This is a genomic window from Candidatus Thiosymbion oneisti (assembly GCF_004359955.1).
GTDB classification, from domain to species: Bacteria; Pseudomonadota; Gammaproteobacteria; order Chromatiales; family Chromatiaceae; genus Thiosymbion; species Thiosymbion oneisti.
Window position 1 is genome coordinate 1 of record NZ_SMSC01000024.1, and the last position, 57,671, is coordinate 57,671.

Annotated in this window: 45 protein-coding genes, 1 tRNA gene and 1 pseudogene (1 of these 47 running past the window's edge); 19 read left to right on the plus strand and 28 right to left on the minus strand. The window is 57.8% G+C overall.

Features of this window, described 5'->3' with window-relative positions:
- The first annotated feature begins 255 nt into the window (after positions 1 to 255).
- The gene (locus E1958_RS14355; RefSeq protein ID WP_166664663.1) at positions 256 to 3,249 is read left to right on the plus strand and encodes a CHAT domain-containing protein; all 2,994 of its coding nucleotides are present in this window, start codon (positions 256 to 258) and stop codon (positions 3,247 to 3,249) included.
- A gap of 561 nt (positions 3,250 to 3,810) precedes the next feature.
- Here the strand turns inward: E1958_RS14355 and E1958_RS14360 are convergent.
- A complete protein-coding gene (locus tag E1958_RS14360; protein WP_165741933.1) occupies positions 3,811 to 4,425 on the minus strand; it encodes an invasion associated locus B family protein in 615 nt (204 codons plus the stop codon).
- A gap of 375 nt (positions 4,426 to 4,800) precedes the next feature.
- Between E1958_RS14360 and E1958_RS14365 the strand changes: the two genes are divergently transcribed.
- From E1958_RS14365 to E1958_RS14375, 3 genes are all read left to right on the plus strand, one after another.
- Complete coding sequence (locus E1958_RS14365; RefSeq protein WP_243448429.1) at positions 4,801 to 4,956, plus strand: hypothetical protein; 156 nt, start codon at positions 4,801 to 4,803, stop codon at positions 4,954 to 4,956.
- A 138-nt stretch (positions 4,957 to 5,094) separates the two neighbouring features.
- The gene (locus E1958_RS14370; protein WP_207787766.1) at positions 5,095 to 5,481 is read left to right on the plus strand and encodes a type II toxin-antitoxin system TacA family antitoxin; all 387 of its coding nucleotides are present in this window, start codon (positions 5,095 to 5,097) and stop codon (positions 5,479 to 5,481) included.
- Positions 5,432 to 5,962, plus strand: a complete 531-nt coding sequence (locus E1958_RS14375) for a GNAT family N-acetyltransferase (RefSeq protein WP_133512475.1) — start codon at positions 5,432 to 5,434, stop codon at positions 5,960 to 5,962. Before E1958_RS14370 ends, E1958_RS14375 begins: the two co-directional genes overlap by 50 nt.
- 718 nt (positions 5,963 to 6,680) lie before the next feature.
- Here the strand turns inward: E1958_RS14375 and tnpA are convergent.
- Entirely contained in the window at positions 6,681 to 7,073 is a 393-nt protein-coding gene (gene tnpA / locus E1958_RS22085) for an IS200/IS605 family transposase (RefSeq protein WP_207787767.1), read from the minus strand.
- 354 nt (positions 7,074 to 7,427) lie between these two features.
- Here tnpA and E1958_RS14385 point away from each other — a divergent pair, with 354 nt between their 5' ends.
- On the plus strand, positions 7,428 to 7,823 hold the full coding sequence (locus E1958_RS14385; RefSeq protein ID WP_133512477.1) for a trypco2 family protein: 396 nt from the start codon (positions 7,428 to 7,430) through the stop codon (positions 7,821 to 7,823).
- 86 nt (positions 7,824 to 7,909) lie between these two features.
- On the plus strand, positions 7,910 to 10,138 hold the full coding sequence (locus E1958_RS14390) for an SUMF1/EgtB/PvdO family nonheme iron enzyme (RefSeq protein ID WP_133512478.1): 2,229 nt from the start codon (positions 7,910 to 7,912) through the stop codon (positions 10,136 to 10,138).
- Between the two features lie 122 nt (positions 10,139 to 10,260).
- On the opposite strand, the gene E1958_RS14395 is transcribed toward E1958_RS14390, so the two are convergent.
- The 8 genes from E1958_RS14395 to E1958_RS14435 form a co-directional block, all read right to left on the minus strand.
- Entirely contained in the window at positions 10,261 to 12,567 is a 2,307-nt protein-coding gene (locus E1958_RS14395; RefSeq protein ID WP_165741936.1) for a tetratricopeptide repeat protein, read from the minus strand.
- 181 nt (positions 12,568 to 12,748) lie between these two features.
- Positions 12,749 to 13,669: a hypothetical protein gene (locus E1958_RS14400; RefSeq protein WP_133512480.1), complete on the minus strand. Its 921-nt coding sequence runs from the start codon at positions 13,667 to 13,669 to the stop codon at positions 12,749 to 12,751.
- A gap of 166 nt (positions 13,670 to 13,835) precedes the next feature.
- On the minus strand, positions 13,836 to 14,780 hold the full coding sequence (locus E1958_RS14405) for a hypothetical protein (RefSeq protein WP_133512481.1): 945 nt from the start codon (positions 14,778 to 14,780) through the stop codon (positions 13,836 to 13,838).
- Entirely contained in the window at positions 14,777 to 15,550 is a 774-nt protein-coding gene (locus E1958_RS14410; RefSeq protein ID WP_133512482.1) for a hypothetical protein, read from the minus strand. The genes E1958_RS14405 and E1958_RS14410 overlap by 4 nt, the downstream gene beginning before the upstream one ends.
- Before the next feature lie 42 nt (positions 15,551 to 15,592).
- Positions 15,593 to 16,336, minus strand: coding sequence for a MotA/TolQ/ExbB proton channel family protein (locus tag E1958_RS14415; RefSeq protein WP_133512483.1), 744 nt, complete (start codon positions 16,334 to 16,336; stop codon positions 15,593 to 15,595).
- Between the two features lie 440 nt (positions 16,337 to 16,776).
- Complete coding sequence (locus tag E1958_RS14425) at positions 16,777 to 17,256, minus strand: DUF29 domain-containing protein (RefSeq protein WP_133512485.1); 480 nt, start codon at positions 17,254 to 17,256, stop codon at positions 16,777 to 16,779.
- A gap of 16 nt (positions 17,257 to 17,272) precedes the next feature.
- Complete coding sequence (locus E1958_RS14430; RefSeq protein WP_133512486.1) at positions 17,273 to 17,728, minus strand: PIN domain-containing protein; 456 nt, start codon at positions 17,726 to 17,728, stop codon at positions 17,273 to 17,275.
- Positions 17,704 to 17,979, minus strand: a complete 276-nt coding sequence (locus tag E1958_RS14435; RefSeq protein ID WP_133512487.1) for a type II toxin-antitoxin system Phd/YefM family antitoxin — start codon at positions 17,977 to 17,979, stop codon at positions 17,704 to 17,706. The genes E1958_RS14430 and E1958_RS14435 overlap by 25 nt, the downstream gene beginning before the upstream one ends.
- A gap of 186 nt (positions 17,980 to 18,165) precedes the next feature.
- On the opposite strand from E1958_RS14435, the gene E1958_RS20950 reads away from it, so the two are divergent.
- From E1958_RS20950 to E1958_RS14445, 3 genes are all read left to right on the plus strand, one after another.
- Positions 18,166 to 18,417, plus strand: coding sequence for a hypothetical protein (locus tag E1958_RS20950; RefSeq protein ID WP_207787768.1), 252 nt, complete (start codon positions 18,166 to 18,168; stop codon positions 18,415 to 18,417).
- 36 nt (positions 18,418 to 18,453) lie between these two features.
- Entirely contained in the window at positions 18,454 to 18,933 is a 480-nt protein-coding gene (locus E1958_RS20955; RefSeq protein WP_207787769.1) for a Fic family protein, read from the plus strand.
- A gap of 331 nt (positions 18,934 to 19,264) precedes the next feature.
- Positions 19,265 to 19,399: a type II toxin-antitoxin system prevent-host-death family antitoxin gene (locus E1958_RS14445; RefSeq protein WP_133512488.1), complete on the plus strand. Its 135-nt coding sequence runs from the start codon at positions 19,265 to 19,267 to the stop codon at positions 19,397 to 19,399.
- 644 nt (positions 19,400 to 20,043) lie between these two features.
- On the opposite strand, the gene E1958_RS14450 is transcribed toward E1958_RS14445, so the two are convergent.
- Entirely contained in the window at positions 20,044 to 22,986 is a 2,943-nt protein-coding gene (locus E1958_RS14450; RefSeq protein ID WP_166664664.1) for an NACHT N-terminal Helical domain 1-containing protein, read from the minus strand.
- Between the two features lie 562 nt (positions 22,987 to 23,548).
- Between E1958_RS14450 and E1958_RS14455 the strand changes: the two genes are divergently transcribed.
- From E1958_RS14455 to E1958_RS14465, 3 genes and pseudogenes are all read left to right on the plus strand, one after another.
- A complete protein-coding gene (locus tag E1958_RS14455) occupies positions 23,549 to 24,745 on the plus strand; it encodes a DUF362 domain-containing protein (RefSeq protein WP_133512490.1) in 1,197 nt (398 codons plus the stop codon).
- Positions 24,746 to 24,947: 202 nt separating this feature from the next.
- Positions 24,948 to 25,103, plus strand: coding sequence for an addiction module protein (locus tag E1958_RS22090; protein ID WP_424945088.1), 156 nt, complete (start codon positions 24,948 to 24,950; stop codon positions 25,101 to 25,103).
- Positions 25,104 to 25,128: 25 nt separating this feature from the next.
- Positions 25,129 to 26,166, plus strand: a pseudogene (locus E1958_RS14465) (IS481 family transposase).
- Here E1958_RS14465 and E1958_RS14470 read toward each other — a convergent pair.
- The 6 genes from E1958_RS14470 to E1958_RS14495 all read right to left on the minus strand — a co-directional run bounded on the left by E1958_RS14470 (position 26,145) and on the right by E1958_RS14495 (position 34,034).
- On the minus strand, positions 26,145 to 27,266 hold the full coding sequence (locus E1958_RS14470; protein WP_133512492.1) for a glycosyltransferase family 4 protein: 1,122 nt from the start codon (positions 27,264 to 27,266) through the stop codon (positions 26,145 to 26,147). The pseudogene E1958_RS14465 and the gene E1958_RS14470 sit on opposite strands and share 22 nt — an antisense overlap.
- Before the next feature lie 26 nt (positions 27,267 to 27,292).
- Complete coding sequence (locus E1958_RS14475) at positions 27,293 to 28,408, minus strand: EpsG family protein (protein WP_133512493.1); 1,116 nt, start codon at positions 28,406 to 28,408, stop codon at positions 27,293 to 27,295.
- Position 28,409: 1 nt separating this feature from the next.
- The gene (asnB, locus tag E1958_RS14480) at positions 28,410 to 30,431 is read right to left on the minus strand and encodes an asparagine synthase (glutamine-hydrolyzing) (RefSeq protein WP_133512494.1); all 2,022 of its coding nucleotides are present in this window, start codon (positions 30,429 to 30,431) and stop codon (positions 28,410 to 28,412) included.
- A gap of 47 nt (positions 30,432 to 30,478) precedes the next feature.
- Positions 30,479 to 31,627 carry a glycosyltransferase gene (locus E1958_RS14485; RefSeq protein WP_133512495.1) on the minus strand — a complete coding sequence of 383 codons (1,149 nt, stop codon included), beginning with the start codon at positions 31,625 to 31,627 and terminating at the stop codon, positions 30,479 to 30,481.
- 62 nt (positions 31,628 to 31,689) lie between these two features.
- Positions 31,690 to 32,781 (minus strand): glycosyltransferase, encoded by a 1,092-nt coding sequence (locus tag E1958_RS14490; protein WP_133512496.1) that lies wholly within the window; start codon positions 32,779 to 32,781, stop codon positions 31,690 to 31,692.
- A gap of 140 nt (positions 32,782 to 32,921) precedes the next feature.
- On the minus strand, positions 32,922 to 34,034 hold the full coding sequence (locus tag E1958_RS14495) for a glycosyltransferase (protein ID WP_133512497.1): 1,113 nt from the start codon (positions 34,032 to 34,034) through the stop codon (positions 32,922 to 32,924).
- A 58-nt stretch (positions 34,035 to 34,092) separates the two neighbouring features.
- Here E1958_RS14495 and E1958_RS14500 point away from each other — a divergent pair, with 58 nt between their 5' ends.
- Complete coding sequence (locus E1958_RS14500) at positions 34,093 to 35,214, plus strand: GDSL-type esterase/lipase family protein (protein ID WP_165741447.1); 1,122 nt, start codon at positions 34,093 to 34,095, stop codon at positions 35,212 to 35,214.
- 29 nt (positions 35,215 to 35,243) lie between these two features.
- On the opposite strand, the gene E1958_RS14505 is transcribed toward E1958_RS14500, so the two are convergent.
- The 6 genes from E1958_RS14505 to E1958_RS14530 all read right to left on the minus strand — a co-directional run bounded on the left by E1958_RS14505 (position 35,244) and on the right by E1958_RS14530 (position 44,175).
- Complete coding sequence (locus E1958_RS14505) at positions 35,244 to 36,347, minus strand: glycosyltransferase (RefSeq protein ID WP_133512499.1); 1,104 nt, start codon at positions 36,345 to 36,347, stop codon at positions 35,244 to 35,246.
- The gene (locus tag E1958_RS14510) at positions 36,314 to 37,120 is read right to left on the minus strand and encodes a DUF2334 domain-containing protein (protein WP_133512500.1); all 807 of its coding nucleotides are present in this window, start codon (positions 37,118 to 37,120) and stop codon (positions 36,314 to 36,316) included. The genes E1958_RS14505 and E1958_RS14510 overlap by 34 nt, the downstream gene beginning before the upstream one ends.
- A gap of 777 nt (positions 37,121 to 37,897) precedes the next feature.
- Positions 37,898 to 38,926, minus strand: a complete 1,029-nt coding sequence (locus E1958_RS14515; RefSeq protein WP_133512501.1) for a glycosyltransferase family 2 protein — start codon at positions 38,924 to 38,926, stop codon at positions 37,898 to 37,900.
- Positions 38,923 to 40,404, minus strand: coding sequence for a flippase (locus E1958_RS14520; RefSeq protein WP_165741445.1), 1,482 nt, complete (start codon positions 40,402 to 40,404; stop codon positions 38,923 to 38,925). The genes E1958_RS14515 and E1958_RS14520 overlap by 4 nt, the downstream gene beginning before the upstream one ends.
- On the minus strand, positions 40,401 to 42,098 hold the full coding sequence (locus E1958_RS14525; protein ID WP_133512503.1) for an ABC transporter ATP-binding protein: 1,698 nt from the start codon (positions 42,096 to 42,098) through the stop codon (positions 40,401 to 40,403). Before E1958_RS14525 ends, E1958_RS14520 begins: the two co-directional genes overlap by 4 nt.
- Complete coding sequence (locus E1958_RS14530; RefSeq protein WP_133512504.1) at positions 42,064 to 44,175, minus strand: O-antigen ligase family protein; 2,112 nt, start codon at positions 44,173 to 44,175, stop codon at positions 42,064 to 42,066. The genes E1958_RS14525 and E1958_RS14530 overlap by 35 nt, the downstream gene beginning before the upstream one ends.
- A gap of 312 nt (positions 44,176 to 44,487) precedes the next feature.
- Here E1958_RS14530 and E1958_RS14535 point away from each other — a divergent pair, with 312 nt between their 5' ends.
- The 3 genes from E1958_RS14535 to E1958_RS14545 all read left to right on the plus strand — a co-directional run bounded on the left by E1958_RS14535 (position 44,488) and on the right by E1958_RS14545 (position 48,987).
- Positions 44,488 to 45,168 (plus strand): polysaccharide biosynthesis/export family protein, encoded by a 681-nt coding sequence (locus E1958_RS14535; RefSeq protein WP_165741441.1) that lies wholly within the window; start codon positions 44,488 to 44,490, stop codon positions 45,166 to 45,168.
- Between the two features lie 46 nt (positions 45,169 to 45,214).
- Positions 45,215 to 47,611: a GumC family protein gene (locus E1958_RS14540; protein ID WP_133512506.1), complete on the plus strand. Its 2,397-nt coding sequence runs from the start codon at positions 45,215 to 45,217 to the stop codon at positions 47,609 to 47,611.
- Between the two features lie 92 nt (positions 47,612 to 47,703).
- Complete coding sequence (locus E1958_RS14545) at positions 47,704 to 48,987, plus strand: tetratricopeptide repeat protein (RefSeq protein WP_133512507.1); 1,284 nt, start codon at positions 47,704 to 47,706, stop codon at positions 48,985 to 48,987.
- 1 nt (position 48,988) lies between these two features.
- On the opposite strand, the gene E1958_RS14550 is transcribed toward E1958_RS14545, so the two are convergent.
- The 3 genes from E1958_RS14550 to E1958_RS14560 all read right to left on the minus strand — a co-directional run bounded on the left by E1958_RS14550 (position 48,989) and on the right by E1958_RS14560 (position 51,873).
- A tRNA-Gly gene (locus E1958_RS14550) sits at positions 48,989 to 49,064 on the minus strand.
- A gap of 269 nt (positions 49,065 to 49,333) precedes the next feature.
- Entirely contained in the window at positions 49,334 to 50,176 is an 843-nt protein-coding gene (locus tag E1958_RS14555) for a general secretion pathway protein GspB (protein ID WP_133512508.1), read from the minus strand.
- 5 nt (positions 50,177 to 50,181) lie between these two features.
- Positions 50,182 to 51,873 carry an ExeA family protein gene (locus tag E1958_RS14560; protein WP_133512509.1) on the minus strand — a complete coding sequence of 564 codons (1,692 nt, stop codon included), beginning with the start codon at positions 51,871 to 51,873 and terminating at the stop codon, positions 50,182 to 50,184.
- A gap of 297 nt (positions 51,874 to 52,170) precedes the next feature.
- On the opposite strand from E1958_RS14560, the gene E1958_RS14565 reads away from it, so the two are divergent.
- Entirely contained in the window at positions 52,171 to 52,989 is an 819-nt protein-coding gene (locus E1958_RS14565) for a tyrosine-protein phosphatase (protein WP_089729385.1), read from the plus strand.
- 47 nt (positions 52,990 to 53,036) lie between these two features.
- On the opposite strand, the gene E1958_RS14570 is transcribed toward E1958_RS14565, so the two are convergent.
- Complete coding sequence (locus E1958_RS14570; protein ID WP_133512510.1) at positions 53,037 to 55,124, minus strand: ATP-binding protein; 2,088 nt, start codon at positions 55,122 to 55,124, stop codon at positions 53,037 to 53,039.
- Between the two features lie 292 nt (positions 55,125 to 55,416).
- Between E1958_RS14570 and E1958_RS14575 the strand changes: the two genes are divergently transcribed.
- Entirely contained in the window at positions 55,417 to 56,307 is an 891-nt protein-coding gene (locus E1958_RS14575; RefSeq protein WP_133512511.1) for a phosphoribulokinase, read from the plus strand.
- Positions 56,308 to 56,415: 108 nt separating this feature from the next.
- Here the strand turns inward: E1958_RS14575 and E1958_RS14580 are convergent, their stop codons facing one another.
- On the minus strand, positions 56,416 to 56,781 hold the full coding sequence (locus tag E1958_RS14580; RefSeq protein ID WP_133512512.1) for a hypothetical protein: 366 nt from the start codon (positions 56,779 to 56,781) through the stop codon (positions 56,416 to 56,418).
- A 69-nt stretch (positions 56,782 to 56,850) separates the two neighbouring features.
- Here E1958_RS14580 and E1958_RS14585 point away from each other — a divergent pair, with 69 nt between their 5' ends.
- Positions 56,851 to 57,671, plus strand: partial view of a type VI secretion system Vgr family protein gene (locus E1958_RS14585; protein ID WP_133512513.1) — the 5' portion only. It continues 1 nt past the right edge of the window; only the first 821 of its 822 coding nucleotides appear in the window; its start codon is at positions 56,851 to 56,853; the stop codon is cut by the window's right edge — 2 of its three bases fall inside, at positions 57,670 to 57,671.

A 57,671-nucleotide genomic window follows, 5' to 3' on the forward strand; every position in this document is an offset into this window, starting at 1 on the left:
CGACGGAGGAGGGATCTTGACGCTCCAGCGTCATGAACCTTCTCTCGAGCGGAGCGAGGGATCTCGGCCGCTGGAGCGGCCATAACGGCATTCCCACGCTGGAGCATGGGAACGAGCCACAGTACGGCTTGTCATCTCGACCGAAGGGAGAGATCTTCCATACGAAGTCATGGTGTTGGTTGAGCACAAGATTTCTCACTGCGCTCGAAATGACACTAAATGTCAACACCACCTGGCGGCGTGCGAGCGATACCTATGGATTTGGATACACGATTGACCGGGGCCCTGGCGCTCCTGGTAACGGCTTGTCTTGTGCTGGGATGTGCCTCGCCCGTGGACATCCCTGATGCTGCCGGTAGCCAGTTCGAGGTCGGGACCAACCAGGGAAAGGACCCCTGCACCTTGTATGGGCGGTCCGCACCCTCGAAGATCGCGGCGGCCGGTGCCGGCTATTTCAGCCTCCAATGCGGGAGCTGGGATCAGCCGAGCGGTTCGGTGTTCGTCGTCGATGCCGGCTCGAATTCCCCCCGATCCTTGATATCGGAGGGCTGGTGGCGGTTGCGTTTGGATCAGTTTGCCCGGTGCGGCGCGGCGCGTCCCACGTCCATCCTGGATGGGGTCGAGGCACTGGCCCTGGACTGTAGGCTATACTCGGGAAACTGGCCCTATCAGGCGGTGGTGGCCCGGATCGGTGAACGTATCTACCTCGGTGATGGGATTCCCGGGGCATTCCGACCGCTGGAGCAGGGCATCGGCGTGGTCAGCGGTCGCGTTTGGAGTGACGCCGGTCCCAGGGGGTTGTCCGCAGAGATGCGGCGTCTGGAAGGGCTGATCGCGAGCGCCAATTTCGACGTCGGCGATGTGACCCAGTACAAAGGATTGCTGCGCTTGGGCCGGTATTACAATCAACGCGGCCAATATGCACTCGCCGAGCGGCAGTATCGCAAGGCCCTGTTGCAGGCCGAGAAGCGGCGGCCGGAGCTGGTCGCATTCCTGAGCATGCATCTGGCTCTCGAGCTGAGCAATCAGGAGAAGTTCGAGGCCGCCGGTGCCATGTTCGAGCGCGCGGAGGCGACGCTCGTGGACGCCGCTTCCCCGGCCATCGAACGGGCCCGTCTCGATGCCTACCGCTCGATGCATTTGGCCAATCAGCGCCGGAACCGCGAAGCGACCGTGGAGGCGGAACGCGCGAAGGAGCTGTTCCAGCTCCAAGGCTATGTCCCCTCGAGCGTTCGGCACGATCTGGATAGTGGGCGCGAATTCACTGCCGACAGTGGGTTACTCATTGGGACCTTCGGCTTGTCATTGATCCGTGGCGGACCCGCCTCGGCCCGCGGCAACGCGATCAAGCCGGCCTATGTAAAGGGCAAGGCCCTACTGCTGCAAGGGCGACTGGATGCTGCGGAGGCGGCATTCCGGCAAGCACGGGCGCTCTTCGATGCCGATTTCGAGGCACCGCGGGATTGGGTCGTGGAGATCGACGTGCTCGGTGCCCAGATTGCGGAAGCGCGCGGCGATCTGGCCGCCGCTCAGCGCCTGCTCAACTCCGCCGTTGCCTCCGAGCGGGCCCTGATCGGTAGCACCCGCGCCGGGGGGATGGCCTTCTTGGCGCTGGGTCGGGTGCATGCCCGGCGGGGCCATGAGCGTCGGGCATTGAGCGCGTTTCGGGAAGGCTTCGAGATTATCGGCGAACAAGGCGGCAATGTAGACCTGGACGATGTGCTCCCATACTTCCAAATCGGCATAAGGCACCTTGGAGGACTCGGCGGTGGACGGCTCGCCGACGAATTGTTCGAAGCGGCTCAATTGGTGACGAGCCCTTTGGTGACCCAGCAGATCGCTCAGGTCTACGCCCGGCTCGAGTCCGGGAGCACCAAGGTCAGTACTCTGCTCAGACAGATGCAGGATGCCCAGGCGCGACGCGAGCGGATTCGCCAGGATCTGGACGCCAGCTCAGGCGCAGCTCGCGAGCGGCTCAAGCGTCGCTGGGATGAGATCAGCGCTCGGATCGGGGCGCTCGAGCTTGAGGTTCAAACGGCCTCTCCCGGCTACAATCAGTTGGTCCTGTTCAAGCCCATTCCCGCCTCGGAGGTACGGCAACGGCTCCGCGCAGACGAGGCCTTGGCACATATTCTCATCGGTGCCGACGGTGGGGTCGGATTTCTGGTCGATCGGGACGGCATCCAGGTCTACGACATCGGGCTGTCGCGCGCCGCGGTCCGGCGCTTCGTGCGCGCGCTGAGACGGCCGGTGGAAGCCGACGAAATACCGGCCTATCCGATCGACCGGGCCTATGCCCTGTATCGGCATTTGTTCGGACCGGTCGAGCGCGCAGTCCGCACCAAGCACCACCTCATCACCATTCCAACGGGAGCTCTGCTCAGCTTGCCTTTCGCCATGCTGGTGACGGACGTGCCGCCGGTGGTGGAGGGCTTGGACTACTCTGCGGTCCCATGGATGGTCGCACGCCATGCCTTGACCGTGTCTCCGGCCGTGCAATCTTTCGTGAGCCTGCGCGACACGCCCCCGTCCAAGGCACCCAAACCCTTTGTGGGCTTCGGTGATCCGGTGCCCGGAGGCAGGACAGCGACCTTGATGTCGGCAGTGGATATGCCGCGGACATCGACCTGTCGCAGGCAGGCGTCCTTGATCGCGGATTTTGCGCGCTTACCTGGTACTGCGGTCGAATTGAAGGAGAGCGCCGGCGCCCTGGGTGCAGGCCCCCGGGACGTCGTTCTACAAGGTGCCTTTACGGTGCCTGAGGTACGCCGGCGCGATCTGACCGATTATCGCTATATCTCCTTTGCCACTCACGGGTTGCTGCCGAGTAAGCTGGAATGTCTGCCCGATGCCGCTTTGCTCACGACCCCGAGTGCGGGCTCGGGATCTTCCGCCGCCGGTCTGCTGCTGGCAAGTGAAGTGGCAGCGGAGCTCGAGATGGATGCGGATCTGGTCGTGCTGTCCGCCTGTGATACCGGTGGTGGCGGCAAAGAAAGCAGCGGTGAGGCACTTTCCGGCCTGGCGCGCAACTTCTTTTTCGCGGGGGCCAGAAACCTACTCGTCAGCCACTGGGAGGTCCCCTCACTAACCACGCTCGAGCTCTTGGTGCGTACCTTCGAGAGGCTCTCCCGCGGTGGGCAGGACATCGCAAACGCATTGCGCGAAAGCCAGCTCGGTATCATTAAAACCGGTAGCTTTTCCCACCCCAAGGCGTGGGCGGGTTTTACCCTGGTCGGTCACGGTGGCTGATGTGGAGTGCTTGGTGCTTATGTCCCTCGCCGTACCCCAATATCATCAAGTTAAGCCTCAAAGCCCCTCTCCCGGCGGGAGCGGGGCGAAGCTCGTAGGTTGGGCAAAGCCGGCAGGATGTGGTGAGCGCCTGCCTACCGCCTCAGGAATGTCTGCCTGTGCCCGGCCTATCTACCACCTCAGGGATGGCTAGGCACAACAGACAAGGGGCAGGCCGCGAACCGCATCTTTGGACGGCGGCGTGCCCAACAAATCATTTAAATATTAACCACCACCAGAACACGAGATTTGGTTTGTTCGCATTCAGGGGATTTTGATCCGCAAATGAATGCAGAATGGACGCAAATCGAATTTATCGAGGAATAGTACAGGATTTCCAGGATTAACAAGAACTTGTATCTAAAATGCAAGAATCCTGTGTAATCCTGTAAATCCTGTCCGATTAGGGTTGCGCGACAAATAACCCAGACCGTGCCTTAATAATGGCATTGGGCTGGAGTGTGGGGGCCAGCACTCCTGCAACAGCTAACGACCGGTAGCCGGCGGCTGGCAGCCGGTAGCCTACTTGCTGTTCTTCGCACCTTTCGCCGCATCTTCCAGCGCTTGTAAGCCTGCGGTTATCCCTGTTAAAGACACTGGGATGCTGTATTTCTTGCCGTTGGTAAGGCCGTAGCCGATGTTTGCCTGCTTCCCTAACTTAAGGTTTTTTCGGAGTTTCTTCGATATGGGGAAGATGGCCAGACAACCCTCGGATCGGCAATGATGGAAGGGGTGGGTGTTGGATTTTACCTCGTCCACGCCGAACTCGATCCCCGGCATGAGCATGACTTCCAAAGGAGTTCGTATTGCGATCAGCAGGCGCGACGGCTTACCTGAAAACTGCAAGACAACACTTATCAGCGGTTCTTCTTTATTCTCCTTGAGAAAAACCCGTTGTATGAGGAAACAAGGAGCACCTTCCGGACATTGCAACGCCCAGTCCCCATGAGCCTCTACCTTGGGCGGCTGTGGTTGGGCCTCTGTGTCGGCCGATTGTGGTTGGGCCTCTGCGTTGGCTGGTTGTGGTTTAGCCTCTGCGTCGGCCGGTTGTGGTTGAGCCATCTCTTCGCCGGCGCCGGCCAGGGGCCAGGTCAGTGATAGCAAAAGAGCCATACTTACAAATTTTCGGGTCATCATCTCGTAGCTACCAAATCTTGGGAAACTCGCCGGCCGCGCTGTGGGCGACCTCCGCGAGTGTCGTTTGTCCATCCATCTCGGGAGACAGAAGGTGGTCCTCGACCAGCCCCCGGTCCCTGAGTATTTGAACCGCAAAAGCGTACAGGGTAAAGCCTCAATCACCGTTGCTTCCAGCTTCCGGTCGCCGGTCGCCGGTCGCCGGTCGCCGGTCGCCGGCAGTGTAGCAGTGTGGAATAATCTGCGCCCGGTGGTTTTTTAAGCTGTTTCGACTCTAATTTCGGCTGCTGTTTAAACGCAACCGACTCCTTCGGGAACTGTCGAAGTGGAACCGTCCGGTCGAGTCGTCCTGGAGCAGCTTCCGTTTCGCACGGGGCTATGGTCGAGGTACTGGTCGTTGATCAGAGCCCCGAGACCGGAGAGGTGGAAAGCTGGCGCGCACTTTTCAAGCACATCCAGGGCTTGCCTCAGTCCCGATCGATCACTGATGAGGATATCATCAAGGAGATCGACGCCTATTGGAACGGTCGCTGAGGATCGGGGTCGACACCAGCGTGCTGGTGTCCGCCGCGATTCGCGACCGGTTGCCCGAGCAGGTGCTGCTGTGGTATGTCGCTCAACCCGGACTCGATTGGCTCGTCACCGCGGAGATCCTGGAGGAATATGTCGGGGATGATCGAAAGGGTCGATTCGAGTCTGGCCCTGTTATCCGATCCGTCCGAAGAGGCATTCCCATTGACTTCCGTATCCGCCGATCGTGGGCGCATCACGGCACGCGTTCCGATCCAGGTCCGGGAAACCCTGGAGATGGCTGCAGGCATCGTGGGTGCCACCATGAACCAGTTCATCGTACAGACGGCGTTGCGCGAGGCCGAACGCGTCATTGAACAGGAGCGCGTCATCCGGCTATCCGCACGCGACGCGGAAGCATTCCTGCGCGCGCTCGACGCCCCCCCGCCGCCGAACGACGAATTGACGGCGGCCCTCGAAGACTACCTGACGCGACGCGATGATCAGACTGGAACCCTTGACTGGAGACCACGACAGAAACGCGTTTGACTGCGGCATCGAGGCACTCGATAAGTGGTTGAGGCAAATCGCCTTACAACACCAGCGTAAGGGAATCTCGCGCTCCTTCGTCGCGGTTCCAAACGATGACCAATCAGTTGCGGCATTCCGCAATGCCGGCTATGAAGGTGTCGGTGCCGACAGCATTCTCGGCTTCTATGCCATGGCTTCGGCCCATGTCTCGATCGGCGATCTCCCTGCCGGTGTAGTGAAACGATATCCACGCCGGATCCCTGTCACGCGGCTGGGTCGTTTGGCGACCCGGATCGATATGCAGGGTCAGGGGTTGGGGCGACTGCTGTTGGCCGATGCCGTGAATCGCGCAAAGGGCGCGGCTCAGGCTGTTGGCAGCGCCGGCATCATCGTGGACGCCAAGCGCGACCGAGCCTCGCGGTTCTACCAAGCCTTCGGGTTTAGACTCTGTGAGGATCAGCCGCTGATACTCTGTTTGCCGATGTGGTCCCGCAAGTGACGGCGCGCAACTCGGAAGAGCACACCCCCATTCGATCTCTGGCGAGCCCGATCGGTGCCAACGGCTTCGGTTTTGTACGAGCGATCAAACCAGAAATCCTAATGCCAGGCGACCAGCAGATCTACGAGGAGGCCGTGGGTACTGACGTACTTCATACGTGGCTTGCACTGCTACAAAACTACGGACCGCCGGCCCATGACGACAAAGGCCGTCCCCGTCGGCGGAATCCAGCCCGACGGGCGGCGGCTTGACGTGGGGCCTTCCTGCCCGGTGCGGTGGAAATCTCAGTCGTGCATTACCCCGAGATACGGGGACAGGATACGCATCTGCAGCCGAGGTTCTGAAAGCAACGGCGAACGCAAGAGTCGTGGCAACACCAAGAACGGTGACAAACATCTCGCCTGGGCCAGGGTCCCCGAATGACAATCTCTGCCGAAACAAGCGCTTGGCCTGAAGAAGCGAGTCGGGCGGATTGGACAGGGCACGACACAAGCCATCGGCTTGATCGCCTGCCAAAATCAGCTACCACTCCCAGAGGGGGTGGTTTGATGAAGGCCCCCAGAGGAGGCCGGTTGTCCAATGAAAGGGGCTAAGACCCTTAGAGGCTGTCTAAAAACTAACCTATTGATTTTAAATCGGTAGGCCGGGGTGAGGAACGAACCCCAGCTGTGGTTATTGCTGGGTTTTGGCCATCCCTGGCCGCAACCCAGCCTACGGCCTACGGTCTCTTTTTAGACAGTCTCTTAATCTGTTCGTCGAGACCGACCGCGCTCACGCAGTATCCCTTTGCCCAAAAATGTAACCTGGTGAAGTTCCGTTTCTGTCCAAGACACTCCCGGTGAATTCTGATCGCTGACTTCCAGTTCAGAAAACCGATCGTGTTGGCCACGCTGTACTTCGGCGGGATGCTCAAGCACAGGTGAATGTGGTCGGGCATCGCATGCCCTTCCACCATCTCGACCCCTGGTTGCTGACACAGGTCGCGCAGAATCCCCCCGATCGGTCTCCGCAGACTCCCGGAGATCCCACGGCGACGGTACTTTGGAACAAACACAACGTGGTACTTGCAGTACCATTTCACGTGGGACTGGCGTTGCCAATCTCGCATCATGACCTCCTTCCGGTTTGGCTGATTGGAAGGAGGTCATCTACTACACCTCAATGCACGCCGGAACGGCAGAGCCTCAATGAGTCCACCGCCAAAGGCGGTGGCTTACCGGTTGTGAGTTATACCTAAATCTTGCAGGTACATCTGTGGCGAGGAGGGCTAAGGTGCTGGAGATCGGCGTTTTTTTACCAGATTTTGACGGAGGCGTAGTTGTTCTGCAGTGAATCAAAATTGGGTTGAAAAAGTCTAAAATTCAGTACCTTAGCCATCAGTAGGAGAGGCACTTGCAAGATTTAGGTTATACTTCGATGTTGAACCCGCACCCATTCATCGCCGAACGACTGAGGAGAAAGACCCATGAGTGATCAGGTGGAACTGATCTCACTGGCCGAGTTGATCGAGCAGATCAAGACCGACCTGCTGACCAACGCCGTGAGCGACAATCCAGCCTTTTTCATCGATGGGATTGAGGTTACCGCCCAGGTCGTTGCGAGGCGGGATAGAGCTAAGGGGGGTAAGGCGAGTACGGGGATCAACCTCGCGGTGCTTGGTCTCAGGGCCGATGCTGGCCTCGACATCAAAACCGCATTAGGCAGTCAGCTGACCCAAACCGTCACGATCAAGCTCTCCCCATTGTTGACAAAGGACGAATCCCTGGGACATCTCGATCCCACGAGTCGGTATGAAGTCGAGCATAACGCCGCCGAGATCCTTATACGTGGCGCCCGAGGTGAATCCCCAAATGCCGTCTGAGCCGAATGTTATCCGAGTTGGAGTGACAATTGGACGCAGCCGAGCTTCGTATTGCTCTGGAACTGAACCCGCAGAAGTGGGTGTTGATGCTACGAGCCAGTTCCGAAGTCATCGGCGAGGTCGAGCGGGACCCGACGCCGCTGCCCTTTAGCGCCGACGAGTTGGGCTTGTTTGAAAGGGCGCTCGACCTGAACGGTGGCAATGATCTTAAGCGCACCTTCAGTGCAGACGAAATCGCACAGCTAAATGCCATGGAGTTACTGCGCCCACCGCGCGACCAACCCACAGACGTCATCCTAAGCGGGCATGACATCCACCGCGAGCAACTGCGCATTCAAGTCCGCCGATGGCTTGCCAAAATGTTGCTCGACCCTCTGGCCGGGGAGATCGATCAACACTTTGCAGCCCTGCGTACCGCCGACCCCGACAAATATCCTGTCCTGTACCTGCGCCTGGAGCTACGTCCGGAACGAGACCTCGCGCTGCTACGCCTGCCCTGGGAACTGCTGCACGAGCATCGCCTGACCAGGGGTGATATCCACATCGGTCGCTACATTCTCTACGGTGCCATCCCTGGCCTGCCGGCACCGGCCGAGCGGTTGCGCGTTCTGGTCCTGCAGAGCGACCCTGCCGACGACGACCTGCCACATTTGCATCTGCGTGAGCGCGACGAGATCATCGCCGGATTGAAAGGCACACCACTCGCTACCCGTGTCGCAATCGAGCCCGTCGAGCCTGCCGGATACCGGGCGCTGCAAGGCGCCCTGCGGGCACATGGGGACCAGCCCGTCATCGTCCACTTTGCCGGCCATGGCGAGTTCGGCTGGCGTTGCGAGCAATGCCGCGGGGTCTCCCATGCCCGCGAAGGCAATCCCTGCGGCGACGCGGAATGCGGTTTCTACCGCCATGGTGAGCCTACAGGCTTTCTTGCCTTCACCGATCCCAACACAGGAAAAGTAGACTGGGTTGGCATTGCTGGCCTGCGAAATGCGCTCAAATGGGCAGACGTGCGTTTGGTGGTGCTGAACGCCTGCAAGTCCGCTGCCGGCCGCGGCGGCGAGGATGTCTTCAACGGCATGGCCCAGCAGCTGATGGATGTCGTCCCGGCCGTCATTGCCACCCCCTTTCCGCTGGCGACAAAGGTGGCCGAGGAATTTGCCCGGTTGCTTTACCAGGCGCTAGGCCACGGACTACCGCTCGTGGAAGCCCTGCACCAGGTGCAACAGGACATGACCGAGCCCCATCCGGACGAATGGTATCGGCCCGTGCTCTACCTGCGCGCGCGGCAAGGGGACGGCAGGCAGCTGTTGCTGCTCGATACAACCGAGCTGTCCACAACGGCCAGCACCAATGATGGTCCCGTATTGATACCCCAGGGCCAATGCGCCGATCCGCCCATCCAAGCCCAAGCACCCGCTCCCACTACCGCCATTGGTGCAGTTACTGGTCAGAAGCCCGAGCCGAGATCGGATTCGGATAACTCTAAGATTGTAGTTTCTCATGGCAACAGGCCTACCTCGTTTTGGGATACCTTCACAGATGGTATGCACACTGGTCCGGAAATGATCTGGCTTCCCGGCGGTACCTTCCGGATGGGCAGTACGCAAATTGTCGACAACGATAGAGAACAGTTACCCCACGCAGTGACACTCGGCCCCTATGCGGTCGGCAAGTATCCAGTCACAGCCGGTGAATTTCGCGATTTCGCCGAGGCGACCGGCTACCGCACCAGGGCGGAGCAAGAAGGGGGTACTTGGGTGAGGGACAAGGATGGTTATGAGCCCAAACAAGATGCCAATTGGCGCAATCCGTACATCGACCAGGACGACAAGCACCCCGTCGTGTGTCTTACCTGGGATGATGCCAAGGCTTACTGCAACTGGCTCAGCAAGCAGACCGGACAAACCTACGGGCTGTTATCCGAGGCACAGTGGGAATACGCCTGTCGTGCGGGCAGCGAGACGACCTACTGCTTCGGCGACGATGAAGGACAACTCGGCGACTATGCCTCGTATGTTCGCAACGCGGGCGACAGAACCCGGCCGGTCGGAGAGAGATGTGCCAACGCCTGGGGCTTGTATGACATGCATGGCAACGTCTGGGAGTGGTGTGGGGACTGGTTCGCAGACTACTCAGCTGATTTCGAGCAGGACCCGCATGGTCCGGAGTCGGGTTCTACCCGAGTTGTCCGCGGCGGCTCCTGGGTCAGCGACGCCAGCGGCTGCCGTTCGGCGTACCGCCACAGGAACGGGCCGTCGTACTGTAACAACGATCTCGGTTTCCGCCTCTCGAGGACTGGCCCTTTGCACTCTTAACCCTTTTACACGGGGGTTGCCGCAACCCTCCAGTTAGGGGTTTTTCGCATTGCCCATAGCATAGCGCACACCTGATGCGGCACCAAACTACTCCCATTGGTGCTGGTTGGCGCTTTACTCGACTATGCGAAAACTTTGGTCGCTTCTTCCAGCTTTGCGTCGATGAGATCTGCGTCTGCCGCTCCAAGGGTAGACCAGGCCATCATGTTCTTGCAGGCAAGGAGATAACGTAGGTTGATCTTGAGGTCGCTAGGTGCGTTACGGGCCTCCAAGGCCCCGCAGAAGTCATCCCGCAGCACGTCTAACAGGATTCCCTCCAGGTCTCCGAGATCGATATTCGACAGGATGTCCCTACCTCTCGCTTTTCTGGAGGTCATGCGCTCGGCGATCAATTCCCCGTAGCGTGCATCGATGGGGCTGTGCTTCAGCTCTCCGAGCAATTGCTCGAACGTCAAGCTTCCCGGTACCCCCTTGACCCTGCGAATGAACTCTCGCATCTGCTCCTCGAGCGCCAAGATTCTCTCTCTGAGCTTGGCGTTGCGTAGTCGCGGCATGAAGTACACCTTATAGACGCCGATGAGGATGATGCTCACCACCAAGAACATCAGGAGGTACAAAAGGGTCTTTAATAGCTCCGTTTCTCCCTCTAGGCGTTGCGCATGCAGCTCGGCCTCCACATCCTGGATGTCCTTGCGTACATCCAGTACCTCCGGATTATCCGGGATCTGCCTCAAGCGATCCCGTGCCTTAGCCAGCAAGGCCTCCGTGCCCTGCACTCCGTTGCTTGCCGATTGCCTAGCTTCGGCGACATCGACCTGTGCGAGCAGGCGTTGCAAATCTGCTTGCCCGAGCTTCGGGCGTTCCCGCTCCTCCATCGCCTTCAAGTCATCGAGGATCTTGCGAGCTTCCTCGTACCGCCCAAGCTGCATCAAGGCACGGGACTCGTCGGCCTTGGTCGAGGCGTTGTCCGGATCGATGTTGATTGCATTTCGGAAGTGTTCAAGTGCCTGAATCGCAGAGCTTGAATCATTGCGGTCAAGGAGTATCCGGCCACGGGTACGCTCCACGAGCAGGCGTTCAGTATCCGAGTCGGCTCGCCGTGCCGCCCTTTCCACGGCCTCCAGGGCCTCGTCCGTATGACCGATTGCACCGGTCACTTCCCCGAACAAGAGGGATGCACGGAACGCTACCTCCTTGAAAACGTTCCGATCTTCATCGCTCAAAGCCTCAATGGACTCGGAACTCACCCGTTCGGTACCGAGTCCCGCGGCCTTCAGTTTCTGCCGGCTCTCTGCCAAGCGTTTCTCCCGGTACAGAGATTCCCCCACGAGAAACCGAGCGATGTGCTTGCGCGGATCCTCTTCGGAATGGATCGAACTCTCCGCCTTTTCGAAGGCGATCAGCGCAGAAGGATACGCACCCCTCTGCTCATATGCCTTCCCCATTTGGACGTAATAGGGATAATACGCCGGTTGCGGAGGGCCCCCAAACCGCGAATCGAAGAGCTGATAATAGGCCTGCGCCAGTTCGAACTCTCTTATGTTGAAGTAGGACCTCGCCAGTGCCAGCATAATGGCTGGGTCCTCATTGGGCCTAATCATTAAATTATAGCGCTCTGCCTCCCGCAAGGACTCGATCGCTTCCTTGTGGCGTCCAACCTCGGCCAGAGACTGACCGAGTGCGAAGCCGATCTGCAATCGGCCCTCGGCGTCAGACGTCAATTTGCGCGCCCTACGATATTCGTCGATCGCTTCCTCATGACGGCCCGCCTCCGCCAGCGCCCCGGCCAGGTTGACGCGAAATCTTCCATTCTGATCATCGAGCCGGGTCGCGATACGGTGGTGTTCTATCGCACATTCGGCATCCTGCTGATTCCCATGCGTACAGGAGAACGCAAACGCGGTATGCACCTGAGAGGAATCCGGCAGCTCATCGATTAGCCTGCTATAGGTAGCATAGACCCGGTTTGGATCGTTTTCAAAGACCTCGTGCAAGAGCAAATTGTGCGCCGCAACCAGGCCCGGATCGGCCTTGATTAGACCGACGAGAAGATTTTCTGCTTCGTTGCGGTTTCCCATGCCAATCTCCGCCTTCGCTGTATAGAAACGGATGTACCTATTCTTCGGATAAAGATCCATGAGAGTCCGAAACTCTCTTTTTGATTCCTCATACCCTTCCCTGCTCATGGCCCTACGCCCTTCGGGCTTCAATAGCTCCCATATGCGATAGGGTACTTGCCCATCCTCGGGGTCCGTTTCCAGCACGCGTCGATAGTAGTTCAGTGCCTCCTTGTCCGATTTGCTATGCTGGGCGATCTCCCCGAGCAAAAGCAGGGCCTCTATGCGATTGGGGTCCAGTTTCAGTGCGGATTTCAAGTCAGCGCGGGTCTTTTCAAGGTCCTTCTTACTTCTCCACTCCTGTGCACGCATGAGATATCCTCGCACCAGAATCTCCTGCCGCGTCTCGTTTGATTGTGCCGCAGCAGACGGGGGAAAAAAGCCCCCGAGAAAGCCAACGAATAAGACCGGCAAGAGCGTATTGCTCAACCTCGATTTGCCTATAAGACCGAATGGATGAATGTGTCCCATCGGTTCACCTCCAAGATCCGAATCATCTACTTGGACTTAGTTCTTGCGTCAGGATACGCCAGTTTTGCCCTCTGCGAACCAGTTGCCAATTCATAGCGTATTCCGTCGTTTCGCCATCGAGATGGCCTCTGAAGCGAGCAAAGACGACTGCCACTCCGCTTGCCTTGTCACAGCTTCGCAGACGTACGCGAATGTCGGAATAGCTCCCCGCGGTGCTAATCGTTTTACGCAAAGTCTGTGACCGCCTATTCTCAACCCAATGAGATATGGCCTCATCCACCAGACGGGCATTGACCTTCTCCAGATAGCTGCGCACAGTCCTTGCAGCGGACTCGCACGCCGATGCACTGGGGGGTTGGTGGCACTGTCCCTCGAGTTCCCTCAACTGCTCTTTCAGCCCCTTGAGTTCCCTCAACTGTCTTTCCAACCTTTTGTTTTGCTTCTCCTGGGAGGCAAGCTGCCGGTGGAGATCTTCATTCTCAGGTTGCAGACGATCAATGGTTTGCTCCGATTGCTCCATTTTCCGGTCCAGGTCTTCGACATACCCTTCCATCCGTTCTCGCTCAGTCTCAGCGAGTCGGCGTTCACCCCTCTCGACCTCCAATGCCTTAGTCTGAGTATTGAGATCACGCTTTAGCCGATCATGTTCAGCGGTCAGTTCCTCCAAGCTTTGTCGCACAGTCAGCAATTCATCTTCCTTGCGCTCCCGTGCCACACTTTCTTTGGCAAGCTCCTCTTCCGCCTTGGTCAACGCCTGTCTCAGCTCCTCGACCTGAATCCGAAGATCCTCATCGCCCTGTACACTCTCTGGAGGACACGGCGGCTGTGCCACCGGTTTAGGAGACAGCGGTGCAGAGGTGTCAAGCGGGGCATCGAAAACGGACTGGGAGCCAAGGATCATTACAAGCGTCCACAGGACAATCCCGAGGGTAACCTTGATCAAGAAGCCCCTCTCCTCCCGCTGAACTGTGTCTTGCGGTATTCCAAGCCAGCTTTTCCGCGTGCCGGAAGTCCCGCCGTCCCGTCCTCTCATTTTTGGGAATCCCACGTCTCTACCCCTTACGCATCGTCTTCCGTTTGTCTCCAGATCCATATTTCATAGTTGTACCTTACTTCAGGTGCCGGACACGAACCGTTGGGAGACCCCCGGAAGGCTCGGCAGAGGACATTATTAGATCCTTCTTGGCCAGAGGTATCCAACCAACGGCAAAGCCCAAACCCTCCGCGATAACTCTTGCTGCGAGAAAGACATCGTAACTATCCTCTCGGACTACGAAGAAGATTACTGTGGTCTCCCTCGAACGTACGCGCAACAAGGATGATTGGAAATCACAGCCGGCTGGCTGATAGAGCTCATCGGTGTTGCAGCCCACTGCGAAGATATTGCGTGCTAGTATATAATCTTGCTGCGATCCTACGAGTAACGGCTCGTAATTGTTCTTATTGACCTGGTAGATCTTCCTTCCATCGGCCTCGAAGTTGACTAGAGTTTTCGGGCGAACGGTCTCGTACCCGGAGACGCCCCCCTGCCGATCCTTTGCAGAGAGCTGCTCAATGCGCTCATCCAGTACGGCAAGTTTCCGTCTCTCCTCTGTAATCTCCCCCTGAAGTGATTCCAATACTTGCCGGTTGGAATCTGTCCTAACGCGCCTCTTCTCGCTTTCGATACGCCTTGCGACCAGCTCACGCTTCAGCTCATTTCTATAGTTTTCACGCAACCGGTAACGCTCACGCAGTTCGTCAATGCGGATCAGCAGGGTATCGATCTCTCTCTCAACGGCCACTCGTGCCTCTTTCTCATCATTCTCGCTCTGAGATGCACTTGAGAATTCCTTCTTGCGCCGCTCCCGCCTCCATCCTTGAAGCTTTTCTTCGGCTTCTTGCAAAACACCCCTCTGGTTTCTCAGCTCCGCCTCCAGCTCCCTGAAGCTCATCCGATCCGGCGGACTGAAGGTTCCCGGAATAATGACTGGCAATGTCCCAAAGATAATCAAGGCGAGTAGCGTCAACAAAGGGTCCTGCAAGACATCGAGCGCACCCTGGTTATCACTCATGGTTCCAAATCCCCCAGTAATTCCTCCAGGTCCACATCCTTAGGGAGCGGTTCCAAATGCACATCCAATCCCCAAGCCTGGATTAAATATAGATGTAGCTCGTAGTAGTACTCGACCGCGCTTGGGCGCAACCAGAGCATCACAGGCCTCTGTCGCAGCCGCGCCCAGTCGCGCGCATCCGTAGCCGAGGAAATTGTCCGCCAATCATCGCCCGGCAGGACTCGGTACTCCTTCGATCGGACCTCGACATGGACGAAATCGCTCGCCTCGCCCGGTACTCCAAAACGCACCCGATTCTCGAGCTCGGCAACCTCGGTTTTCTTTTTCCTCCGCTCGGCGCGTAGCTCTCTCAACAAGGTCTTGAGATCTCGTATCTCCAATCTTTGATTGGCACCACCCATCGAAGACCTGTACGACTCTATCTCTTCAACGAGCTGTACCAGGGATTCCACGAGCTTATCGTATTTCTCCCCAAGCTTTTTCCCCTCGCCTCGAAGCCGGTCACGCTCCTCGTAGAGCTGCTGCATTTCCGATCCCGACTCCGCATCCCTTAGGAATTCGGCAAGCAAACGTTTCTGAGTGATGATCTCGTCGTTCTTGTCGCCGATGCGTTGCTTCACATCTTGCAGGTTCCTCGTCTCTTTCTCATAGAGCTGCGATTCGCTCAGCATGGTTGTCCAGGCTAGTCCCAACACCAGGAACGTTACTACGCCTACGACGCATAGCAAGAGGAGCAGCAGTTCGATTCCTATGCCTTCATTGTTATCCATAGCGCCTTTATTACAGAGCACCTATCGACGATGGACGGCGGCTCAGTCTTCTCCTTCGCCCACAGCCGTATTCCCCGTCAGCGTCTGTATCAGAGATTCGGTCTTTTGCTCCAGGAGCGTCAACAGCCGCGTCTCCAGTTGGCGCACCATAGCAATAAACAGAATCAGGATAATCATGTATACCAACGCAAGAAGAGTAGTATTAAAGGCGATACTCAGGTTCTTCGCGAACTCATTCAGAGCACCCTGCAGTACATCAAGGCTCGATGATGCGTCGGGAAAATGAAGGAGTCCCAGGGACAATCCGATTACGGTACCCAGGAATCCGATGACGGGTATGACAGTACGGATGCTAGTGACCACCGAGAGGGAGCGTTCCAGTCGTTCCGCATCTCGCCGGGAGAGTTCGCGGGCCAATCCAAATAGATCACTATGGCTACCCGCAGCGGAGAGGATGGTGGTCAAACGCTCAACGGCGATCCACTGATCAGGAGCCACTAGCTTATCAGCAATATACTTTTTTGGATTCTCCGCAAGGTCAGGCGGAAAGCTGACTTCTTTCTGCAGCGACCGATGTTCCCAGGACAGGACATGAAGACGTTTTGCCATCAGGATCAACGCAAAAAAGAACAGAAAAGTGTTGGGGCCTTGGATGTACCATGCGCGGAGAAAGAAATCCTCGGCAATTCTTGCATCTACCGAAAATATGGAAAGAGACCCAAAAACCACGAGTGTCGCCGCAAGGGCATACAGCGGGATAAGAAATCGCTCAACACTATGAGACATTTTACCTCCTTCCTGGTAAAAGACTGCCAGGAAACCAAACCATGTAGGGATATTAATTAAACTGTGTATACCGGAATGGCACTGAGTTAAGCCTTACGGCTCGATAAATCATGGCTTTAGCGCGACAAGGCCTATCAGAATTCAGCGCTGCTTTCTCGGGTGCCCATATTCTCGTACTTCTTCTCCTGCGATCTGCCTCGGTTTGGTGAGCAATGGGAATGGGGGAAAGGGGTCCGGCTCAGTTAACGCTAAGAGGCTGTCTAAAAAAGGACCGTAGGCCGTAGGCTGGGTTGCGGCCAGGGATGGCCAAAACCCAGCAATAACCAACGCTGGGGTTCGTTCCTCACCCCAGCCTACCGATTTAAAATCAATAGGTTAGTTTTTAGACAGCCTCTAAAGGACGAGCGAGAAATCGTCTATCACGTAAATCACCCGCATCCCTACCGCACGCTTGCATCTTCATCAGGAAACCGGTGCAGCTCGGGTTCCGGTAACCACTCCTGATTCAGGACCTCGTTCGCGTCCCAAGGGCAGATGTCCGGAAAATCGGAAAGGCCGGTTTCTTCGGCCGCTTGCGCCGTGGCGTCGTCCCACACGCCTGCCCACCAGTCGGACTCGGCGAGCTTGGGACGCAGACTTGGCGTTTCCTTCAACCGGCGAGCGATACCGCGACGCTGGTTGCGGATGGTGATTTGCCAGCTTGCGCCTCGGCGTCCCGGTTGCTGCTGCCACTTGAGGAGGTGCGCCAGCAATCGCGCCATGCGACTGATCAGCTCCCGCTGTTCGCTTTTGCCCACGTCTTCGATCTCCTCGGCCAAATGTTCTCTATCCAACCGGTCGAGCTGCCCCGCGCGCAATAGGCTTGCTTGCTCCGCGGCCCAGGCGATCACGTCGTCTTCGTAACGTACGGCGTTTGTCATATCAGAAAAGTGGTTTCTAAGATTCAAGTATGGCCGAGACAGTGCCGCCAAACTCGGCATTATAGGGGTTGATTATCCGCGTCCGGTCTTTCTCGAACCCGTGTTGCATGTCCTCGGTCAGGAGGCGGGTTGCCTTGGCGCCATTGATCGTTGCGAACAGTAGGCCATCCCAAAATGAGAAGGTGCCTGTACCTACCCAGTCCATCGCCAGCTGCAGGTGGCGACCTTCCGCTGCTACTACCGGAAACAAGATCGACCAGTCGTTGACGATGCCCATTGCCTCGACGGCAGGGACATGCCCTTTGCGGGTAACCACGTGGAAGAACTCAGCCAACACCTGAAGGGAAAGAACACAGTCTCGCTCCGCAAGCGCGTCGAGAAGTTCGACGGCAATCCTGTGTTTTTCACCGGTATCGCAGTCGATGGCATAAACGAGGATATTGGTGTCTAGAGACCAGCGTTCGGCGGCCATTGATTTCGCTCGTGGATCTCGTCGCGGGCGACACGGATACCACCCAAGCGGTAGCCCTTGGTTAAACGGGTGCGCAGACGCTCACGAGCCGCGGCCTTTTCCGGGGTCAGCTCGGGCCGTTCGCTGATTCCAGCTAGCTTGGCTATCGGGGCTCCGCGTCGTGTGATTACGACTTCGTCACCCTGTTCGACGTGCGCGAGATAGCGCGAAAGGTGTTGATTCGCTTCTCGAACCGATATTTGTAGCTGCATTGAGGTCACCTGATGTAGGAGGTCCTACAAATACGATAAGAATAGCGATAACTCCCAATCCATGAAAGTCTGGTACCCCACGGCAAAGCGAGCCTCACCCCTATTCCGGGAACCACTCCTGATTCAGAACCTCACTCGCGTCCCAAGAGTAGGTCTCCGGGAAATCGGAGCAGCCCGTCTCTCCATATGACCAGCCTCCGCCTGTTCGCCCCGGCTACCGTACCTGTTCACCCATCCGCGGCTTGGTATCTCGCCGACCTGGGCAAATTTCGGGGCATGCAGACCTTGTATACCCGCCAGTCGCCCCAGCGATTAGAGGCGCTGCGGGCGCATGCCCTGATCGAGAGCGCGGTCTCGTCCAACCGCATCGAAGGGGTGTCGGTGGCGCCGGGGCGGCTGCGCGAGCTATGGGCAGCACCCAGGCCCCTTGTTCCGTGATCGGGACGAGGAGGAGATCCGCGGTTATCTGATGCCTTGACCTGGATTCACGAGGAAGCGGAGAGGATTCCGCTGGATGAGATCACGGTCATGCGCCTGCACACAATAGCCCGTGGAGAGATTTGGGATGCCGGGCACTACAAGAAGAAGGACGCCGACATCCTCGAACGCTATCCGGACGGACGGGAGCGGGTGCGTTTTCGGACGGTGCCGGCAGCAGAGACCCCCGAGCACATGGCATTGCTCCTGGCGGACTGGCAGCGCTGTCTCGACGAGGCCTGGGTGCATCCCTTGATCGCGCTGGCTGCTTTCAACCTGGATTTTCTGTGCATCCACCCCTTCCGCGATGGCAATGGACGGGTGTCGCGCCTGCTATGGTTGCTACAGAGCTACCGGCTTGGATATGACGTGGGCCGCTTCGTGAGCCTGGAGCGGTTGGTGGAGCAGAACCAGGAACGCTATTACGAGACCCTGGAGCAGAGCTCTCAGGGTTGGCACGAGGGCGAAAACGATTAAGCTCCCAGATCCATACTGCCGGATCTCCATCAACGTCTTCCTCGATGTTCGTGTCAAGAAGGATTCGGGGATAGCAGGGACAGACCCTGGGGTATCCCCACAAAGTAGCTTTGGGCTTGAACCAACGCATTTGCGGCCATCGCCACTTCCTCTTTGTTGAAATTCTTAACGTATGGTGCTTGTCATCGCTGTTTTCCCGACATCAGCTCTTCACTATGGCCACTACGTACTATAGCCCCAAAGCTTGGACAGCGAAAAGACCACCGGCGCGGCTTCGTTGGGCCTTCCCTTGGAAAATGGGTAGTGCCTTACATTATTTGAGGCAATTGACATGCTTCGTGAAGCACCGGCGATGACAGTTCGCCGGAATCTGGATGAGTTGCTCAACGAGATCCGGTATCGAGGCGATTCGGTCGTCATCACCAAGAGCGGAAAGCCGGTAGCCGCGCTTATCGATTTAGTTTAGCAGAAGGTGCTGTCGGCGCTGTTTCGCCGCCAACTCATCCAGCTTCTTGGCCGGGATGGTCTGCCCGTTGAGCGCCGCGTCCTTGGCATTGCGTCCATAGGTCACCGCCATGAGGGTCGAGTAGTAGACTACTATTCCATTTCATCCAATTTTGCTGGCTGTCATTTGTCATCTCGACCGCAGGGAGAGAGCTTAGCGAAGCGAGAAATCCTTGTTCCGACGAAGGAGGGATCTTGTTACTGAGTGGTTGTCTGATCGCCGATTTGTTGGGCACGCCGCCATCCAATGCCATTAAGTTAAGCCTCAAAGCCCCTCTCTCGGCGGGAGAGGGGTTGGGGAGAGGGCGAACGAAAACAGGGATCAACCAATCACAAACGGCGCCGGTGACGCTTAACTTAATGGCATTGCGCCGCCATCCCTGGCGGCTTTGCCCAACCTACGAACTTCGCCCCTCCCCCACTGGCAAAAGGAATACAGCGCGTGGCGTGCCCAACCCCCTGCCAGTGGCGATGTTTCCATTTAAACCTTAACCACTACCCACCGTCGATTATCCTGGCAGCGTCCGGACCAGCCCCATGACCGGACAAGGATGACGGGGTCTGGTCGGGGCCAGGGGTTTTTGGCGTGCGGCAGGGACATGGAGATCATCGCCGAACCACCGGTCGAGAAACGATTGTTAGTTTTGGGAGACGCTGCTTGAGATCCGCACGCTGCTTTCGCGTCACTTTCGTTCCCATGAGGTTGAGTGATTGCAGATTAGAGCAGGTGCCCAAGGCGTTCACGTTAATCACTTGCGTAAACTGGAGGTCGAGCGATTGCAGATTAGAGCAGGTGCCCAAGGCGCTCAGGTCGCGTACTTGGCTCCACCAGAGGTTGAGCGATTGCAGCTTGGAGCAGGCGCCCAGGGGGCTCAGGTCGCTTACCTGCGTTCCGCTAAGGCTGAGCGATTGCAGATTAGAGCAGGCGCTCAGGGGGCTCAGGTCGCTCACTTGCGTTTCCCTGAGATCGAGTGATTGCAGATTGGAGCAGGCGCCCAAGGCACTCAGATCGCTCACTTGCGTCCACTGGAGGTTGAGCGATTGCAGCTTAGAGCAGGCGCCCAAGGGGCTCAGGTCGCTCACCTGCGTTTTCCTGAGGTCGAGCGATTGGAGGTCAACGCAGGTTCCCAGCATACTGATATCTGAAAGGCTAGGCACAGACGATAAGTCGATCTCAGTCATTCGCGCAAATGTGGCTTTGACATAGGCATTGGGATCGTGAGTATCCTCGTATGAGGCGACAATCTGCTCCCGCACGCCGGCGCGCTCATCGTCGAGATAGCGGCCAAGGGCATCGTAGGCCAGCTCCGTACCGATCAGGGCCAGGGTTCGAACGCTGGCGGCGGCTTGATCGACCGTCATCGGGCGGGGATGGATCAGATAGGGCACGGCCAGGTCGCCGGCGGCCGCCAATTCCCTGGCGTCCTTCAGATTCCGTGGCGGCAGAATCCGTTCGATCCGCTCCCCGACCTGCTGCTCGATCCTGGAGGCCGCATCCGGGGTGGCGACCAGGACCTCGAGACCGGCCACCGCCACCAGATAGAGCGCGTGCCGGCCTTTTGGCTCGCGATCGCCGCGGGCGAGCAATCCCTGGAGCAGGGATTCGGCGCGCTTCGGCGGCAGCAGGCCCGTAGCCAGAATGACGACCTCCCGCCACTGGACGTCCTGTGCATGCTGCACCAGCAGGTCCAGGTCGTCTTCTTCGATCGCCCCCTTGGCGGCCAGGTATTCCTGGAAGGTACGGTGGGGAAAGTCGATCTTTTGGTGGGCCAGCTCGCGGATGATGCCGATCCGGTGCAGGAAGAGCTGCATGACGGCTTCACCCCTTGCCGGTGGCTTGTCGCCGCGCAGCCGTTGGTAGGCCCGTTCGAATCGGTTGACGGCCTCCTCCGGCGTCGCCGTGGTCTTCCCGTTGCGGATCATCCACCAGGCGAAGTCCTGGAGCAGGCTCTCCTTTTGCCGATCCGAAAGGACCAGGTAATCGGTCGCAGCGACCTCCCGCTCTTCGTCGCGCCGGAAGAACATGTCGATGCAGGAGCGGTAGAGCTGGATGCGGTCGGAGGGGAGATTCTTGACCCGCTGCCGATGCAGCGCGCACAGCAGGGCGCACAACAGGGGACTGGTCGCCAGGCGATGGATGGCGGCATTCTTGCCGAGCTTGGCCTTCAGGGAATCGGTCAGCGCCAGGACCCTGGCCTTCTCTTCTTCGTCGGGCATGCCCTGGGCCACCGCCTGATGCCAATGCGCGATGAAGGCGTGGATGTCGCTCCGGGTCATGTCCTGGAGCTCGGCGTCGACGAATTTATCGGCGTCGAGCCAGCCCTCCTCGGCGGCATGTGGGCGGGATGTGACCAGATAGCGGGCCTTCGGAAACACGCCGATCAGATCGCGCAGCCAGGCACGGACCTCTTTTCGCTGGCTTGCGGACGCCTCATCGAGCCCGTCGACCAGGACCAGCGCCTTGCCGGAATTGAGTCTGTCGTGGACCCAATTGGCTGGGGTGCAACCGCCGAGGGCGCGGGATGCCTGTTGTGGAAACTCCTCGGGCCTGGGGAGCCGGGTCTCGGAGAAGTGGCGCAGCTTGATCAGGAAGGGTACGCACTCGTTGTAGGGCGCCAAGCCGCCGTCCAGGCGCCGTGCGGCGGCGAAGACCGCGAACCATTGCAGCAGGGTCGTCTTGCCCGAGCCGGCCGGGCCGCGGATGAACAGCCGCCGGTGCGCGGCAAGGGCCTGATCGGCCGGGACCGAGTCGCGGATCTGCTCGGAGCCGGACCCGGAGCGAAAATGGGGGCGCTCGACCATGAGGGTGACGTAGGCGATGCTGAGGTTGTAGCGCTTGTTGGTCTCTTGCAGGTCGACGCCGAAGAGCTCGAGCTGGTCGTATCTGCGCACGCAGGCGTTGCGGTAATCGGCCTCGAAGGCGTCCGCTTGGTCGACGACGACGCGGTTGATGCCCTCGACGACCTGCTGCGCCATGTTGCCGGTGCGTTGGAGTAGCTCGACGTTCACGCGTTCCTCGAAGCGCGGGAAGTGCGAGGCCATATCGACGATGAGCTGGGAGGCATGGGAGAGGATGCGGCGGTAGATCCGCTGTTCGGCCGCCGCGAAGAGGTGGTTGTCCGGGCTGCGTCCGGCCAGTGCCGGGCTGCCGCCATCGGCGCCGGTGCGACTCAGGAAATACTCGACGAGATCGCCGTCGTCGAGGTCGTGCGCGACCAGTATCTTGGCATCGATGGGGGTATGCGCCAGGGTCTCGGCAGCCGCGTTGGCGATCAGGCCCAAGCGCTCCTCCGTGATGCCGCGGGCTTCCTGGAGCAGGACCTTGTGGATGCTGTCGCCCGCGAGATCGCGGATCTTCTGGTCGAACAGGGTCTCGGTGTCGTTCCGTCTGAGCAGATCGGGGATCTTCTTGAGCAGCAGCCCGCTCAGCGCTCCGGCGCCCGCTCCGACTGTGGCAGCGGCGATCTCCTGGTCCTTGAGCCACAGCTTGAGGGTCGCTTTGGCGACGGCGGTACCGATGCCTGTAATCAGGGTTTCGAGGAGGCTCATGGCGGTGCTGGCGGGTCCTGGGCGAGAATTCCGGGGACAGGATACTTGATCGTCGGGCATTAAGAGGCTGTCTAAATAATGTAGGTTGGGCCAAGCCGCCGGGGATGGCGGCGTGCCCAACACAATTGGGCACGGATGCGGCCAAGGTGGTGTATCTTTTATACACCCTTTTAAAATCAATGTATTAGTTTTTAGGGTAATGGCTAATGATAAGTGATAACATGACCAGCGGTACTGGCTACTATGTCCCCTCTCCCGCCGGGAGAGGGGTTGGGGAGAGGGGATCAAAAAGATGAATCGCGCTACTTTTTCACTTATAGTACAAGATAGCTTGCTCCACTCCAGCTGGAGCTGCAGCGGGTTAAACGCTGCGTCAGTCGTCGACAATGCTCACCGCGTACCAGCTCTTATATTTTGTCATGGCGACTACACATCAAAGTTGGCTGGGGCGCCTGTATGTGAGACTCACACTTGGCCCCATGAGCCATTAGGTTTACCACTACCGAAAAAAGATCAGGACTCTTTTCCCGGAGCCCTATCCCGATAGGCAAAGGAGCGGAGCATGGGAACTCACGAGGCGTGGAAATACTGTTTGACTCGGAGAGCCTTCACGCGGGCGGTCCTCGTCGGCGCCCTGAGTCCGGCGCTCCTCGCGGGCGGTGAGAACAGCCCGAACAGCCGTCGGCCTGACAAGTCGGCCACCGTCGGTGGCAAGGAGAAGGGACTCGGCATCCCCGGTCCATTCCCCGGTCGAGTCGTCGAGGTGTACCACCCCGGTTCGGTCGTCAACCAACGCGTGCAGAGGGAGCCGGTGCGCAAGATGGTCGATCGGGGTATGCGCGAGCTCGCCGGAGTGCCCGATGCGACCGACGCCTGGAGGCTCTTCTTCGAGCCGGGCGATGTGGTCGGTGTCAAGGTGAACCCGGTCGGTGCGCCGCGGGCGATCTCCAGCCACGAGCTAGTCCACGAGGTCGTCGCGGGGCTGAAGAGCGCGGGCGTCAAGCCCGCGGACATCATCGTCTTCGACCGCTACCGCCGGCAGTTCCGCCGCGCCGGCTACGTCAAGAACCTGCCCGACGGTGTGCGCTGGGACGCCGCGGTGGACGACTACGATACCGTACAGCTCGCTATCGAGGGGTACGACCCCGACGTCTACCGCGAGATGGATCTGGTCTCGGTGGGGCATCACGATCCGAAGGACGATCGGACGCGACGCTCGCACCTTTGCCTCGTCGTCTCCCGCAAGGTCAACAAGATCGTCAACCTCCCGGTCGTCAAGGACCACGCCTCCGCAGGGGTGACGCTGGCCCTGAAGAACATGTCGCACGGCTTCGTCAACAACGTCGCCCGCAGCCACGCGACGCCGACCACCAACGCCTGCAACACGTTCATCCCGGCCATCTGCTCGATGCCCGAGATCCGCTCCAAGGTGGTTCTGCACATCCTCGACGGAACCAAGGCGGTGTTCGAGGGCGGACCCGGTGCGGCGATGAACGCGACCTGGAGCCACAAGACGCTCTACTTTGCCACGGACCCCGTCGCTCTCGACCGCATCGGCTGGGATGTGGTCGATGCGAAGCGCGTCGAGAAGGAGATGCCCGTCGTGGCCCAGACCCACTTTCGCCAGCCGACCGACAAGGATGGCTACCGGATCCACAGCTACCGCCAACCCCAGCACATCGAGCTCGCCTCCGCCCTCGGCCTAGGGGTCTTCGACCGGGAGGTCATCGAGCACCGGCGCATCGCGCTGAAAGGCTGATGAAACCGGAGCGCCTCGACTCCCCGGCGCGGTGGGCAAACGCACCAGATTCGGACTTGCTCCCACGCTGGGCGTGGGGACAGAAAAATCAATAAAATTAATGTATTATTCTTAGATAGCCTCTAAGCGTCAATCACACAGCGAAGTAACCGGCCCAGGAACAATAAGGTTGATACCTATGAATACATCTGAAATTAAAAAAATGAGCACTATTGAGTGTCTCCAAACTATGGAGGCTATATGGGATACCCTTCTTTATGATGAGATCGAGGTTGAGTCTCCTGAATGGCATCGGGATGTTCTTGAGGAAAGAATGGGGCATTGTTGCGTGCCCGAGAGGTCATGGAGTTGCTGGTAGCCACGTCTGTACCGGAGAATGCACCATGAACACCCACTTGCATGCCAATGCGACGACGACTCCGAAAACCCGCCAGTACATTCAGGCGTCCCACCAGTCCGTCACCCAGCTCGCCGATGAGTTGGGCGTGAGTGAGGATACCATCCGCCGCTGGAAGCACCGGGACGGTGTTGCCGATGGCTCGCACACGCCGCACCGCCTGACCCCGACCCAGGCAGCCGTGGTCGTGGAACTGCGCAAGACGCTGCTACTGCCGCTCGATGACCGGCTGGTGGTGACTTGGGAGTTCATCCACCCCGAAGTTTCGCGCTCCAGCCTCGACCGCTGTCTGCGCCGCCATGGCGTCTCCAACCTCAAGGCCCTGCTGCCGCAGGAGGAAGGCGCCCAGACGCCCCCCTACAAAACCTTCAAAGATTACCCGCCCGGCTTTGTGCATGTCGATGTCAAGTACCGGCCCCAAATGCCGGACCAAGACCAACGCACCTACCTGTTCGCGGCCATTTGACCGCGCCCCCCGCTGGGGCTACGTGGAGATCCTTAAGGACAAGTCAGCAACCGCCGCCAGCGGCTTCTTGAAACGCTTGATCGCGAAGGCACCCTTCACCATCAACACCGTCCTCACCGACAACGGCAAGGAATTTACCAAGGAATTTACCGACCGCTTCTGCGCCACCGGCGAGCGCCACCAACCGGCGCCCAGGTCTTCGATCAGGTCTGTGCCGACAACCGCATCGAGCATCGCCTGATCAAACCCACAACCCCGCGCACCAACGGCATGATCGAACGCTTCAATGGCCGCATCGCCGACGTGCTGCGCACCAACCGCTTCGACTCTGCCGCCTCCCTGAAGGCAACCCTCAGACACTTCGTCTACCTGTATAATCACCATATCCCGCAGCAAAACTTGCACTACAAAACGCCTCTCCAGACGCTCCAGCAATGGTGCCCACAGCAACCCCAACTTTTTAAAGAAAATCCTCGTAATCATCCGGGACCTGACATTTGCCTAACAGCGATTCAAAGCGGTGGAAACCCAACCGGTCAACCCCTTAATTCCTGGTAGACGGCATAGGTCTTTCGGAACACGATCCGCTCATCGAACTCCTCCAGCACCTTCTTGCGCCCGGCGGCACCGAACCGCCGGCACACATCCGAGGTGTTGAGCAGATACTCGATCCTGTCGCTCAATGCCGTCGCATCCCCGACGGGAACCAGAAATCCGTTGACCCCGTCGTCCACCACCTCCCGGCACCCAGGCGCATCCGTGGTGATAATAGGCAACCCCATGGCCGCCGCCTCGATCAGACCCTTGGGGGCACCCTCCCGGTAGCTCGGTAGTACAACCAGATCCACGGTGTGCATCAAGCGCGCCATGTCCTCCACATGTCCGAGTACCTTGACCACTCCCGCCTCGTCCCACTGGGCGATGTCCGCTTCCGGCACCGCGGCAGGGTTGCCCGGGTCCGATACGCCCGCCAATAGGAACTCCACTCCCCTCACCCTCGAACCCAGTCGCTCGGCGGCAACGATATATTCTCGGATACCCTTCTCCCACAACAGGCGCGAAGCGAGAAGAACCCGGAAAGGTCCGTCCCGCTCCCGCTCGAACGGGGTAAAATGGAGGGTATCAACGCCGGAGCTCCTGATGAGGCGGATCCGTTCGGCCCCGACCAAGCCGAGTGCGGTAAAAAGACGCACATCATCCGGATTCTGCAAGATCAACCGGCTTCCGGAACCGCCGAGCGCGAACCTGAGGAGCGATTTCACCAGCGGTCTGAGCAGCCTCGCCTGTGGGGAATCGCTGATGAATACATGACCGAGCCCGGTGACCGCATTGATGCGCCGACTGATCCCAAGCCACCGGGCCACGAGCGAGCTGTACACTACACATTTTATGGTGAAGTTGTGGATCACATCCGGCTTTTCCGTTCGGAAGACCTCCGAAATCTGCCTCAGCAGTGTCAGTTCGCTGATCAGGTTCAGGCTACGCCGGTCCATCGGCAGCGGAAACCAACGAAAACCTGCCGCTTCGATACGGGGGCCATAGGCTCCGTACGGCGACATCATCACGACTTCCGTCCCTCGCTCACGCAGGAAGCGCGCAAGTCCGAGCCGAAAGTTATAGAGATACCAGTCCGTGTTGGCAAAAAACAGGACCTTCATTTGCTCGGTTCTCAATATCGGCCGTGCTATTGCAACAGAATGTTCCGGTACGGCAGCCAATACTCGGCATGGGTCGCATAATTCAACCAGACAAAGAGCACTGCGGCGTATCCCATGACGACACCGAGGCGCAGGAACGGTGGCGGAAACCGATCGCCCAGCAGCACCGGCAAGCGTGCAAAGACCGCGACCTGCAAAGGTGTGAAATAGAGGGAAACCCGGTCCACCGCGGTGGTTGCGAAATCGACGAAGACAACACTGATCAGCGCGGCAATGGATAGCCAAAACCAAACTTGGTAGGCAGGAAACAGCTGCTTCCACCGCTTCGCGTACAAGAGTAGCAACAGGCTCGGTACCAGGTTCATCAGGACCCTGATCCTCGCCCCCTGCGATTCCATTTTCTGGTCCACATAATATAGCTTCCAGAGATCTTCCTGGTGTTCTTCCAGAAAAAGGTCCCACAGGCCGTAAGCCGCCGTCGCTACCGCGATGACACGCCAGAACCAACTTTTCCGTTGAGTAGTAAAGATACCCAGCGGCACAAGCAGCACCGCGCTCTTATGAAAGGTCGTACCTAGGGCCACCCAAAGGATATACCGCAGGAAGTGACCACGCTCTATATCAGCCAGGGCGAGAAGGAAGAAGCCGAGGGCAACGCTCTGCCTGGTATAGCCCATGGCCATAACGATGATCAGATAGGGCACCGCTACCGCAAAACCCAGCCAAGGTGCGGGCAACTGTCGACAGTATGCGAACAGCCCCAGGATGAAGATCGCCCCGCAGACGGTATTGACCCCATAGATCTGCCAGTCCCATATACCCATGAGCCGGTTGAGCCATCTGTATCCGGGATCCGACTCGAAGAGCACGTCCGTAGGCGCTTCGATGAGGTTGTAATAGAGCCGGTTGAGCAATCTGTACCCGGGATCCGAAGCGAGGACCTGGTCCACAGGCGCTTCGATGAGGCTGTCGTAGCGTATGAGGTAGCTGTCCCAGTCCCCACCGACTTGCTCGCGGAAACCGATTGCGAGGATGAACAGCAGGCCAACGGCAATCCAGGGCAGAGAGAACATGTTAGGCCGTCTCACCCCAACGAACGCCGGGATCGCGGGGAGCGCGTAGAGAAACCAGTAAGCAAGCATCTTAGGTTCGCGCTTCCAACCAGGCCTGGAACATCAGTACCGCCCAGAGCGCATGCTGGCGGTTACGCCGCCTGCCCAGGTGCTCCCGCCAGTACCGGCGGATAGGAACGGGGTTGAGGAAGCCCTCATCATTCAGGCGTCGCTCATCCAGCAGATCTTCGGCCCAGTCCCGCAGGGGACCACGCAGCCACTCCGCCAGCGGAATGCCGAAACCCTGCTTGGGCCGTTCGATCAGCTCCCGCGGCACATACTTGTAGAGGATCCGGCGTAGCGGCCATTTACCCACCCCGCCGCAGATCTTCATCGCCAGCGGCATCCGCCACGCGAGCTCCACCACCCGATGATCCAGAAAAGGCGCCCGGGTCTCCAATGAGACTGCCATGGCTGCCCGATCGACCTTACACAGGATATCGCCCGGGAGATAGGTCATGGCATCCAGATACATCATCCGGTGTTCAGGCTCGCGCAGCACAGGCCATTCATCACGATGGGCCAACAGGGTCGATACTTCTCGTGCACCTAGCACGACGGTCATCGGCTGTTTCCATTCGGAAACCAGGTTATGGTAGAGATCGTCGAGGTCATGCACGCCTGATAACCCCTCCGCCAGCTTATGGGCCTTGTCACCGAGGAGATTCACACGGATTTTCAACCAGGCACCGAGCGTATCCCAACGGTCCACGGACCGGCTCAGGATCAATCGCACCGCAGCCTGGCGAACGGGCCATGGCATCCAGGCGAGCTTAGTCCAGATGCGTTGCACCCAGAGATAGCGGTTGTAGCCTCCGAACAGCTCATCGCCGGCATCGCCGGAAAGCGCCACGGTAACATGCCGCCGTGCCTGCCGACAGACCAAAAGGGTTGGGATCTGGGAAGAATCGGCGAACGGCTCGTCGTAGATGCGCGGCAGTTGCGGTATGACATCCAGGGTCTCATGAGGAGTTACGGAGAGCTCCGTGTGATCCGTGCCCAGATGGTGAGCGATGGCGCGGGCGTAAATGGCCTCATCGTATGCGGCGTCCTCGAACCCGATGGTGAAGGTCCTGACCGGCGCTACCGCCTCCGACTGCATCAAGGCGACGATGGTGGACGAATCCACCCCGCCGGAAAGGAAGGCCCCGAGGGGTACGTCGGCGACGGACTGGAGCCGGATCGACTCGCGCAGCCGCTCTTCGAGCGCGCTGACCGCTGCTACCTCGTCCCCAAGCGGAGCGGCGTTTCCCGCCTCCGTGACTCGATGCAAGGACCACCAACGCCGCAACAACAGCCCTCGCGCATCCATCGGTGCGTGTGGTGGAGCGGATGGTAGGTTGGTAACGCCCTCTCCCGTCAGCGTCAGTCGGCAGCCGGGCTCCAGCTTGTAGATCCCCTGATAGATCGACCAGGGTTCAGGCACATAGAGGAAGCGTAGATAGGCCGCCAACGCATTCCGATCGACCGGGTTATCGAAACCTGGAAACCGACGCAGCGCCTTGAGCTCGGAGGCGAAGACGAACCCACCCCTGCACCACCCGTAATAGAGGGGCTTCTCGCCCAACCGGTCGCGCGCCAGATGCAATTGCCGCTCGGCCCGGTCCCACAAGGCGATAGCAAACATCCCCACCGCGCGGCGCAACGTTTCCTCCAATCCCCACCGCTCACAGGCCGCAAGCAAGGTCTCCGTGTCCGAATGCCCCCGCCATGGCGCATACACCCCCTCTTCCTCCGGGAGAGGACCGGACAGAGGGGCTTGAACCCCCTCTCGTTCCAGCTCCTTGCGTAACTCTAAATGGTTGTAGATCTCGCCGTTAAAGACCAATACAAAGCGCCCGCTCGCCGAAACCATCGGCTGGTGGCCGGTCGGAGAGAGATCCAAGATCGACAAGCGCCGGTGGATCAAGGCAATCCCCACATCCCGGTCGATCCACTGCCCGCCATCGTCGGGCCCCCGGTGAACCAATGCACTTGCCATGTGCCCCGCGATCCGAACCGTGGTATCCACCGAGGTAGCCGTGCGGAAAAAAACGCCCGCGACGCCGCACATCTGCCGCTAGAAACTCCTCTTGGGTAGTGGTTAAGGTCTAATTCGATTCAGCCATACAGGGATAAGGTTTGCGCGACCATTCTGCCCGGCGAAAAGCACTCATACACGCGCGCCTTTCCAGCCTCTCCATAGCGTTTGCGCACCGATGCGTCAACCAGTCTTTCCAGTCCATCCGCCAGCGCGGACACATCCCCGTATGGGTAGAGGATTCCCGAAACACCATCCTCGACAACCTCCGGAATGGCACTGATGCGGCTGGCGATGACCGGTTTTTCAGCCGCCATCGCTTCGATCAGGACCACCCCAAACCCCTCATACTCCGATGTAAGCGCGAAGATATCCATCGCCTTCATGAGCACCGGGATATCCTCCCGGAACCCGGCCCAAACGACGCTTTCGGAGATACCCAGGTCGTCGGCCAACTTGCGTAGATCGGCCTCGAGCGGTCCGGTTCCTATGATAAGCAGCTTGGACTTGCAGGCCACCCGGGCATGAAATCGGCTGAATGCCGCGAGCAGGATATGAAGCGACTTCTGGGGCACCAACCTTGCGACGGTGCCAATCGTGATTTCATCGTCGGTGATTCCAAACCGGCGCCGAATGTCTGCTACCGCGCCGGCCGATACCCCCTCGTAAGCATCGGTTCCGATGCCGTGCCTGACGACCGTGACCTTGTCCGTGGGCAAACCGACCAGCTCCGAGGTTACGAAATTCTTCACGGCCTGAGAGACTGCAATGACGTGTTTCGCGCGCCTGGCCACGAGTCGTGCTGAAGCGGCGCCGAGGAGCGACTCCGTTTGCCCTTCCGAGCCGTGGAAAAACCCCCCATCCAAGTGCTTCGAAATAATGAAGACGATCGAACTCGACGCCCCGATCAAAGACAATCTCCCATACAGTTCGGCGGGCGGCATATGCGCGTGAACCACGTCCGGACGAAAAACGGAGATTGCTTTGCGTAACAACAGGAGTGGCTTGATATCACCATACCGCTTCAACCCGAGCGGAAACACTTCGACGCTGAGCTTACGATAATACTCTGCCCAATAACCGTCGCCCTTCAGGTAAGCAACAGCGACAGCATGCCCCTTAGCGATCTGACCTGAGACCAGTTCCGCCAAGTGGTTCTCCGCGCCGCCCCGGTCGATCGTAGTAATAATATGCAAAATCAGCATCTTGGAACCGGATTGCACTTGCATTCCTTCACGGAGTACTGAACGCTCACCAAGTTGTTCTGATTAAAAGGGTAGTGCTCTAGACCCTATCTGGTAAGGCCCAGGATCTCGAGATGCCTTTTAATGACCGTTTCCTCGTCGAATGGCTGCACTGCCTCAGCAAGGCGGTCCTTTGGTATCGGCTTGATTAGGGCCTGTTCAATACCAGCCGCCAAGGCGATCGGATCTTGCATGGGAACCAGGTATCCGTATTTTCCATCCTGAAGGATTTCTCGGGGACCGGTAGGGCAATCTGTGGAGACCGGTGTGCACCCGCACATCATGGCTTCGACGAGTACATTCGGCAGACCCTCGACATGGGAAGACAACACGAAGACGTCCGCACGTGCAAAGTATTTCAGTGGGTTCCCGACATACCCGGGCAGGTCGACAAGATTCGTCAAGTCGAGCTCGGCGATCAAGGCTTCCAGTTCAATCCGCAGTGGCCCATCCCCGAGTATTATCAAGCGGGCACGCCTGCTGCGGGAAAGCTCTTTCATGGCGTGAATCAGGTCCGCAAAACCCTTCCAGGGTGCTAAGCTACCCGCTGCGATCAGTACCGGCTCCTGCTTGTGGATGAGCCATCCGTGTTCCACCGCCTCCTGCATTCTGAGGCGCGACAACTTGTCATCTACGATATTGTAGACACAGACGTGCGGAGGTGTATCGAACACACGCCGGTATTGGTCTACCATGTCCTTCGATACACAGGTCAACGCATCCGCCCGCCACATGACGGCGCGCATGAACTGCTTCAGTACCCAGCGTTTCGTGAAGGGTACGTTGGAATAGGTATCGAACGGCGTCACTCGCGATGAGCCACTAATCTTCGCCTGCGAGCCGGCAATGATCGCGGCGAGCAACACGACGGCGTTGAGATGGTCTTCGGCGGAAAACACCACGTCCGGCCGATCCGACCGCAGATAACGCCACAAGGGCAATAGCATCCCTCGGACATGTCGTCGCTCCAGCTCGCGTACGGTCACACCCGCCAGCTCAGGGAAATCGTACTGAGGATCGATATGGCCAATCACCAGATCGACTTCGTATCCCTTGTTTGCCAACGCTTGTGCAAATCGGAGTTGTGCCAGTGGAACACCGGAAATGTCATATAGCGAGACCGCAATACAAATCTTCACTTTGGCAACCCCGCCTCAAGTGTACCTCGAAACCAGCCATACCAATACTTGGTGGAAACCCGATACCTTTCCGGCAATCAGCATTTGACACGAGTCTGCAAATGCTCCGACCATAAGAACCCATGTTTCTCTTGGTAACTTCATTCGACTGAACAAAGAATTCCAGCGAGACGCGACCGCGCAGCCGGATAAGAATACTTTTCCTCGTAGAGCATACGCAACTCTGGATCGAACGAACTTACAATCTCGTCCTTGGCGCTACCGATCGCTGCGATGAACTCATCGGCTGTCGTGCATACCTGGCCTGCATGTTCCACAACGTCTTCATAACCGGAAAACGCATCAGGCGTGCCAATGATCTTCTTACCATGCATCAATGCCTCCGCGACTTTGGTCTTCATCCCTGAACCATCAAATATCGGAGCGATTACGAAATGAGCATCCCGATACCATTCGGCAAGCGAGTCCACTACACCGACAACCTCGACCTTCGCTGCGTGCCCCAGCTCGTGCTTCAGCTTTTCAAACCCCTTACCGACAATGCATGTCTTAATCCGAATATGAGGAACCACGTGTCTTACAAACCAGGATATACCCGCACGATTGGCATAGAAGGCTCCCCCTACAAACAGGGCATATCTCCCGTGCGGCACACGCGTGGTTATACCGCTGCCCGGCGGGAGTTGGTCTCTTATGGCCAGCGCTGAAAGATGTGTCGCCGGGCGGCCATAGAGCCTCTGAAGAAGACTGCTGTCTCGGTTGGTCATGCAAATGATCTTGTCGCTGTACCGCACGGCCTTACGTTCCGCGAGGTAATTGGCAATTAATACTGCCAGAGCGTGTAATGTCTTGGAATGTCTCAACGCCCCCAAGAAAAATCTCGCTTCCACATTATGGAAAAAGGTGCTCACTGAAATTTCCGGAAAATTTCGCTTGGTAACTTTAACGAACTCACCCAAATTCGAGCCGTCCACAAAAATAATGCCGATACCCTCTTCCTTGATCTTTTTCTGCGCCTCGCCGATAACCTCGTTATTCAACCCATCGATGTGCCCGCTAAAAATCTTCCTGATGACATTTGCCTGCAATTTATTCCCAGGCAATTCATACACTACCAATCTGTCGCCGAAAATTTCCATAAGTGCACTATAATTCAGCTTACACAATTGTTCCCGGCCACCCACTGGGAAATCCTGCAGTTTTTTCGTCACCAGCATAACGCGAGATGCTGATGGATTCAATGAATCAGTCATGTGGGATAACCTTAGATGTCAGTTCCATGTGATTATGAGCCAAGTCCGAGAAATAACTATGAGAAAAATAAGAAAAATGAAACACACTGGATTTGAAAAGCACCCCAAGAAGATGTCAGTGATTTTTCTGGCGGTATCGCTGCTTTTTTCCATTTATGGAGCTGAAATACTATTGTCCCTGGTAACACCAATGGAAAAAATAGGTACTGAAGTCAGAAATATCAGACTCAGAGAGCATATTCCCTCAACTGTGAAGTATCTTGTTCCTACTGATGTATATATGGAAAATACGGATAGCTTGGTTAAAAAAGAGTACAGATTTGAGATTGATAGGGATGGTTACCTGTACCCCTCAAGAATACACGATAAACCGGATTTAACGATAATTTTCCTCGGTGGTTCCACAATAGAGTGCCTCTATGTTGATGAGAATAATAGGTTCCCCTATCTGGTCGGTAGGTTGTTGGAGGAAAATGGAAGGAAAGTAAACTCATTCAATAGCGGAGTAAGCGGTAATAACTCGATGCATTCGAATAATATCTTGTTGAACAAGGGAATAGCGTTAGATCCTGATGTTGCCATTATGATGCATAATGTTAATGACTTGAATGTATTGCTGTATGAAAAGAATTATTGGAATGAAAATCCAAGTAAATCTCTAATGAAGGTGTATGGGTTTTCCAGCGGCATAAAAGCCATCACAAGGGCTGCACTTCCAAGACTATATGATAAACTGGTAGTATTGAAAATGAGATTCCTCGTTGGCGATGAGTTCACGCATTTACGCGGAAAACAGTTAACCATAAATAAACACAAGATACTTCAACAATTTGAAAGGAGCTTGTTGAATTTTATAAATATTTCCAGGGTACATAAAATCATGCCAATATTAATGACTCAAGCAAGCAGATTTAAGGATAGGCCGGACGCGGTGATAGTCAATGCGTTGATGCCTAAGCTAAATAATGTTGGGATTGCTTATGACGAGTTTAAAGACCTCTATGATGAAATGAATGATTCGATAAGAAAGACAGGGCGAATCAATAAGGTGCAAGTTATAGATTTAGCGAAAGAAGTTCCCCAGGATAATGCCTATATGTACGACTTTGCTCATTTAAATAATAATGGGTCACAGTATGTTGCTGAATTGATAGCGGATCGACTCGGAAATTTACAATGAACAGCATAATAGAAACTAATGGACGCATGCTAAACTTGGCTATCACCTCGAGGGTATATCATCGATGTTCTCCCCAGGTCCAATGCTTCAATAAACTGCAACGCGATCTTCCACGGCAGAAACCGTTGCGCTCCTTCGATTTGGGCACGCCAGTCATGTTCGGTATCGAATTCGCGTTCGATGGCAGTAGCTAAGGCGTTCTTATCTTTGGTGGGCACGATCGAACCATAGCGATTATTCTGCAGGATATCACGAATACCCTCTCCGCAATCCGTGCTGACTACACGCAGCCCGCAATAAAGGGCTTCCACCAATACATTACCAAAACCTTCCCGATTCGAAGTAAGCACAAGTAAATTCGCCCTTGCCATCAATACATAGGGATCCGGCTGAAATCCTAAAAAACGCACATTATCCTGCAGTCCCAACGACAGAGAATGCTGTACCAGCTCAGAGCGTAGTTTTCCGTCCCCCACAAAGTCGAGTCGATAATTCTTATCCTTTTTTATCAACGTCACGAACGTGTCCAGCATTAAACCTGGGTTTTTGGGCTCGTCCAGCCGTCCGACCCAGATGATATTACGGCTCCCAGCTTCTCGCTGTGAGATACATAATTTAAAAGCCGGGGGTGATATCGGATTGAAAATAATCATCAGTTTGCGGCCTAATCCCAGGGTGATACGCTGCACATCCTTGAATACATCACTGGATACGACCACCACCTTGGTTGCGAGCTGATAAATCAGACTGGCGCTGATACTGTAGAGCCAGGTGGGACTATTATCACTTTTGCTGGGCTGGGAATGTTCCCACAAGATTAAATTATATGCTGGATAGACGAGCCGTGTCAGACAGGCACACACGTTGAGCTTCCAAAAACTCGAAATAAGCGCATTGGGTTTCTGCTTAACAATATAATCCAGAAGCCGCATCGGCAGTTTCCAGGTTCGATTGCATCTAAGATTGTACACATCGAAACTGCTTTCAACCTCCGCCAAAAATTCGCCTTCATAGCTCATCAAGATGAAGTCGATCTTGAATCCTTCAGCTTTCAGCGCACGCGCTAGATTGAGCGCAACCCGTTCGGTTCCACCAAATTTTAGACCAGGGAGCAAAATGGCAATTTTTCCCATACGCTTGCTCCTAATCGGTTACGTAGCAGATAAAGGGCACGGAATATTCCATCCCGTTGCCAGAACCAGACTGAATAGGCACGATCAAGCAGCGACCTCTTACGTTTACGCAGATATACATCTCCCATGGAGATGATGCGCGAACGAAATATATCCGACGTTAACTTATCTCTAAACGCTTCGATCTGCTTCATTGTCATGCTATTGGGATGTAAACATACCGTCCAGAGGCCGAAAGGCTTTCTCGACAGCGCCCAAAGCTGCTGTGGTATCCAATATAACCCATGCTCATAGAATTGTTTGCAGGCAATACCATCGTTGACAATACGGATCGGAGTTTCTGCTCTGAGCGCCCGAAGTGTTCCCAAGTCGAAACAATGTGCAGGTGCAATCCACACAGTCGGCTCGATTCCTCTATCTAAAAATAATTGCCAGGAGTTTCTAATCTTTTTGGCCTGCTCCTGCTCACTCAACCCCGCAAATTCGCTGTGGTCATAAAATGGCATTAACAGGCGCTTTCGTTCAATCGGATGAAACAAGTGCTGAAAACCATGCATGGCAATCGTCCATCCCTTTTTCTGCCAATCAAGCACCCGGCCCCAAAATGCGGGGTCATACCCATCTATCTCCAACATTGAATCCTTGTTGTCAGGTACTACGGCGACCAACGGCTTAATACCGGATTCGTCCAATACGGATTCCAATGCATCCCACTTGACAGCGTCCATCGTGGGACACGCATCATCGAGACGAATGAGATACTGGGTGTTCACAGTGTCACTTCATATAAAATAATACTTCGCGTTTCGTTCGGGACCGGACGAACCGCTATACGACGGACCCGGGTTTCCAGAAATTTAAAATCGTGTCGATACCGATAACCCTCAGGTCCATCCGGATCGATAGCATCCATAAGCAGATACGATGTATATGAAAGCATGGGCGAAAGCCATATGTCCAGTTGCTCCGGACTATATTCATGTATCCAATTCACCAGGATCAACACATCGATCGGTTGCTGAGAGACAGTTGTGATATCGCCATGGGTAAAGCTCACCCTACGCCGGAGTAAACGAGCCGCCCTGATGGCTCCCTCGTCCACATCATAGCCAAAGCGATTCGGAGCTCTTATCAATGATAGGATAATACCTAGACCGCATCCTACCTCGACTACACAGCGTGGCTTTAAACCGTTTGCAAGGTCGGCTACGATATGCCGGTAGGGTCTTGCGGAAAGAGGTGTTATTACATGAACAGGATGGAACCCGTATACTTTCTGAAGTAATGTGAGGGCTATCTTGTCCACAGTGATACGCAAGGTACGTGGAAAACCTATTTCACGTATCATCTTACGCATTGTGTGACATTTTCTTATGATCGTGTGCATCATGGGCTTGGAAACCGTAATCAATATGTTGGTTTTTGGGCAGTCTCTTAGACTTTACTTACTATGGATGCGCGTATTTACCGGCAACATCACGTAACCTAAGGTTTCATCTCAAACCACGTAAGAACCACGAATTCACACGAATTTTCGTATCCATTCGCGTTCATTCGTGGTTCTCAATGTTGTTTCCGGATTTTGTACGCAGGTGTACTAGTTGAACCACATATGTCCGTACAGTGTCTCGTACTGCCAGAAATTCTCGATGCGTTTTTTTCACCTTGCCCTGCCGTATATCCTTGATTGCAAGTAACCATGCAACCGGGAGTGATGCCCATAATGCAAATTGGCTGGTATTATTACCCCACAAGCGCAAGACCTCACGCATCGCGAGCTCTCCATGTATACTATAACGAAGGAACGTAATCAAACGCCACGCCCTGATTCTCCATCCCCGAGTATAGGACCGCAAATTTCTCTCAGTGGTCGCCAACGCATAGGCACGCCCTCGGTTGTAGGCCATACAACCAGTGAATGAAATGCGATTGTCCGCCTTATATTCTTTGATCATCAAGACCTCTGAAATCAGTCTTGTCTTCCGGTGTCCGATTTCCGTCCAGACCACGCTTTCCGGGATGACCAGATCGACCTCCGGGAACGGACATGCCTTCAATGCGCTCGCCCGAGTGAAAAACAGCATATCCCGGGTGACTTTGTGCACTCCAGCCAAGTCGTTCCAACTGACATCAGTCTGTTCTACATCGGGAAAGGGGTTGACGACAACCCCTTCATCCGTGGCACAAAGGGCGGTGACGCCAACATAGTCGTCACGCACGTCTGGCGGAATAGAACACCAAGTATCCAACAAGCGTTCAAGTGCATTTGGCTTCAAGTAGTCGTCCGAATCACACCATAGAATAAACTCTCCCTGCGCTTGCACGACTGCCTGGTTGTCCATAAAGGCTTTTCCTACATGTGAATCGGCACGAATCAGCACAATTGGAAAATCGGAGTGATTTGATAATTCTCTGACGACTTTTTCCGTATCGTCGGTAGATCCATCGTCCGCTATGATCCATTCAAAGTTTTTGCAAGTTTGCGATTTCAAACTTTCCCATACACGACGGATATAGGATACACGATTCCAGGTCGGTGTAAGTATCGAAACCAGTATTTGGGTGTCAGGTGCGTTCATGGGCGTACCTTGAGTTTCGCTGTGCGGCCGTGCTTTGCTAACCGCCTGAACACCCTAAGAGTGAGTTGGCGGAGGGAAGACGGGGCTTGGTGCCACACCCAGATTACTGTAATAAGCTGGTAACCGGTAACCAAGAGATACCACTCAGGTTGGCCGGCAGTGGTGTGGTCTGCGATTCCGTAGGCTACCGCAAGCAGAAATGCGGGCACGGCCAGTATGTGCAGCGAACGATGCAGGGTACCGGCGAGCCCGGCGAGTAGCACAAAGTCCGCTACGGCGCGCAGGGAAAAAGCCACCGCCACGCCAACCAGGCCGAGCTCGCTCAAGCCCAGATATAAGAGGCCGAAGTAAGGGAGTACCTCGACCAGATGGCACTTGGCAACCAGATCCGGGCGCCCGCGTGACTGAAGCTGTGAAAGGGGGATGCTTACAAAGTTCCTGACCCAAAAACCCAGAAAAATAACCTGGCCCACCGGGGTCGATTGCTCGGCGAAGACGGGTCCGATCCACCACGCCAAGAAGGGCTCCATCAACAGGACACCCGCAGCGACGAGCGGAGTCATGACCACCGCCAGCAAGCACATTCCCTCCTGCGCAAGGTGTTCTTCCTCTTTGCGCGTGACAGCGGCGAAACGGGGAAACAAGGCGGATATCAGGGCGCTGGGAATGATGGTACCGCGCTCGGCCAGTTGAAAGGGGACGGTATAGTAGGTAACGCTCTTCGCCCCCAACACGGCCCCAATGACGAAGCGATCGAAGATCACCATCAGGGGATCCACGAATGCGGTCACCGTCACCCAGCCCCCGAAGCGAAGGAGGTGGCCTGCGTGTTCGGATGAAATGGCCACGACGCACCCGCGAAAGAGGTGGCGTCGGCAGCGTTGGAACAACATCAGCAGGGTAAACAGACGTGCTGCCAGTACGGCGGGAAGCAGCACACCGAGCTCAGGCCCCCAAACCACCACGGCGAAGAGCGGCAGCAGCTGGAACAGCACGGTGCCCGAGACAGAGATCAGGTTCAGCTCGAGGAATCGCTCTCGGCCCTGAAGCGCGCCGGTGAGTACACCGGATGTGGTGGCCATCGGCACCGCAAGTATCAGCCAAGGGACGGCGGCTTCGATCTCGGGGCGCAGGGCGTCCTCGATCTTGAACAGGTTCTCGAAGAAGTAGGCAGCGGCCGGCCATATGAGCAAGCCCCCGATGATGCCGAGACCGAGATTCACAATAAGCGCGGTCCAGAAGGTTCGCGTGCGCTCCTCTGCGGCGGCGTTACCAAGTGCGGCAATGCGCTGAGCGGTGGCACGCCCGAGCCCGAGATCGAACAACCCGAAGTAGCCGAGCAACAGCCATGCAATGGCCAGCACGGCGTAACGCGCCTCTCCGATCAGTCCGATGTAGATCGGGACAGTAACGAACGATACTGGAAAGGGAATGGCCGCCCCGAGTAGATTATAGGTGGTGTTGCGGCGAATGCTCATGCGGAAATGCGGCCTTGCTCCAATATCAGCACGCGATCTGCCAGTGCCAGGCCCGCAGGACGATGGGTAATCAGGATAACTGTGCGTTGCGCCAGCACTTCTCGGCATACCTCGATGAAAGCGCGTTCCCCATCAGGATCGAACATGGCCGTCGCCTCGTCGAGCACGAGGATCGGTGGGTCTTTCAGCAAGGCCCGGGCCAGGGCGATCCGTTGGCGCTGACCGCCGGAGAGGCGGATACCCTGATCCCCGATGTGGGTAGCATAGCCCTGCGGTAGGCGTTGGATGAATCCATGCGCCTGGGCGGCCCTCGCCGCTGCCTCGATCTCGCTCTGGTCCGCTGCCGGGCGCCCATAGGCGATGTTCTCCCGTACGGAGCCGTTCAGGAGCAGCACGTGCTGGGCCACCACGCCGATCCGGCTGCGCAGGCTCGCGATGCTCACACTGCGGATATCGGTACCATCCACGAGGATGCGACCATGGTCAGGGTCGGCGAAGCGCATCAGCAGATGAACCAGCGAGCTCTTACCCGAGCCGTTTTCACCCGTTAGGGCGATCGTCTCCCCCGCTCGTATCTCCAGATCGACCCCTGTCAGCACCGGCGGCCGTCCCGGGTAGGAAAAATGGACGTTCTCCAGGCAAATATGACCGGAAACCGAGCCGAGCGGCGGAGCCCCTACATCGTCCGGCTCCGGCCGCAAGGCAAACGCCTCGATCAGGCGCCCGGCGGCGCCGCGCGCGGTCTGCACGCTGCCGTAGACTCCGGCCAGCCCGCTTACCGGTCGCGTGAGAAGCATACCATAGAGCAGAATGCTCACCAGGTCGGATGCCTGTAGCGTCCCGCTGTATACCTGCAACGCGCTCAGGTACAGGAGCAGGAGCAGGCCTATCCCGGCCAGCAGCTGAACCGTTGGGGTCAACAGCGACTCGATCAAGAGCCGACCCTTGGCGATACGGAGTAGCTTGCGGTTACTGCGTTGGAAACGCCGCGATTCGTGCGCCTCACGGGTAAAGGATTTGATGGCCGGGAGCATGCCGATGTTCTCCTCCAGGGTCGCGAACATCGCGGCGTGGGTACGCACCCACTCGGAGGACAGCGGCCGCATGCGGCGCCCGATCAGCTTCATGACCAGGAAGAACAGGGGAACCGCCAACCCCGCCAGGGCGGCGATGGTCGGGCTGATTCGGAAGAGCATGTAGAAGGCGCCGATAAAGGTGAGCAGGAGCGGAAGCAGGCTGACCAGGGTACCGGTCACGAAGTTGCCGATCTGCGCTGCGTCGTTTCCCAGTAGGGCCAGTACCTCGCCGCGGCGTTGCTGATGGTAATAGGCCAGCGGCAATGATTGCAGGTGGTCATAGAGTCGGGTGCGCAGATTCGCGAGCATGGTTTCGCTCATGCTGCCGAGGAGATAGCGATTGCCGAAGCTGAGACCGTTCTGAACCGCCAGCAGCAGCGCCCACAGCGCCGTCAACTCCGGGATTCCAATCTCCCCGGTCGTCGGAGGCTGGATTACCAGGTCAGCGAATCTGCCGGCAATCCAGGGATTCGCCAGCGCGATGGCACTTTCGCCCAACATGAATGCCACGGCCAGCAAGAGTACTGCCCCGTGAGGCGTCACGTATGCCAGCAGACTCGTAAAGCGCGATCCGGTCACGGGGTCAGTCGCGTGTCCTGCCTGACCCTGATGCCCCACGGGAGGAATCCGGTCCCACTTGTTCAGCAGGCGCCTCGCCTGCGAGTGCGCTCGGTCCAGGCCCCTGCGCAGTCGTCACCGGCTCGCGTTCCCTTGCAACCTGGCGCTGTAACCGCGTATCCTGCGGCACCGAGGTTGACGCCATGGCAGATTCGCCGGTGAGCACCCGGCACCGCTGCTCGGCATCCCCGAGCCTGGCGTCGAGATGCGAGAAGTTGCCGCTATGGCCCGGATGGTCGACGAAGGCATCCACGGCCGCGATCACGGCCTCGATATCCATCCGTAGCGCCTCGAGATCGCCCCGGTGACCGGGAACACTGTCCCCGGGTTCCGACTTTTCGTCCGCCGGCATCTGCTGATCTTGGAGGTACCGCTCGATTGCCTGGATGTAGGCCGCCAAACGGTCCCCAAGCACGCGTAGCTCGGATACCGACTTTTCCTTTTCCTCGGCGGACGCTCCGCCCAGCTGGAGCAGGAGCACTCTCGGCATGCAGCGCGTCAACTCGCTGAGGGTCTGGCGGATGCGACTTGGGTCATCGTCGAGGCTCGTGCCGACACCTCGATTACCATTCCAAACCGGCACCGATGGCTGTTCCTCTCCGGGTACCGCAGATGCGGAGCGGCCCTCTCCCAGCGATGGGGTGCGACGTCGCTTCTTGGAGCGGACGGATTCGACCCTGCCTCCCGGCGCCGAGAAAAACACAGCGGCCAGAAAGGCAAAATAGGCGATATTGGCCGGGATGTGCAGATTAAAGTCCGAAAGGGAATGTAGGAGCAGCAACAGGAGCCCAATCCCCGCGGCGACCTGTACGAACTGAAAGCACGACCACTGGTTCCGAGTCCACACCCACCTCCACTGCCGCACATAGAGCACGAGTAGCAACAGGATCAGCGCGGCGAAGAGCAGACCACCTTCGAACAACCACTCCAGGTAGTCGTTGTGCGCATGGTTGATGAACCACTGGCCAAGCTCCGGCGGCTGGAAGGCGGGGAAAATATCGGGATAGGTGCCCGGTCCGCTTCCCACCGGCAAGAAAGTGCCGATGCCGTCGAGTGTCGCCGAGAAGATGGACCAGCGTGTATTATGGATTGTCTCGGCAATAGAAAATCGATCGAGCACCGGCACCAGGCCTGTGGTAACTCCCATGCCTACCGCCACGGCGACGATCGTCCCCATCGGCCCGTACACATTGGTACCGCCGATGCGCTGGGCAAATGCCATCATCGACAACAAGAGCGCGAGCATGCTCAGCGTGATCCCGGTACGCGAACGGGTAAAGATAATACCGACCAACAGCAACAATGCGAGCGCCCCATATACGAACGCTAAATGCCCCCGGCCGGAAGCAAAGAAGATCATCCGCCGTTTCCACTTTCGCTCCCTGGAAATATCCCGGCGCCTGATGGAGTAAACCAGGAGCGCGAGGGCGACGGGCAACAGCATTTCCAACAAGCCGGCAAGATGATTGACATTGGTGTAGGTACCCCTCGCGTGGGAAGCGGACAGCTGCATTCCGAAGAGGAGGGGGCTTCCCTCGTTGGCACTGTACTGGAGGATTCCGAGGAGTGACTGTAAGGCCGCCAGTGCCAACAGCAGGAAAACGAGTCGGAGCACGCGGGACGCATCAAGCGCACGCGTGCCGATGAAGACCGCAATCGGTAAGAGCAACAACAACAACGCGGATTCGGTCTCCCGGGGATAGAGTGACAGCCCGGCAGGCCCGCCCTCCGCCACACCCGCCAGCAAGGCTCGCCCGTCCAGGTAGAGCTCCCGGCCGGGGAGTCGCTCGATCAACTCCGCAGGTAACGGAATCAGATACAACAAGGGCACGCTAACAAGCAGCGTCAGCGCCAGGGTCTCCGTGCGTGTGATGAGGTTCCGTCGCGGTCGCCACAAGGTTACGGCCAATAGAGAAACCGAGAGTAACTCGAGGACCAACACGGCAAGTGCGGGCTGGCCGGAGCGGAACAGAGGTGCAAAGACGAGGATGCCCCCAAGCAACCAAAATAGGGTGGTGTTACTTAGGTCAGGGGCAGGCGAAACCTTGAAGGCCGAGCGCTTTCGGTACGGGGACATCTCGTTGAGCCGGCGAACTCGTAGGTGATCACTATGGTTGGCAAGTTCCCATCCTACCAGAGTAGAATCGGCTGGAAAGCCTAACCTTTAGCGAAATCTTCCAAAATGATGAATAGGCTCATCAAACGCTGCGCCCTGTTCTTGCTGGTTTTGGGCGTTCAGGGTTGTACGACGTCGGGTGGCCCACCGTCGGGGGCAAACGCATTGCCTGCCAATCCCACCGCGGGCCAAGGTGTTCCTCCGCGCCAGGGTGCACACGGCGCTGAGGGAGAAAACCGGACGCGTGGAGACAACCCCTCGCCCCGCGCCGACATGTTCGGCATTGCAGAAGAAAACCCGTCGCGCGAAGATAAATCGCTTCTCCGCACGGAGACGTCCGCTACCTTCGTACCAGCCATTATCGGCATTCCGGCGGATCCCGGACCGATGCGTGCCCACCGGATCGGTCCGTACGACCTGCTCAAAATCGAGGTCTTTCAAGTCGACGAACTGGCGACCGAGCAACGGGTTAGTGAAGAAGGCTCCATCATCATGCCGCTGATCGGTAACCTGAAAGTCAGGGGGCTCACGCCGCGCGAGGCGGAACAGGTCATCGCCGACCGGCTGGGCGAGCGCTACCTCAATGATCCGCAAGTCAGCGTCTTGGTTGCCGAGTCCACGGGACACAAGGTCACCATCCTCGGGCACGTCAAGAGCCCGGGCGTGTTTCCCTTGGTGGGGGGCCAAACGACGCTGATGCAGGCCATCGCGATGGCCGGTGGTCTGGACGAGATCGCCAAAAAAGAAGAAATCGTCGTTTTTCGAAAGCAAGAACGCGGTGACATCAATGCCTACGTCGTAAATCTCGCATTGATCGAGAAGGGGCAGCTAACCGATCCGGTGATGATCAGTGACGATCGGGTCGTGGTCCCAAAATCGGGGACCGCCGTTGTGAAAAGAACCGTAGGGCACGTCCTTACCAATTGGATACTGCGCATCCCCTTACCCTATTAGTCCGCGGATACTGTGCCTATACAAAACCCGTAATAGGTGGAGATAAATGACGCACGCTCTTAGCCTTGAAAGCGCAACCGCGTATGATCGCACACTGGAGCCCACCGACCGGCAGCAGGAATTACGTCGACTGGCCGGTCTGGCCGCCGAACCGGTAGCCCACAACCGGAACACCAGCGATGTCGCCGACCTGCACTACTATTGGAGTATCCTGCTGCGCAGAAAGTGGACCCTGGTTGTCACCACTGCAATCGCTTTAATCGTAGGGCTGGTGGAAACCTATAACACCATCCCCCTGTACCGAAGTTCGCTTAGTTTGCAGATTGAGCTACCATCCCTTCGATTGACGGGGCTCAAAGGCGAAGCCGCCTTCGGCGCATCCTTTATGAACGCGATGCGCTACCATAAAACCCAGGAAAGTGTGCTAAAGAGCCGGGCCGTGGCGGAGCGAGTTGTCGACCAGCTCGGTTTGTTGGAAGCGCCGCGCAAACCGCCGATCAAGCGCACACCCTCTTTTCTGGAGGAGTTGGAAAACACTATTAAGGGGTGGATCAAGGGCGCCGACGAGCGTACAACCCAGCAACCTATCAATCCAGTAGAGTGGAAGTCGCGTCGGGCAGGGGCGCTCGCCGCCGGTTTAAAGGTCGATTCCGATCCGAAGAAATCCCAGATCACGCATCTCAGTTACGTCCACTCCAATCCCCAGAGGGCCACGGATATCGTGAACGCCTTTGCCGATAACTTCATCAAGATGAACATGGAGCGAAGATACGATGCCATGTCTTACGCCGACGAGTTCCTCAACGAACGCATCGTACAGGTTCGCGCCAACCTCGAAGACTCCGAGCAGCAACTCATTACCTATGCACGAGAACGCAAGATCGTCGACCTGGACAACAAGCTCGATACCCTCATGCAGACACTCGACACACTGAACCAAAAACTCGCCCACGCCGAGGCGGACCGGATTGCGATGGAGTCCGAATACGCGCAGTCCCTGAAGGGCAAGGGACCTGCGGTCCTGAAGATCATGAACAGCGAGGTCATCCAGGCGTTGAAAAGGCGCAAGGGTGAGCTGGCGCTGGAATATGAAGGACAGCCTAAAATCTATAAGGCGGACTACCCCGCTAAGCGCCAACTCCGGCGTCAGATTACCGAGATCGACCAGCAGATCAAAGCGGAGGTCGCCGCAGTAACCGAGGCGATCAAGGCCGGCCATGCGGCAAAGCAGCGAGAAGAGGCGTCACTGCAGGCGCGTATCAGAAAAACCGAAAGCGATATCCTCGCCCTGCGTGACCGCAGTACTGACTACCAGGTGTTGAAGCGGGAAGTCGATACCAACCGCAAAATCTATGAGAATCTGCTCCAGCGCATAAAAGAGGTGGACGTCCTTGTCTCCGCAAAAAAAGAGGAGGGCGCCGTCCCCGGAAAAGAGAAGGAGGACATCAGATCCAAAATCGCCGACAGCAACATCTCGATCATCGACCGGGCACTGGTTCCGCGGCGCCCCTTCAAACCCAATCTGTCCAAGAATCTGACGATCGCCCTCGGCGTGGGTCTGGCCGGAGGCCTCCTGCTGGTATTCCTGTTCGAATACCTGGACGACACCATAAAGACCGGCGAGGAGTTGGAAAACCGCATCCGGGCCCCGGTTCTCGGCATTGTTCCATTGGTTACATCCAGATCGCCCGTTGCCCCCGAAAAAGGACATATTGCCTTATCCGCCGCCGACAATCCCAGGAGCCCACTCGCTGAGGCGGCCAGATCACTGGCAACCTCGCTCAGCTTTTCGACCGTGGAAGGTATGCCGAAGACCATGTATGTCACCAGCGCGAGCCCCGGCGAAGGGAAGACGACGATCGCCACGAATATCGCGATTGCCTTGGCGAATGCCGGGAACAAGGTGCTTCAAATAGACGCCGACCTGCGTTCCCCGAGCCTTCACCATGTGTTCGATCTCCCTAACACATCAGGGCTCACCAACTACCTCGCCGGCAACACCAGGACCACCCATATCGCCCAACCGACACGAATCGCCGGCTTGGTCGTTATCACCAGCGGACCCTTACCGCCGAATCCGGTGGAGTTATTAGCCAGCACCAAGATGTTCGAGCTCATGAGCCTGGCTACTGAAAGGTTCGACTTCGCCATCATCGATGGTCCGCCCGTCATCGGGCTGGCCGATGCCATTGTGCTTTCCAAGCTGGCACGGAGCACCATCCTTGTGGCAACGGTTGGACAGACGCGCTACGGTCATATCGAGGGTGCGGTAAAGCGTCTCCGTACCGCGAATGCCAATATCGTCGGTGCCGTCGTCAACCGGTTTGACCAGACTCGTAGAAGCTCCGGATACGGATATGGATACAGGTATAGTTACGATTACCACTATAGCTACGATTACGGTACTCACGACCAGGCGGCAAAGCTGCCGGAACGGGCGTAATCAGGTGAGCGAGCGGTATGGTTCCGACGCCTGGCCCTCAAACCGGAGCACACGGTAGGGACCGATTCCGATACCGCTAACAGGAACAGAGGTTGATCATCCTGCGTCAAGTTTTAATCTCGATCGCCGCTGCCTTGCTCATCTGGCGCATCGGTGTTGTCGGCATATCGTCTCACTATGCCCAAGCGATCATCGAGGGTGAGCGCGACGCGGTGGGTAAGGCCCTCGCCTGGGATAAGCGCCAACCGGAGGCCTTGTATCGACAAGCCGTCGCGTTGCACAACGACGACCCGGATACCGCTGCCACCCTTCTGGCCCAGGCCAACACCCACGACATGGCGGATGCACGCCCGTTTTTCGCCGCGGCCAGGGCCGCGCTTACCCGGGGTAACCAGGCACGCGCCGATGCCCTGGTTGAGATGGCCCTGCGGTTGAAGCCGGCAGATCCGCGCATCCAGCGACAAGCAGGCGACTACTGGCTCCGCCGCAATGACGTCAGACGGGCAATTTCCCATTATTCTCGCACCCTGGAAATCACCCAGGGGGCATGGAGTAAGCTATTCCCATCTCTACTCAAGCTCGCGGAAAATCCGCACACTCGGCCCGCCTATGAGATCCTTGCGACCTCACCCCCAGCCTGGTGGGACTCCTTTTTCTCCGAGGTCGCTAAAAGCGCAACACAGATCGAAACCGTTCGGCAACTCTACTCCCTGCGGCGCAAGTCGAGGCAGGCACCAATCACGCTGTCCGAACGCAAAAGCTATGTCGCCCGGCTCATGAAGGACGAATTGACCGCCCGGGCCTATAGCGTTTGGCTCAATGGTCTTACCGACGATCAACGGAAGCGGCTGGGACCGCTCTATGACGGCAGCTTCGAGCTCGAGCCCGGTAACTGGGGGTTCGATTGGCACATCCACACCCCCCGCAACGCCCTAATCGACAGGGTGTACACCTACGACAGCGACAGAAGCAAATCGCTGCATATAGGGTTCAATCATTACCAGGGCCATTTCAGGGGTAGCCTATACCAAAAACTCTTCCTCGCTGCCGGTACTTACCAACTGCGGGGTAGAGTCCAGACCGACAGCCTGGATACGCAAGGGGGACTCAAGTGGGTCATACGCTGTCTGCTGCCGCAGCCGGAGGAGCTGGGGGAAAGCGAGCGCTTTTTGGGTGCCAACGAATGGCGAGATTTCGGATTCGAGTTCCAGGTTCCCGAAGCCTGTAAGCTCCAAGAAATTCACCTGGTCTCAGTGGAGAAGCACCGGGGGGGGAAGCACCAGATCACAGGCGATGCCTGGTTCGACCGCCTGGCCATCCACAAAAGGCCACCCCCGGTAAAGGCCCGCCCTACCGCGGCGAGGGCGGTCAAGTAGCTGGAGCGGGAAACGAGACTCGAACTCGCGACCCCAACCTTGGCAAGGTTGTGCTCTACCAACTGAGCTATTCCCGCATTGAGGCGCATGAGTTTACGACCTGGTTCGGGGATGTCAAGCCTCCAGATCATGTTGACATTTGGTGTCATTTCGAGCGCAGCGAGAAATCCTGGTCCCGACGGAGCATGATGCCATCCTGTAAGACCTGCCACGCTTACCGCACCTTTGTCCCTTTGCAAATTCGCATTTTGAATCCGCAGATTATTTCATTTTTAATCTGTGAAAATCGGCGTAATCTGCGGACAAAAAGGATGTCGCCCAGATACCGGATAACTGTCAACATACCCTAACGCCGCCGGAAAAATCCGTGTCCCTCAAAGCTTAAAACGGCACCGTCGGGAAGGATCCGCTCTACGGCAATCCCCTCGCGCGACACCTCCCCTTCCCCTGTTTTGAGGCCGTTGATCAAAACGAAACGCTTGGACGGCTCGCTGTCGTAGATGTGCGCCGACATGACGAACTCGGGTAAACGGTTGCGTACCGCTTTGGGTAGACGCAAATCTCGGGGCGCAGTCTTCTCCTCGACCCGCGGGGCTTCGGTCATGCCCGCTTGTCCCTCACGAACTTCGCGTTTGAAAGCCTCGATATCGGCAATCAAATCCGGCGGAATCTTGCCGTCCCGCTCCTGCGTTGGGGCCATCGGCGGCCCCTCTGCCGCGACCGGGCCCTTATGCATCCGGCGTTGCGGCGGAGGGGGGGACATGAAGGGAGCGGATGCCTCCATGGCGACGGATGAGGCAGTGGTCTCAGGCGCAACCGGAGCATGCGCCGGAAACCGATTCGCCGACCCTCGAGGACCGGATGCAACAGGCCCGGGCTGCCGCAGCGACGCCTGTCTCGGCAACGGCTTGGTCGCCGGTTGCTTGGGCGTGGCAGGGTCCCGATCTCTTGTCTCACGGGTTGCCGTTTGGGCGGTCTGGGCCACCGTTGCGACCGGTGGGCCACCGCGCAAGGCCGAGTAGAGGGCGATGACCACGGCCGATGTCGCCAGGATCAATGCCACCAGGATCCACAGGTTGGGGCGAGCACGCTTTTCCTCGCTCGGAAAACTGGGCGCCACCAGGATCGGTGCCTGACCCAGCTCACGTTCGTGCTGGGACTTCTTCAATGCTTCCAGGATATAGGACATGGCGCTCAGGGGACCGGGGCGAGTTTGGGGATCTCCGGCATCCCCACCACATTATGGAGCCGAATCAGTGTCTTGGGACCGGCAATACCGTCGATCTTAAGGCCCTCCCGCTTCTGAAACCTGCGTACTGCCTCATCCAACGCCGGGTCGAAAACACCCGAGCCGATGGCCTCAACAGCCAAATCCGGGACCTGTGACAAGAGCTTTCGCAACCAGCGTACCGGTTCGCCTCGGGATCCGGGACCTATTATCGCACCGCCCACCGGGGGCGGCTGCCACAACAGGAGGTAATCCCCATCCCAGACATCGTCCAGGGTCGCAAGACTCACACGCCGACTCCCCTCGTCCAGGTCCAAAACCGCGGCCTCGGCATCAAGGCCACCAATCACCAGGTACCGCTCGGAAAGGTCCTCGGTCACCAGCTCGATCAATGCCGGCCGGTCGAAGAAGCGCATGCGGCTCCAGCCTCCCCCATCGAACTCGCAGCGCAGACCGTAATCCATCACGCGCACGCAAGGATCTCCTGGCCCCAGGCCCGCGGGCTCGACACCCCAGCGGCGCAGTAACACCCGCATGGCCGATGCCCGGTCCATAGCGATGTCAGCGAGTATCAGATCCTCGCCAGGCCCAGCTGCCTCCGGTTCGGCCAAGGCCAGGCCGGGGGCCTGCTCCAGGGCTGCTTTGGGCGGCGGGGAGACCGGGACCCGCGGTTCGGTTTGGCGTGATGGCAGCCAGCGCGCCAGGAAGGCCGGAACCTGGGGTGTTGCTACGGGAACCTCGGCCAGCCAGGAGCGAGTCATCCAGCCGCCGGCAACGGCAAGCATCAGGGCGGCGGTAGCCATGGCAAGGCGTCCATGACCGAAGCCGTATGGTCTCGGCGCTGAATGCTTTACCTCGCGCGCGGCCCGCTTGACGATCGACTTGGTCACCAGGGGACTAGGCGTAACGCAGGCCCCCAGCAGCGAGCGGTCACAGAGGATATTGATCAGTCGCGGAACGCCACCGGAAACGCGATGCACAAGGCGAATGGCGTCACGGGTGAACAGCTGCCGCTCCACACCCGCCACCATCAAACGGTGCCGGATATATTCCGCCGTCTCGGCCGCATTGAACGACCGCAGGTGATAACGGGCGGTAATGCGTTGATTGAGCTGGCGTAGACCCTCGCGCTGGAGCAGGGTACGCAACTCCGGTTGACCTACCAGGAAGATCTGAAGCAGCTTGTGTTTGGTGGTCTCCAGGTTGGTGAGCAACCGGACCTGTTCCAGCACCTTCGGGCGCAGGTCCTGGGCCTCGTCAATCATGAGCACCGCCCGTCGACCCTCGGCGTGCGCCCTCAGTAAGTAGTCGTTGAGGCGGTCGACCAGGCATTTGACGGTGCGTTCCTGCTCCGACACTTCTATGCGCAGCTCGTCACAGACGGTGCGCAAGAGTTCGGTTACCGTCGTGGTCGGATTAAGGATGAGGGCAACCTCCACACCATCGGGCAGCTGCTCGAGAAAGGCCCGGCAGATGGTCGTCTTGCCGGTACCCACCTCCCCGGTAAGCAGTACGAAGCCGCCACTCGTCCCTGCTCCGTAGAGCAGATGCGCCAACGCCTCCCGGTGCTGTTCGCTGAGGAACAGATACTGGGGGTCTGGGGTAATGGAGAAGCTCGCCTCTTTGAGGCCGAAATAGTTGGAGTATAGGTTCTGCAAGCTAGGCCGCTGCCATTATCGGTCGGACAGAAATCGATCGTTCAGATTTGCGCTGCACAAGGTGCCTCACCGCCGGGATCAAGATAGGTAGAATTCGGAATAGGCGTCAATAGTCGAGGTACTCCGGTCAAGATCACAGTGAATCGGTGTCGATCGTCAGGAACGACATGGACAAGCGGAAACGGATACTTGAATTCCTCAAGGTGCCTCTTGATTCAAGGCGCCGGTCACCCCATAAAGATGGTGACCTGCATCTTGTTGATGCGTGCCCCAATCCCAACCCGAACGGTTCTCTCGATGATCGACCTGCATTGCCATATGCTTCCCGGTATCGACGATGGGGCACCCGATCTCCACACCGCCCTGGAGATGGCCAAGATTGCGGTCAGAGACGGCATCAGGATGACCGCCTGTACGCCGCACATCTATCCTGGCCTGTACGATAATACAGGCGCCCAAATCATGCAGGAAGTACAGGCGCTTCGCACCCGGATACAAGAGGCCGACATTCCGCTCGAAATCACCTATGGCGCAGACATACAACTAGTCCCGGAGCTGGTGCATGGTCTCCGCTCCGGACATATGCCGACCCTTCACGGCACCCGGTATTTTCTGTTTGAACCACCTCACCATATGGTTCCCGTCGGCTTCTCGCGTCTGATTTTCGACCTGCTGGCTTCCGGTTACCAACCGGTCATCACTCACCCCGAACGGCTTACCTGGCTCGACGATGAGCATTACGGCTGGTTCGTCGACGCCGCCCGGAGCGGCGCTTGGATCCAGCTCACGGCCGGGGCGGTAACAGGCCGTTTCGGCCCCCATCCAAAATACTGGTCACAGAAATTCCTCGGTGATGGGCTCGTCCATATCCTGGCGACGGATGCCCACGATCCTGAACACCGACCGCCACTCTTGGCGGAAGGACGCACGGCGGCGGAACCTTATATCGGTGCCGACGAAGCGGAATTGCTGGTAACCGGCCGCCCGCAAGCCGTTATCGAAAATCGCGAGCCAAGGGAGATTCCGCCTCCACCGGCACTCGGCCCGAACGAAAACCGGAGCAATGCCGTCAAATTCAGGAAAGGATGGTTTACCCGGCTCCTGTCCCGGGGCTGATCCGCAGCTCCCGGCATCACCGAGGAGCCGCAGGTTGGCGGACGCGGTCAGGAACGCGATGGACCATCCCCCTCCCGCTGACCCGTGTAGCGTTCGACCATTTTGCTGAGGTCCCGCGGGTTCACGGGCTTGCTGAGAAAATCGTCCATCCCCGCCTCGAGACACTGGTGTTTGACCTCCTCCGATGCGTTGGCGGTCAAGGCGATGATCGGCAGCCGTGCCCCCTGCCCCTCGCTCGCACGAAAGGCCCGAGTAAGGGCTATCCCGTCCAATTTGGGCATACGCACATCGACGAGGGCCAGGGCGAAGGGGTCGGCCCGGATGCGGCTCAAGGCCTGCTCCCCATCATCGACCAGGATCACTTCATAACCTTGTTTCTCGAGCAGCACCCTGACAACCTTCCCTGCAACAGCGTTGTCCTCGGCTACAAGAATACGCAACCCATGCACTGCTACCGGTTGCGCCCTGTCTTCCTTTTCCTCCTGCCGATCCGATTGCGGGCGCTCCTTCCCCAGTATCTGGCGCACCCGACTGACCAGGTCCTCGGCAAGAAAGGGTTTGCTCAGGCAATTCCCGCGGGCCATCCGTTGACCGGCGCGGCGGGTGCTGTATGTGAGCAGCAGATAAGGCACCTTGGCACCGAGCCCGCGCTGGAATAGATCCAGCAACGCCAGCAGGTCCTGACAAGCGGGCGAGTCGGCGACGATGAGCAGGTCCAATCTCTGGGTCCGATCGGTCATGCAGCCGAGGTGGTCCATATCGAGCACCGGCTCACACGCCATACCCGCGCCGCGCAGGATCTCCATGATGAGCTCCCTGCTCGTGGCATTGTTCTCGAACACCCAGGCTCGCAGACCCTCGAGCTGTCGTTGCCTCTCCTCCGAGACCAGCGGCCTTGTTTCCTTCTGTAGTGGCAGCCGTACCCAGAAGCGACTGCCTTTTCCGACCTGGCTGTCGACGCCGATACGCCCCCCCATCAGGTGCGTAAGGTCACTGGCGATGGTAGTACCCAGCCCGGTTCCGCCATAACGCCGGGTGGTGGAATCGTCCGCCTGCCGAAAGCCCTCGAAGATCTCCTCCAACCGGTCCGCTGGTATCCCGATTCCCGTGTCCAAGACCTCCAGGAGCAGGTGAGGGCGGTGCATCAGTTCGTCGGACGGACACAAACTTGCATGGACCCTCACCTCACCTCGGTCGGTGAACTTGATGGCATTGCCGATCAGATTGAACAGGATCTGGCGTATCCGGAGCTTATCACCGATCATCCGGTCCGGAAGCCTTGGGTCGATGCGCAGGATTACCTCCAGTCCCTTGGCAAGGGCCTGGGTCTCCAGGGCGGCGCACACCTCCCTCATACCGCCGCGCAGATCGAAGGCGACGGACTCCAGGTGGAGCTTCTTGGCCTCGATCTTCGACAGGTCCAGCACATCACCGATCAGGGCCTGTAGCACCTCCGCGGAGCTGACGATGGAATCGACGTACTCGCGCTGCTCGGCGTCGAGCCGCGTTGACTGCAGTAGGTTGGTCATCCCCACCACCCCGGTCAAGGGAGTACGTAGCTCGTGGGTCATGACCGCCAGGAAATCCCCCTTCGCCTGGTTCGCCACCTCCGCCTCACGCCGGGCTTGCTGCAGCTTGCGCAGGAGGGAGTATTGGTACATCGGGAGCACCACCAGGAGCAGCAGAATGAAGACGACCTCGTAGGGATGGGTCCACCATGCGTCCAGGACCACAATGGTCAGGGTGCAGGTCAGCAGGTTCAGTATCGAGGCGAAGATCAGGTGGCCACGCCCGTATCGGGTGCTCGCGTAGATGAGGATCCAAATATAGATGAGATAGAAGGGACTGACATCGCCGGTCAGAAGGGTGGCCAAACCGACCGCCGTGATGTCCAAGACGAGTCCCAGGTACTGGCGGGCCGTCCATTTCGGGCGTATCAGTACGCTGATCAGTATACCGGCGAAGAATAAAAAATAGACCCCAAACAGAAGGAAGAAATAAACCGAATTGATCCGGTAGTAACCGGTGTACGCGGCACTGCCGACGTAAATTACTCCGAACACCCAAAATCCCATACGTACCAGGGCGGACTGAAACTCTTGGTTGGCACGCAAGGCCGGATCCCACTTGATCATGGTCCCAAGCTACCTGTCATACATGGATTTTCCGCCGCGATGCCCGCTTCCCCTGCCTGCTGGCGGCACTGCACCGAAAGGCCATGTTTGTCTTCTCCTGCCGCGCCTTCCGGTCTGATATCTACAGTCATTGTAGTCCCACGAAGCCTATCGAGCTCGTCCTCCCAAGCGTACCTGAAATTACTCGTCGTCATACACAAAACGCAGACATGAAGGCGGATCGGTATACAATGCGGCTCGGAGACGAGAGATAACTTGACGAGAGATAACTTAAAGAGAACGGGAGAGACCCATGTCCAAGAAACACCCGATCGTTGCGGTTACCGGCTCTTCAGGCGCGGGCACCACGACCGTCAAGCGGGCCTTCGAGCACATCTTTTTCCGCGATGGCTTCAACGCTGCCATCATCGAAGGCGACAGCTTTCATCGCTACGACCGCGCCGAGATGAAAGCCGAAATGACCAAGGCGGCGGAAGCACATCGCAACCTGAGCCACTTCGGGTCAGACGCGAACCGTTTCGACCTGCTCGAGGCGCTGTTCAAGAGCTATGGCAAGACGGGTACCGGCAAGAAACGATACTACATTCACAGTGACGAGGAGGCGGCGGAGCTCAACGCGCGCCTCGGTACCAACCTCGCCCCCGGCCAGTTCACCCCTTGGGAGGATATCCCCGAAGGTACGGACCTGCTCTTCTATGAAGGTCTGCATGGGCTGGTTGTGACCGAGGAGAATAACGTCGCCCAGCATGTGGATCTCGGGGTCGGGGTCGTTCCCATCGTCAACCTGGAGTGGATTCAAAAAATCCACCGCGACAACCTGGAGCGCGGCTACTCCGCCGAGGCCATCGTGGACACCATCATGCGCCGCATGCCGGACTACATCACCACCATCGTGCCCCAATTCACCCTGACGGACATCAATTTCCAGCGCGTGCCGACGGTCGATACATCCAATCCTTTCATCGCTCGGGATATCCCGCTCCCGGACGAGAGCTTCGTCATCATCCGTTTCCAGGACCCGAAAAAACTCGACATCGACTTCCCCTATCTGCTGTCCATGATCCACGATTCCTTCATGACCCGCCGCAACAACATGGTCGTGCCTGGGGGGAAGATGGGCTTCGCCATGGAGATTATCCTGCAGCCCATCATCGAACGGCTGATGGACACACGCAACAAGTGATCCTTTCACTTACCCCGGTGGCAATCCGCCGCCGGACGTTATTCCTGGGAAAAAATCTTGAAAGATCCCACCAGCTACATGGGTTGTGTTGACATTTAGCGAACCGTGTCAGCCAGGTAGATAGGGATGCGTCATGCCCGAAATCGGGATCGGGATCGGGATCGAAGTCGGGATTCCGATTGCGATCCCGATTTCGATCCAGCCCGTAGGATGCGGTGAGGCGCCGGGCACGGGACGCGCCCGGCGGCGAACCGCATCGATGGTGTGGTGAGCCGGCGTAGGTCGGGTAAGGCGCGCCTGCCGTGAAGCTGCATTGGCCGCGGTGATTGGCGCGCCGTTACCCGACACCGGGTGGCCGGCGTGTCGCCCTGACCTTACCCGACCTACGGGCTCATTGAAGCAGCCCGGCGGATGGCGGCCGTCCCTGGCCTGATCCGCCCTACGGTATTCCGCGGCCAATCGCCACAGCCCCATCGCAGCTCAGCCTGACAACTGATACCGATATAATCCGTTCCCCACCATTTGCCTTTCCGAGATCAACCCATGCCCCTCAGCCAACGAGCACGGACCCTCGCCGTCACCACCCCCCTCGGCGAAGACATCCTGCTGCTGCGTTCCATGCGCGGAAGCGAACGACTGAGCACCCTGTTCGAGTACCAACTGGAACTCATCAGTGAATCCTACCAACCGATCAAGCACGAAGCGCTGCTCGGCCAACCCGTCACCGTGCGGCTGGAACTGCCGGATTACCAGACCCGCTACTTCAACGGCATCGTCAGCCGTTTTTCCCACACCGGCTTCGACGGGGCGGTTGCCATCTACCAGGCCACCCTGGTCCCCTGGTTCTGGTTGCTCTCCTGCACCACCGACTGTCGCATCTTCCAGGACCGGACGGTGCCAGACATCGTCAAGGACATCTTCCGCGAGCATGGCTACATCGACTTCGAGGAATTCCTGGTCGAGCCCCACCGCCGCCGGAACTACTGCGTCCAGTACCGGGAGACCGATTTCACCTTCATCAGCCGGCTGCTGGAACAGGAAGGCATCCACTACTTCTTCCGGCACGAGGAGGGTAAACACACCCTGGTCCTGGCCGACGACAACGGTGCCCATCACCCCGTTGCCGGCTACGAAGAAATCCCCTACTACCCCCCCGATGAGACCGCACTGCGGGAGCGGGACCATATCTCCGGTTGGTCCGTCGCCGGCTCGGTCCAGTCCGGGGCCTTCGTCCACACCGATTTAGGAAGAAAAGAGGAAGAAAAGGACACCCACCTTGTTTTTGGTCTTCACCCCCACAGCCACGTAGGGCGGGAAAGCGCAGCGCATCCCGCCTTTAGAATCAGCACTCCTCTACAAGAGTA

What these genes read in the sequence shown, in the direction of transcription:
- E1958_RS14355 (WP_166664663.1), top strand. Translation starts at nt 256, where the DNA reads ATGGATTTGGATACACGATTGACCGGGGCCCTGGCGCTCCTGGTAACG.
- E1958_RS14360 (WP_165741933.1), bottom strand. Translation starts at nt 4,425, where the DNA reads ATGATGACCCGAAAATTTGTAAGTATGGCTCTTTTGCTATCACTGACC.
- E1958_RS14365 (WP_243448429.1), top strand. Translation starts at nt 4,801, where the DNA reads ATGGTCGAGGTACTGGTCGTTGATCAGAGCCCCGAGACCGGAGAGGTG.
- E1958_RS14370 (WP_207787766.1), top strand. Translation starts at nt 5,095, where the DNA reads ATGATCGAAAGGGTCGATTCGAGTCTGGCCCTGTTATCCGATCCGTCC.
- E1958_RS14375 (WP_133512475.1), top strand. Translation starts at nt 5,432, where the DNA reads ATGATCAGACTGGAACCCTTGACTGGAGACCACGACAGAAACGCGTTT.
- tnpA (WP_207787767.1), bottom strand. Translation starts at nt 7,073, where the DNA reads ATGATGCGAGATTGGCAACGCCAGTCCCACGTGAAATGGTACTGCAAG.
- E1958_RS14385 (WP_133512477.1), top strand. Translation starts at nt 7,428, where the DNA reads ATGAGTGATCAGGTGGAACTGATCTCACTGGCCGAGTTGATCGAGCAG.
- E1958_RS14390 (WP_133512478.1), top strand. Translation starts at nt 7,910, where the DNA reads ATGCTACGAGCCAGTTCCGAAGTCATCGGCGAGGTCGAGCGGGACCCG.
- E1958_RS14395 (WP_165741936.1), bottom strand. Translation starts at nt 12,567, where the DNA reads ATGCGTGCACAGGAGTGGAGAAGTAAGAAGGACCTTGAAAAGACCCGC.
- E1958_RS14405 (WP_133512481.1), bottom strand. Translation starts at nt 14,780, where the DNA reads ATGAGTGATAACCAGGGTGCGCTCGATGTCTTGCAGGACCCTTTGTTG.
- E1958_RS14410 (WP_133512482.1), bottom strand. Translation starts at nt 15,550, where the DNA reads ATGGATAACAATGAAGGCATAGGAATCGAACTGCTGCTCCTCTTGCTA.
- E1958_RS14415 (WP_133512483.1), bottom strand. Translation starts at nt 16,336, where the DNA reads ATGTCTCATAGTGTTGAGCGATTTCTTATCCCGCTGTATGCCCTTGCG.
- E1958_RS14425 (WP_133512485.1), bottom strand. Translation starts at nt 17,256, where the DNA reads ATGACAAACGCCGTACGTTACGAAGACGACGTGATCGCCTGGGCCGCG.
- E1958_RS14430 (WP_133512486.1), bottom strand. Translation starts at nt 17,728, where the DNA reads ATGGCCGCCGAACGCTGGTCTCTAGACACCAATATCCTCGTTTATGCC.
- E1958_RS14435 (WP_133512487.1), bottom strand. Translation starts at nt 17,979, where the DNA reads ATGCAGCTACAAATATCGGTTCGAGAAGCGAATCAACACCTTTCGCGC.
- E1958_RS20950 (WP_207787768.1), top strand. Translation starts at nt 18,166, where the DNA reads ATGACCAGCCTCCGCCTGTTCGCCCCGGCTACCGTACCTGTTCACCCA.
- E1958_RS14445 (WP_133512488.1), top strand. Translation starts at nt 19,265, where the DNA reads ATGCTTCGTGAAGCACCGGCGATGACAGTTCGCCGGAATCTGGATGAG.
- E1958_RS14450 (WP_166664664.1), bottom strand. Translation starts at nt 22,986, where the DNA reads ATGAGCCTCCTCGAAACCCTGATTACAGGCATCGGTACCGCCGTCGCC.
- E1958_RS14455 (WP_133512490.1), top strand. Translation starts at nt 23,549, where the DNA reads ATGGGAACTCACGAGGCGTGGAAATACTGTTTGACTCGGAGAGCCTTC.
- E1958_RS22090 (WP_424945088.1), top strand. Translation starts at nt 24,948, where the DNA reads ATGAGCACTATTGAGTGTCTCCAAACTATGGAGGCTATATGGGATACC.
- E1958_RS14470 (WP_133512492.1), bottom strand. Translation starts at nt 27,266, where the DNA reads ATGAAGGTCCTGTTTTTTGCCAACACGGACTGGTATCTCTATAACTTT.
- E1958_RS14475 (WP_133512493.1), bottom strand. Translation starts at nt 28,408, where the DNA reads ATGCTTGCTTACTGGTTTCTCTACGCGCTCCCCGCGATCCCGGCGTTC.
- asnB (WP_133512494.1), bottom strand. Translation starts at nt 30,431, where the DNA reads ATGTGCGGCGTCGCGGGCGTTTTTTTCCGCACGGCTACCTCGGTGGAT.
- E1958_RS14485 (WP_133512495.1), bottom strand. Translation starts at nt 31,627, where the DNA reads ATGCAAGTGCAATCCGGTTCCAAGATGCTGATTTTGCATATTATTACT.
- E1958_RS14495 (WP_133512497.1), bottom strand. Translation starts at nt 34,034, where the DNA reads ATGACTGATTCATTGAATCCATCAGCATCTCGCGTTATGCTGGTGACG.
- E1958_RS14500 (WP_165741447.1), top strand. Translation starts at nt 34,093, where the DNA reads ATGAGAAAAATAAGAAAAATGAAACACACTGGATTTGAAAAGCACCCC.
- E1958_RS14505 (WP_133512499.1), bottom strand. Translation starts at nt 36,347, where the DNA reads ATGGGAAAAATTGCCATTTTGCTCCCTGGTCTAAAATTTGGTGGAACC.
- E1958_RS14515 (WP_133512501.1), bottom strand. Translation starts at nt 38,926, where the DNA reads ATGAACGCACCTGACACCCAAATACTGGTTTCGATACTTACACCGACC.
- E1958_RS14520 (WP_165741445.1), bottom strand. Translation starts at nt 40,404, where the DNA reads ATGAGCATTCGCCGCAACACCACCTATAATCTACTCGGGGCGGCCATT.
- E1958_RS14530 (WP_133512504.1), bottom strand. Translation starts at nt 44,175, where the DNA reads ATGTCCCCGTACCGAAAGCGCTCGGCCTTCAAGGTTTCGCCTGCCCCT.
- E1958_RS14535 (WP_165741441.1), top strand. Translation starts at nt 44,488, where the DNA reads ATGTTCGGCATTGCAGAAGAAAACCCGTCGCGCGAAGATAAATCGCTT.
- E1958_RS14540 (WP_133512506.1), top strand. Translation starts at nt 45,215, where the DNA reads ATGACGCACGCTCTTAGCCTTGAAAGCGCAACCGCGTATGATCGCACA.
- E1958_RS14555 (WP_133512508.1), bottom strand. Translation starts at nt 50,176, where the DNA reads ATGTCCTATATCCTGGAAGCATTGAAGAAGTCCCAGCACGAACGTGAG.
- E1958_RS14565 (WP_089729385.1), top strand. Translation starts at nt 52,171, where the DNA reads ATGATCGACCTGCATTGCCATATGCTTCCCGGTATCGACGATGGGGCA.
- E1958_RS14570 (WP_133512510.1), bottom strand. Translation starts at nt 55,124, where the DNA reads ATGATCAAGTGGGATCCGGCCTTGCGTGCCAACCAAGAGTTTCAGTCC.
- E1958_RS14575 (WP_133512511.1), top strand. Translation starts at nt 55,417, where the DNA reads ATGTCCAAGAAACACCCGATCGTTGCGGTTACCGGCTCTTCAGGCGCG.
- E1958_RS14580 (WP_133512512.1), bottom strand. Translation starts at nt 56,781, where the DNA reads ATGGGGCTGTGGCGATTGGCCGCGGAATACCGTAGGGCGGATCAGGCC.